Annotated in this window: 48 protein-coding genes and 3 pseudogenes (1 of these 51 running past the window's edge); 22 read left to right on the plus strand and 29 right to left on the minus strand. The window is 74.0% G+C overall.

Annotated elements, in window-relative coordinates:
* Window positions 1-25 precede the first annotated feature (25 nt).
* Complete coding sequence (locus tag LG395_RS18745) at window positions 26-715, plus strand: chaplin (RefSeq protein WP_171150572.1); 690 nt, start codon at window positions 26-28, stop codon at window positions 713-715.
* Window positions 716-924: 209 nt separating this feature from the next.
* On the opposite strand, the gene LG395_RS18750 is transcribed toward LG395_RS18745, so the two are convergent.
* Window positions 925-2,277, minus strand: coding sequence for a hypothetical protein (locus LG395_RS18750; RefSeq protein ID WP_225810542.1), 1,353 nt, complete (start codon window positions 2,275-2,277; stop codon window positions 925-927).
* Window positions 2,278-2,389: 112 nt separating this feature from the next.
* Between LG395_RS18750 and LG395_RS18755 the strand changes: the two genes are divergently transcribed.
* A complete protein-coding gene (locus LG395_RS18755) occupies window positions 2,390-3,661 on the plus strand; it encodes a molybdopterin-dependent oxidoreductase (protein ID WP_225810543.1) in 1,272 nt (423 codons plus the stop codon).
* Window positions 3,662-3,974: 313 nt separating this feature from the next.
* Here LG395_RS18755 and LG395_RS18760 read toward each other — a convergent pair whose 3' ends face one another.
* Genes LG395_RS18760 through LG395_RS18770 form a run of 3 tightly spaced genes read right to left on the minus strand, consistent with a single transcriptional unit; the run spans window position 3,975 to window position 6,108 of the window.
* Window positions 3,975-4,784, minus strand: a complete 810-nt coding sequence (locus tag LG395_RS18760; protein ID WP_225810544.1) for a class I SAM-dependent methyltransferase — start codon at window positions 4,782-4,784, stop codon at window positions 3,975-3,977.
* Entirely contained in the window at window positions 4,781-5,407 is a 627-nt protein-coding gene (locus LG395_RS18765) for a TIGR04282 family arsenosugar biosynthesis glycosyltransferase (protein WP_225810545.1), read from the minus strand. The genes LG395_RS18760 and LG395_RS18765 overlap by 4 nt, the downstream gene beginning before the upstream one ends.
* A complete protein-coding gene (locus LG395_RS18770; protein ID WP_225810546.1) occupies window positions 5,404-6,108 on the minus strand; it encodes a glycosyltransferase family 2 protein in 705 nt (234 codons plus the stop codon). Before LG395_RS18770 ends, LG395_RS18765 begins: the two co-directional genes overlap by 4 nt.
* Window positions 6,109-6,232: 124 nt before the next feature.
* On the opposite strand from LG395_RS18770, the gene LG395_RS18775 reads away from it, so the two are divergent.
* On the plus strand, window positions 6,233-7,021 hold the full coding sequence (locus tag LG395_RS18775; protein ID WP_225810547.1) for a response regulator transcription factor: 789 nt from the start codon (window positions 6,233-6,235) through the stop codon (window positions 7,019-7,021).
* Between the two features lies 1 nt (window position 7,022).
* Window positions 7,023-8,132, plus strand: coding sequence for a sensor histidine kinase (locus LG395_RS18780; RefSeq protein WP_171150567.1), 1,110 nt, complete (start codon window positions 7,023-7,025; stop codon window positions 8,130-8,132).
* A gap of 86 nt (window positions 8,133-8,218) precedes the next feature.
* Here the strand turns inward: LG395_RS18780 and LG395_RS18785 are convergent, their stop codons facing one another.
* From LG395_RS18785 to LG395_RS18805, 5 genes are all read right to left on the minus strand, one after another.
* Window positions 8,219-9,208 (minus strand): NAD-dependent epimerase/dehydratase family protein, encoded by a 990-nt coding sequence (locus tag LG395_RS18785; RefSeq protein ID WP_225810548.1) that lies wholly within the window; start codon window positions 9,206-9,208, stop codon window positions 8,219-8,221.
* A gap of 153 nt (window positions 9,209-9,361) precedes the next feature.
* Window positions 9,362-10,741, minus strand: coding sequence for a GH1 family beta-glucosidase (locus tag LG395_RS18790; protein WP_225810549.1), 1,380 nt, complete (start codon window positions 10,739-10,741; stop codon window positions 9,362-9,364).
* A gap of 32 nt (window positions 10,742-10,773) precedes the next feature.
* Complete coding sequence (locus tag LG395_RS18795; RefSeq protein ID WP_171150564.1) at window positions 10,774-11,601, minus strand: carbohydrate ABC transporter permease; 828 nt, start codon at window positions 11,599-11,601, stop codon at window positions 10,774-10,776.
* A 5-nt stretch (window positions 11,602-11,606) separates the two neighbouring features.
* Window positions 11,607-12,560 (minus strand): carbohydrate ABC transporter permease, encoded by a 954-nt coding sequence (locus LG395_RS18800; RefSeq protein WP_171150563.1) that lies wholly within the window; start codon window positions 12,558-12,560, stop codon window positions 11,607-11,609.
* A gap of 11 nt (window positions 12,561-12,571) precedes the next feature.
* Complete coding sequence (locus LG395_RS18805; protein ID WP_171150562.1) at window positions 12,572-13,846, minus strand: ABC transporter substrate-binding protein; 1,275 nt, start codon at window positions 13,844-13,846, stop codon at window positions 12,572-12,574.
* 280 nt (window positions 13,847-14,126) lie between these two features.
* On the opposite strand from LG395_RS18805, the gene yicI reads away from it, so the two are divergent.
* A complete protein-coding gene (yicI, locus tag LG395_RS18810) occupies window positions 14,127-16,397 on the plus strand; it encodes an alpha-xylosidase (protein WP_225810550.1) in 2,271 nt (756 codons plus the stop codon).
* A 59-nt stretch (window positions 16,398-16,456) separates the two neighbouring features.
* On the opposite strand, the gene LG395_RS18815 is transcribed toward yicI, so the two are convergent.
* On the minus strand, window positions 16,457-16,852 hold the full coding sequence (locus LG395_RS18815) for a hypothetical protein (RefSeq protein ID WP_225810551.1): 396 nt from the start codon (window positions 16,850-16,852) through the stop codon (window positions 16,457-16,459).
* A 1,107-nt stretch (window positions 16,853-17,959) separates the two neighbouring features.
* On the opposite strand from LG395_RS18815, the gene LG395_RS18820 reads away from it, so the two are divergent.
* From LG395_RS18820 to LG395_RS18830, 3 genes are read left to right on the plus strand one after another with little or no spacing between them, the layout of a single operon-like run.
* The gene (locus LG395_RS18820) at window positions 17,960-19,234 is read left to right on the plus strand and encodes a hypothetical protein (protein ID WP_225810552.1); all 1,275 of its coding nucleotides are present in this window, start codon (window positions 17,960-17,962) and stop codon (window positions 19,232-19,234) included.
* Between the two features lie 23 nt (window positions 19,235-19,257).
* Window positions 19,258-20,691, plus strand: a complete 1,434-nt coding sequence (locus LG395_RS18825) for a Dyp-type peroxidase (RefSeq protein WP_225810553.1) — start codon at window positions 19,258-19,260, stop codon at window positions 20,689-20,691.
* The gene (locus LG395_RS18830; protein WP_225810554.1) at window positions 20,688-21,068 is read left to right on the plus strand and encodes a hypothetical protein; all 381 of its coding nucleotides are present in this window, start codon (window positions 20,688-20,690) and stop codon (window positions 21,066-21,068) included. The genes LG395_RS18825 and LG395_RS18830 overlap by 4 nt, the downstream gene beginning before the upstream one ends.
* On the opposite strand, the pseudogene LG395_RS18835 reads toward LG395_RS18830, so the two are convergent.
* A pseudogene (locus LG395_RS18835) lies at window positions 21,058-22,701 on the minus strand (nuclease/transposase family protein). The gene LG395_RS18830 and the pseudogene LG395_RS18835 overlap by 11 nt on opposite strands.
* On the minus strand, window positions 22,694-23,269 hold the full coding sequence (locus tag LG395_RS18840; RefSeq protein ID WP_225810555.1) for an IS607 family transposase: 576 nt from the start codon (window positions 23,267-23,269) through the stop codon (window positions 22,694-22,696). Before LG395_RS18840 ends, LG395_RS18835 begins: the two are co-directional and overlap by 8 nt.
* A gap of 83 nt (window positions 23,270-23,352) precedes the next feature.
* Between LG395_RS18840 and LG395_RS41205 the strand changes: the two genes are divergently transcribed.
* The 5 genes from LG395_RS41205 (at window position 23,353) to LG395_RS18860 (ending at window position 29,456) form a co-directional block, all read left to right on the plus strand.
* Window positions 23,353-23,475: a hypothetical protein gene (locus LG395_RS41205; protein WP_263982720.1), complete on the plus strand. Its 123-nt coding sequence runs from the start codon at window positions 23,353-23,355 to the stop codon at window positions 23,473-23,475.
* A 110-nt stretch (window positions 23,476-23,585) separates the two neighbouring features.
* Window positions 23,586-23,975, plus strand: a complete 390-nt coding sequence (locus LG395_RS18845) for a hypothetical protein (protein WP_225810556.1) — start codon at window positions 23,586-23,588, stop codon at window positions 23,973-23,975.
* 55 nt (window positions 23,976-24,030) lie between these two features.
* Entirely contained in the window at window positions 24,031-25,845 is a 1,815-nt protein-coding gene (locus LG395_RS18850) for a peroxidase family protein (RefSeq protein ID WP_225810557.1), read from the plus strand.
* Window positions 25,842-28,826 carry a patatin-like phospholipase domain-containing protein gene (locus tag LG395_RS18855; RefSeq protein ID WP_225810558.1) on the plus strand — a complete coding sequence of 995 codons (2,985 nt, stop codon included), beginning with the start codon at window positions 25,842-25,844 and terminating at the stop codon, window positions 28,824-28,826. The genes LG395_RS18850 and LG395_RS18855 overlap by 4 nt, the downstream gene beginning before the upstream one ends.
* Window positions 28,827-29,054: 228 nt before the next feature.
* Window positions 29,055-29,456 (plus strand): STAS domain-containing protein, encoded by a 402-nt coding sequence (locus LG395_RS18860; protein WP_171150552.1) that lies wholly within the window; start codon window positions 29,055-29,057, stop codon window positions 29,454-29,456.
* A gap of 18 nt (window positions 29,457-29,474) precedes the next feature.
* On the opposite strand, the gene LG395_RS18865 is transcribed toward LG395_RS18860, so the two are convergent.
* Entirely contained in the window at window positions 29,475-30,899 is a 1,425-nt protein-coding gene (locus LG395_RS18865; RefSeq protein WP_225810559.1) for a sensor histidine kinase, read from the minus strand.
* A gap of 82 nt (window positions 30,900-30,981) precedes the next feature.
* Between LG395_RS18865 and LG395_RS18870 the strand changes: the two genes are divergently transcribed.
* Entirely contained in the window at window positions 30,982-31,695 is a 714-nt protein-coding gene (locus tag LG395_RS18870) for a response regulator (protein WP_225810560.1), read from the plus strand.
* On the opposite strand, the gene LG395_RS18875 is transcribed toward LG395_RS18870, so the two are convergent.
* Window positions 31,673-32,068 carry a response regulator gene (locus tag LG395_RS18875; RefSeq protein WP_308071275.1) on the minus strand — a complete coding sequence of 132 codons (396 nt, stop codon included), beginning with the start codon at window positions 32,066-32,068 and terminating at the stop codon, window positions 31,673-31,675. The two genes, LG395_RS18870 and LG395_RS18875, sit on opposite strands and share 23 nt — an antisense overlap.
* A 304-nt stretch (window positions 32,069-32,372) precedes the next feature.
* On the opposite strand from LG395_RS18875, the gene LG395_RS18880 reads away from it, so the two are divergent.
* Entirely contained in the window at window positions 32,373-33,449 is a 1,077-nt protein-coding gene (locus LG395_RS18880; protein ID WP_225810562.1) for a PP2C family protein-serine/threonine phosphatase, read from the plus strand.
* Between the two features lie 130 nt (window positions 33,450-33,579).
* Entirely contained in the window at window positions 33,580-35,262 is a 1,683-nt protein-coding gene (locus LG395_RS18885; RefSeq protein WP_225810563.1) for an ATP-binding SpoIIE family protein phosphatase, read from the plus strand.
* A gap of 31 nt (window positions 35,263-35,293) precedes the next feature.
* On the opposite strand, the gene LG395_RS18890 is transcribed toward LG395_RS18885, so the two are convergent.
* The 6 genes from LG395_RS18890 to LG395_RS18915 form a co-directional block, all read right to left on the minus strand.
* Entirely contained in the window at window positions 35,294-36,583 is a 1,290-nt protein-coding gene (locus LG395_RS18890; RefSeq protein ID WP_225810564.1) for an alkaline phosphatase, read from the minus strand.
* 251 nt (window positions 36,584-36,834) lie between these two features.
* Window positions 36,835-37,680 (minus strand): alpha/beta hydrolase, encoded by an 846-nt coding sequence (locus LG395_RS18895; protein ID WP_225810565.1) that lies wholly within the window; start codon window positions 37,678-37,680, stop codon window positions 36,835-36,837.
* Between the two features lie 280 nt (window positions 37,681-37,960).
* Entirely contained in the window at window positions 37,961-38,305 is a 345-nt protein-coding gene (locus LG395_RS18900) for a hypothetical protein (protein WP_171150547.1), read from the minus strand.
* Complete coding sequence (locus LG395_RS18905; protein ID WP_225810566.1) at window positions 38,302-38,964, minus strand: RNA polymerase sigma factor; 663 nt, start codon at window positions 38,962-38,964, stop codon at window positions 38,302-38,304. The genes LG395_RS18900 and LG395_RS18905 overlap by 4 nt, the downstream gene beginning before the upstream one ends.
* Window positions 38,965-39,027: 63 nt before the next feature.
* Window positions 39,028-39,507: a hypothetical protein gene (locus LG395_RS18910; protein WP_225810567.1), complete on the minus strand. Its 480-nt coding sequence runs from the start codon at window positions 39,505-39,507 to the stop codon at window positions 39,028-39,030.
* Window positions 39,508-39,679: 172 nt separating this feature from the next.
* Entirely contained in the window at window positions 39,680-40,375 is a 696-nt protein-coding gene (locus LG395_RS18915; RefSeq protein WP_171150544.1) for a type 1 glutamine amidotransferase domain-containing protein, read from the minus strand.
* A gap of 140 nt (window positions 40,376-40,515) precedes the next feature.
* On the opposite strand from LG395_RS18915, the pseudogene LG395_RS18920 reads away from it, so the two are divergent.
* Both LG395_RS18920 and LG395_RS18925 read left to right on the plus strand, forming a co-directional pair.
* Window positions 40,516-41,181: pseudogene (locus tag LG395_RS18920) on the plus strand (LysR family transcriptional regulator); the annotation flags it as partial.
* An 840-nt stretch (window positions 41,182-42,021) separates the two neighbouring features.
* Window positions 42,022-42,396, plus strand: a pseudogene (locus LG395_RS18925) (LysR substrate-binding domain-containing protein); the annotation flags it as partial.
* 464 nt (window positions 42,397-42,860) lie between these two features.
* On the opposite strand, the gene LG395_RS18930 reads toward LG395_RS18925, so the two are convergent.
* From LG395_RS18930 to LG395_RS18940, 3 genes are all read right to left on the minus strand, one after another.
* The gene (locus tag LG395_RS18930; RefSeq protein WP_171150543.1) at window positions 42,861-43,835 is read right to left on the minus strand and encodes a D-cysteine desulfhydrase family protein; all 975 of its coding nucleotides are present in this window, start codon (window positions 43,833-43,835) and stop codon (window positions 42,861-42,863) included.
* Between the two features lie 121 nt (window positions 43,836-43,956).
* On the minus strand, window positions 43,957-45,312 hold the full coding sequence (locus LG395_RS18935) for a vWA domain-containing protein (RefSeq protein WP_225810568.1): 1,356 nt from the start codon (window positions 45,310-45,312) through the stop codon (window positions 43,957-43,959).
* Complete coding sequence (locus LG395_RS18940; protein WP_225810569.1) at window positions 45,309-46,166, minus strand: AAA family ATPase; 858 nt, start codon at window positions 46,164-46,166, stop codon at window positions 45,309-45,311. Before LG395_RS18940 ends, LG395_RS18935 begins: the two co-directional genes overlap by 4 nt.
* Window positions 46,167-46,301: 135 nt before the next feature.
* Here LG395_RS18940 and LG395_RS18945 point away from each other — a divergent pair, with 135 nt between their 5' ends.
* The 4 genes from LG395_RS18945 (at window position 46,302) to LG395_RS18960 (ending at window position 49,830) form a co-directional block, all read left to right on the plus strand.
* Entirely contained in the window at window positions 46,302-46,874 is a 573-nt protein-coding gene (locus LG395_RS18945; RefSeq protein ID WP_225810570.1) for a TetR/AcrR family transcriptional regulator, read from the plus strand.
* Window positions 46,875-47,543: 669 nt separating this feature from the next.
* Window positions 47,544-48,224, plus strand: coding sequence for an ABC transporter permease (locus LG395_RS18950; RefSeq protein ID WP_225810571.1), 681 nt, complete (start codon window positions 47,544-47,546; stop codon window positions 48,222-48,224).
* Window positions 48,221-48,892: an ABC transporter permease gene (locus LG395_RS18955; protein ID WP_225810572.1), complete on the plus strand. Its 672-nt coding sequence runs from the start codon at window positions 48,221-48,223 to the stop codon at window positions 48,890-48,892. The genes LG395_RS18950 and LG395_RS18955 overlap by 4 nt, the downstream gene beginning before the upstream one ends.
* Complete coding sequence (locus LG395_RS18960; protein ID WP_225810573.1) at window positions 48,889-49,830, plus strand: ABC transporter substrate-binding protein; 942 nt, start codon at window positions 48,889-48,891, stop codon at window positions 49,828-49,830. The genes LG395_RS18955 and LG395_RS18960 overlap by 4 nt, the downstream gene beginning before the upstream one ends.
* Before the next feature lie 6 nt (window positions 49,831-49,836).
* Here the strand turns inward: LG395_RS18960 and LG395_RS18965 are convergent, their stop codons facing one another.
* The 6 genes from LG395_RS18965 to LG395_RS18990 form a co-directional block, all read right to left on the minus strand.
* Window positions 49,837-50,991 (minus strand): betaine/proline/choline family ABC transporter ATP-binding protein, encoded by a 1,155-nt coding sequence (locus tag LG395_RS18965; protein WP_171150536.1) that lies wholly within the window; start codon window positions 50,989-50,991, stop codon window positions 49,837-49,839.
* Between the two features lie 74 nt (window positions 50,992-51,065).
* Window positions 51,066-51,707: a LutC/YkgG family protein gene (locus LG395_RS18970; RefSeq protein ID WP_171150535.1), complete on the minus strand. Its 642-nt coding sequence runs from the start codon at window positions 51,705-51,707 to the stop codon at window positions 51,066-51,068.
* Window positions 51,704-53,182 carry a lactate utilization protein B gene (locus tag LG395_RS18975; protein WP_225810574.1) on the minus strand — a complete coding sequence of 493 codons (1,479 nt, stop codon included), beginning with the start codon at window positions 53,180-53,182 and terminating at the stop codon, window positions 51,704-51,706. The genes LG395_RS18970 and LG395_RS18975 overlap by 4 nt, the downstream gene beginning before the upstream one ends.
* The gene (locus LG395_RS18980; RefSeq protein ID WP_225810575.1) at window positions 53,179-53,934 is read right to left on the minus strand and encodes a (Fe-S)-binding protein; all 756 of its coding nucleotides are present in this window, start codon (window positions 53,932-53,934) and stop codon (window positions 53,179-53,181) included. The genes LG395_RS18975 and LG395_RS18980 overlap by 4 nt, the downstream gene beginning before the upstream one ends.
* Before the next feature lie 72 nt (window positions 53,935-54,006).
* Window positions 54,007-55,458 carry a rhamnulokinase gene (locus LG395_RS18985; RefSeq protein WP_225810576.1) on the minus strand — a complete coding sequence of 484 codons (1,452 nt, stop codon included), beginning with the start codon at window positions 55,456-55,458 and terminating at the stop codon, window positions 54,007-54,009.
* Between the two features lie 8 nt (window positions 55,459-55,466).
* Window positions 55,467-57,457: the 3' portion of a bifunctional aldolase/short-chain dehydrogenase gene (locus LG395_RS18990; protein ID WP_225810577.1), read on the minus strand. The gene runs 49 nt beyond the window's last position; only the last 1,991 of its 2,040 coding nucleotides appear in the window; the start codon falls outside the window, past its right edge; the stop codon is at window positions 55,467-55,469.

The raw sequence follows: 57,457 nt of genomic DNA on the forward strand, positions 1-57,457 counted from the left end.
GATGAAACGGGCTACCCGAAACAGTGTGATCGCCATCGCCGCCGCGTCCGGCGCGATGGCAGTGGCGGGACCGGTGCACGCCGACTCCGCCGCGGACGGTTCCGCGGGCGGCTCGCCCGGGCTGGTCTCGGGCAACGGCATCCAGTTGCCGGTGCACCTCCCGGTGAACGTCTGCGGGAACACCGTGAACGTGGCGGGGCTGCTCAACCCTGCCATGGGCAACACGTGCGCCAACAAGGGCGGCGGCCAGGCCGGGGAGAAGGAGCAGGCCGCGACGCCCAGCGGGGCGACGGCCCACGGCAGTACACAGGACTCGCCGGGCCTGGTCTCCGGCAACGACATCCAGTTGCCGGTCGACGTGCCCGTCAACGTCAGCGGCAACAGCGTGAACGTGGTCGGTGTCGGCAACCCCGTCTTCGGCAACACGTCCGTGAACGCCTCCGGCCACCCCGAGGAGCCGGTCCGGACCACCCCGCCCGAGCCGCCCACGCGGGTCACTCCGCCGCCGGTGCGTTCCGAGCCCCCGCGGCCCCAGGAACCGCCCGCCACCCACCCGGCGCCGCCCGTCGTGCGGCACGAGCCGCCCGGCACCCTGGCGCACACCGGAACGGAGACCACCACCTGGGCGGCGGCCGCCGCGAGCCTGGCCTCACTGATGGGCGGCACGCTGCTGTACCGCCGCTTCCGCACGAGGAGGCCCGGCTCCGAGGCCTGAGCCCCGACGCCGCGCCGCACCCTGGCCGGGCGCCCGGCCAGGCCGCCCGGCCGCAACGGAAGGGGGCGGGTCCGTACCCGCTCCGGCCGTCGGCGCCGGGCGCCGCGCGGTCGGGTGCCCGGCGGGCGGCGGCTGTGCGGCCCGTGTGCTCGGGCGCCCCGGCGACCGTGGCCTCGCCCCCGCGACGGCCGACGCCCTCGCGGGCCGGTTCACCAGCCGGTGAGCAGCAGGTGGTTCAGCAGGAGCGCGAGCGCCGCCTGGGCGGTGAGCCAGCCGCGTGGGCGGGTGAGGAGCGCGCAGGCCGGGAGCAGCCACATGGCGAAGGGCAGCCAGATGCGTTCCGTCTCCGCCTTGCTCATGCCGGACAGGTCGGCGACCAGCAGGGCCAGCAGCGCCGCCGCCACGAGGAGGGCCAGCCGGGACTCCGCCCGGGGGACCGTGCGGCGGCGGGCGAGGGAGACGCCCGTGCGCCGTAGCCCCGCCGCCGTGGCCGGCCCGGTGATCAGCACCGTGCAGGCCAGGTTGGCCCACACCCAGTAGCCGTAGGGCCGGATGCCGCCGACGCCCTGGTAGTAGCGCGTCACCAGCAGCCGGTACCCCTCCCACCAGTCGAACCCGGCCAGCGTGAACACCGTCGGGACGACCGCGAGCCCGGCCAGGAAGAGGACGATCGGGAGCGGTCGCGGCCGGCGCCGTCCCATCACCAGCACCGCCGCCGCCCCGACCAGCGCGAAGAGCGTCAGGCCGTACGAGAGGTAGCAGGTCAGGCCGTACAGCAGCCCGCTGCCTGCCGCCCAGGCCGCGGACCGCCCGGTGACCGCCAGGGCCAGCAGGGCCACCGACCAGGCGGCGACCGCGGCGAAGTAGCCGTCGGCCGAGGCCCCCACCCACACGGCGGCCGGGGCCAGGACCAGGAACGGCGCCGCCCGCCGGGCCAGGCGCTCGTCGGCCAGCGCCCGCACCGCCACCAGTACCGCCACGCAGGCGGTCGCGCCGACGGTGACGCACCAGGCACCGGCCCAGCCGCCGCCGCGCAGCCCGGCCCGGTCCAGCAGGACGAAGGTGACGGTGGCGGCCGGAGGGTGCCCGGCGACGTGCGCGGGCCAGGGGCCGGGGGAGCCGCTGACGATGTGGTGGGTGAAGTCGCGCAGCGCGGCCGGGAGGTCGTGGAAGCGGCCGATCACCGTCAGGTACTCGTTGTGGGTGGTGAGCCGCCCGGCCACACCCCGCCGCCAGCCGTCGACCAGCGCCAGCGACCAGGTCCAGGCCAGTGCCGTGGCCCAGGCCGCGAGGAGCAGCACCCGCCACGGCAGCCGTGCGGCGACGGCGGGCCCGTACGCCACCACGGCGACCGCCACCAGGACGGCGGCCGGAGTGCCCGGCCCCAGGTGCGGGTCCCACTCGGCGAACAGCGGAGGCCAGTGCACGAACAGGGTGCGCCGGGTGTCCTGGATGTGCCGGCCGACCAGCACGGCGACGAGGACGAGCAGGGCGGCGGCCGACGCGGCACACAGGTCGGCGCGCAGGCCGGCGTACCGGTCACGGAGGGGAGGCGAGGTCACACCGGAACGCTAGGGCGGCGACCGGGGGAACGAGAGGAGCGGCGGCGCGACGTCAGCGTTTCGTCATGGGTCGCGACCCCGCTCCGGGGCGGTTCCGGCCTACCGTCGGACCATGCGAGACGACGACCCGCGACTTCCCTCCTCGCCCGGTTTCTGGCGCAGCCCGCTGCGCGGCCCGTGGTTCACCTCGGTGCTCGGTGTCGTGCTGCTGGTGGGCGTCACGGTGCTGTTCGTGACGGGTCTGGTGTCCTACGCCGCCTACAACCCGGACCTCGCACGGGTGAACGACCAGACGCCGGACAAGGGGATCCTGGGCTTCTACCTCTTCGCCTGGCCGACGGACCCTTACTGGCTGTACCGGCTCACCCAGGGCCTGCACGTCACCCTCGGCATCACCCTGATCCCGGTGCTGCTGGCCAAGCTCTGGTCGGTCGTGCCGAGGCTGTTCGCCCTGCCCCCGGCCTGCTCGCTCGCGCACGCCCTGGAGCGGATCTCCCTGCTCCTGCTCGTCGGCGGCGGGCTGTTCGAGTTCACCACCGGCGTCCTGAACGTCCAGCTCGACTACGTCTTCCCCGGCTCCTTCTACCCGCTGCACTTCTACGGCGCCTGGGTCTTCTTCGCCGCGTTCGTGGCGCACGCGGCGCTCAAACTGCCGACCGCCGTACGCAGCCTCCGCCGGCGGCGCGAGGAGCACGGGGCGCACGGGGAGCGGGTGTCCCGCGCGCCGGAGCCGGGGGAGCTGGTGTCCCCCCGCCCACTGCCGCCGACCGTTTCGCGGCGCGGGGCGCTGTGGTTCGTCGGGGGTGCCTCGCTGCTGCTCCTCGTCACCACCGCCGGCCAGAGCATCGGGGGTGTGCTGCGGCGCACCGCCCTCCTCGCGCCGCACGGCGGAGCCGACCCCGGCGGCGGGCCGAACGGCTTCCAGATCAACAAGACGGCCGCGTACGCCGGGATCGACGCGGCGGAGACCGGCGAGGAGGCATGGCGGCTCGTCGTCACGGGCCGCACCGGAACGGTCCGCCTCAGCCGCGCCCAGCTGCTGCGCATGCCGCTGCACAGCTCGGCCCTGCCCATCGCCTGCGTCGAGGGCTGGTCGACGCAGGACCAGTGGTGGCGCGGGGTCCGGCTGCGCGACCTGGCCGCGCTCGTCGGGTACGACGATCCGCCGGACCTGTTCGTGGAGTCGCTCCAGCGGCGCGGGGCCTTCCGCCGGGCCGCCCTGCGCGCCAACCAGGTGGCCGACCCGCGCTCCCTGCTCGCCCTGTACGTCAACGGCGAGGAGCTGTCCCCCGACCACGGCCATCCGGCGCGGATCATCGTGCCCGCGGCGCCCGGGGTGCTCAACACCAAGTGGGTGGCCCGGCTGACCTTCGGAGCGCTGTGATGCGCCCGCGCCCGGCCCTCGGCAGCCCCTTGCAGATCCTGCTGCTGGCCTGCTCGTTCGCGCTGGCCGGCTATGCCGGCGTACGGCTGTTCGCGGGCGACTGGCAGGCCGTGGCGCTGTGGCTGGTGGGCGCGGCACTGCTGCACGACCTCGTGCTGCTGCCGCTGTACGCGGTGGCGGACCGGGCGGTCGTCCGCGCCCTCGGCGCCGCCGGGCGCCGGCAGCGGACCATGTACGTCCGGGTCCCGGCCGCCCTGTCCGGTCTGCTGCTGCTCGTGTGGTTCCCGCTGATCACCGGCATGGTGGACCGGCCCTACCGGTCCGCCACCGGTCTGTCGGCGGACGGTTTCCTCGCCCGCTGGCTGCTGATCAGCGCGGTGCTGTTCGCCGGTTCGGCGCTGCTGCTCGCGCTGCGGGGACTGCGGCTGCGCAGGGCGGCGAAACGGCGCCGGCCGGTCGTCCACTGACCGACGGGCCGCCACCCCGCCCGGCCCGCGTACCGCAGCAGGGCCGGGGTGCCGAGCCGCGCCCACGGAAAGGCGCCGTCGCCACCGGCGCCCACGCCGTGGCCGTCCGTCTCCGGGCCGATCGCGCCCGTCTCCATGCCGGTGCCGTCGACGACCCGGACCTCGGACCGTTCGTCGACGTCCACCGCGGCGGTCTCGGCGATCAGCAGTCCGCCGGGCCGCAGCAGCCGGGCCACCCGGTCCAGCAGGGCGCGCGGGTCGCCCCCGATGCCGACGTTGCCGTCCATGAGCAGCACGGTGCCCCAGCGTCCCTCGCCGGGCAGCGGCTCGAACACCGAGCGCCGCAGCGCCTGGCCGCCGAGCCGCACGGTGTGGTCGACGGCGGCCTCGCTGACGTCGATGCCGAGGACGGTACGGCCCCGGGCGGCGAGTTCCGCCACCAGCCGCCCCGGTCCGCAGCCGACGTCGAGGACGGCTCCCTCACAGCGGTCCAGCACCGCCCGGTCGACCGGGTCCGCCCGCGCGCACCAGCGCTCGACCTCCAGCGGCAGCAGCCAGCCGTCGCTGCGGCGCAGGAACAGCGGGCCGCGCCCGGTGCGCAGCGCGGCGGCGTAGGGACCGGCCCCGCCCCAGGGGGTGACCGGCGGGGTGCTCATCGCCCGGTCCCGCCGGTGTGCGCGGTGCACCGGGCCAGCCGGGCGGCGAACCGGCCGTGCGGCGCCCGGGCGGCGACCGCCACCGCGTCGGCGGCCGTGTCCACGTCCCGCAGCCGGGGCAGTGCGCGCACCCGCAGCCCCGCGGCCACCAGCCGCCGCCGCTGGACGGCACCCGTCCACGGCGTCGACATGGGCACGCCCCGCAGCAGAGCCGGGTCCGGCTCGGCCAGTCCCAGCGCCCAGAAGCCGCCGTCCTCCGCCGGACCGAGGCACGCGTCGTACCCCGCGAAGTCCACGGTGAGCAGCTCCGGGGTCACCTGCGGGGTGTCCATGCCGATGAGCAGGGCGGGACCGGTGCACCGCGCGAAGGCGTCGGCCAGCCGCAGGTCCAGCCCGCCCGCGCACTGCGGCACGACGTCGAAGCCGGGCGGCAGCCAGGGGCCGGGGCTGCCGTCCAGCACCAGGACGCGCCGGGTCGCGGGGGCCGCCGTGACGGCGAGCAGGGTGTCGGCGAGCGCGGCCTCGGCGAGCGCCGCCGCCTCCGCCGGGCTGAACGGCGGGGTGAGCCGCGTCTTGACGCGTCCCGGCAGCGGTTCCTTGGCGATCACGAGCAGCGTGGTCACGGTGCGGTCCTCCCGCCGGCCTGCGGCTCGGCCAGGACGCGGCTCATGTCCCGCACCGCCTGCCAGGTGCCGCGCCAGGTGCCCGTGACCTTCGAGGCGCCGGCGCGGGGCAGGTACGGCACGTCGTGCTCGGCGATCCGCCAGCCCGCGTCGGCCGCGCGCACCACCATCTGGAGCGGATAGCCGCTGCGCCGGTCGCTCAGGCCGAGCCCGAGCAGAGGCTCCCGGCGGGCGGCGCGCAGCGGTCCGAGGTCGTGGAGCCGCAGCCCGGTGCGGCGGCGCAGCAGCCGCGCGAGCGCGAAGTTGCCGGCCCGGGCGTGCGCGGGCCAGGCGCGCCGGGTCCGCGCCCGCCGCCGGCCCAGGACCAGGTCGGCCCGGCCGTCGAGGACGTCCCGGACGAAGGGCACGAGGTGCCCGGGGTCGAGGGAGGCGTCGCAGTCGCAGAAGCAGACGACGTCGGCGGTGGCGGCGGTCAGCCCGGCGTGGCAGGCGGCGCCGAAACCGCGCCGCGGCTCGTGCACGACGGTCGCGCCGAGGGCGCGGGCGATGTCCGCCGAGCCGTCGGTGGAGCCGTTGTCGACGACGAGGGCGCGCCAGCCCGCCGGGATCCTGGCGAGCACCCAGGGCAGGGCCTCGGCCTCGTCCAGGCAGGGCAGCACCACGTCCACGCTCGCCGCCGAGGAGGGGGATGAGGGGGTCACGCCGTTCACCCTACGAATGCGAACCGGGCATACCGGGCCGGCGCTGCTTACGAAACGCGGACGTCCGGGCCGGGACCGGGCCGGGGGCACGACGCCCGCCTCGGCCCGGTGACAGGCTGGAGGCATGCAGCAGCCGCACCTGCCCGCCGGGCGCCCGGCCACGGACGGGACCGCACCCGTACCCGGCCCCGCCGCACCGGACCCCGGGTCCGTCCCCGGTACCGCCCGGATCCTGGTCGTGGACGACGACGCGACCGTCGCCGAGATCGTCGCCGGGTACCTCGGCCGCGCCGGATACGTGGTCGACCGCGCCGCCGACGGCCCGGCCGCCCTCACCCGCGCCGCCGCCCACTGGCCGGACCTGGTGGTCCTGGACCTGATGCTGCCCGGGATGGACGGACTGGAGGTCTGCCGGCGGCTGCGCGCACGGGCCCCCGTCCCCGTCGTCATGCTCACCGCCCGCGGTGACGAGGACGACCGCGTCACCGGCCTGGAGGTCGGCGCCGACGACTACGTGACCAAGCCGTTCAGCCCCCGCGAACTGGTCCTGCGGGTACGGTCGGTGCTGCGCCGCGCGCTGCCCGCCACGGCCACCGGTCCGCTGGCCGCGGCCGGTGTCACCGTCGACCCGGCCGCCCGCCGCGCCACCCGGAACGGCACCGAACTCGCGCTCACCCTGCGGGAGTTCGACCTCCTCGCCTTCTTCCTGCGGCACCCCGGGAGGGCCTACAGCCGGGAGGACCTGATGCGCGAGGTGTGGGGCTGGGACTTCGGCGACCTGTCCACGGTGACGGTCCACATCCGCAGGCTGCGCGGCAAGGTCGAGGACGACCCCGCCCGGCCGCGCCTGATCCAGACCGTGTGGGGCGTCGGCTACCGCTTCGAGCCGAGCGGCGCGGAAGGGGAGGGCTGACGTGCGCGACACCGTCCTCATCGCCCTGCTCGCCTTCGGCGGGGCCGCCGTCACGGGCCTGGCCGGGGCCGCCGCGCTCCGCATGCTGCGGCGCCGCTCGCTCACCGTGTCCCTCGCCGTGATCGCGGCGGTCGGCGTGGGCGGCGTGCTGGCGGGCACCCTCGCCGTCGCCCGGGCGATGTTCTTGTCCCCCCACGACCTGAGCGTGGTGACGACGGTCGTCGCCATGGCGGCCGTGGTCTCCCTGGCGACCGCGCTGGTGCTGGGCCGCTGGGTCGTCGCCCGCAGCCATGAACTCGCCATGGCGGCACGCTCGTTCGGCGAGGCCGGCGACTTCGCCGCCCCCGAGGGCCCGGCCACCGCCGAACTGGCCGCACTGAGCCGCGAACTGGCGGCCACCAGCGCGAGACTCGCCGAGTCCCGGGAACGGGAACGCCTGCTGGAGACCTCGCGCCGGGAACTCGTCGCCTGGATCTCCCACGACCTGCGCACCCCGCTCGCCGGACTGCGCGCTATGTCGGAGGCCCTGGAGGACGGCGTCGCCGACGACCCCGGCCGCTATCTGAAGCAGATCCGCACCGAGGTCGAGCGCCTCAACGACATGGTCGGCGACCTCTTCGAACTCTCCCGCATCCACGCCGGCACGCTCCCGCTGAGCCCGTCCCGGATCTCCCTCCACGACCTCGTCGGCGACGCTCTCGCGGGAGCCGACCCGCTCGCCCGCGCCCACGGCGTACGGCTGGTCGGCGACCGGGTGGAGCCGGTCCCGGTCGAGGTCGACGCCAAGGAGATGAGCCGCGTCCTGGGCAACCTGCTGGTCAACGCCATCCGCCGGACGCCCGCCGACGGAACCGTCGCCGTCGCCGCCGGGCGCTCGCCCGACGGTGTGGTGCTCTCCGTGACGGACGGCTGCGGAGGCATCCCGGAGGAGGATCTGCCCCGCGTGTTCGACACCGGATGGCGCGGCACCCACGCCCGCACCCCGCCGGCCGGCGCGGGTCTGGGCCTCGCCATCGTGCGCGGCATCGTGGAGGCCCACCGGGGCCGGGCCACCGTACGCAACATCCCCGGCGGCTGCCGCTTCGAGGTCACGCTCCCGGCGGCCCGGTAGGGCCTCTCGTCCGGATCAGGCCGGCCTGATGCGAAGGAAAGACCTCGGGGGCTCCCCTCCGGCGGAGTGAGCCGCACCGGCCCCGGTCACCGCGAGGCCGCGAACTCGCGCATGCCCTCCTGGAAGCCGACCTCCGGCTTCCAGCCCAGTTCGGCCCGCAGCCGGGAGGAGTCGGCGGTGATGTGCCGTACGTCGCCCAGCCGGTACTCCCCGGTGACGACAGGCGCGGGACCGCCGTGGGCGCCGGCCAGCGCGCGGGCCATCTCCCCGACGGTGTGCGGCTCGCCGCTGCCGGTGTTGTACGCGGTCAGCGCGCCCGGCGCGGACCCCGCCTCCAGCGCGACGACGTTGGCCGCGGCCACGTCCCGCACGTGCACGAAGTCCCGGCGCTGCCGGCCGTCCTCGAAGACGCGGGGCGCCTCGCCCCGGGCGAGCGCGGACCGGAAGAAGGAGGCGACGCCGGCGTAGGGGGTGTCGCGGGGCATCCGGGGGCCGTAGACGTTGTGGTAGCGCAGCGACACCGCCCAGCCGCCGGTCGACCGGGCCCAGGCGGCGGCCAGGTGCTCCTGCGCCAGCTTGGTCGTGGCGTACACGTTGCGCGGGTCGGCCGGCGCGTCCTCGCCGACCAGCCCGGGCGTCAGCTCCGCGCCGCACACCGGGCACCGCGGCTCGAACCGGCCCGCGTCCAGATCGGCGACGGCCCGTGGGCCCGGCCGCACGACCCCGTCGCGCGGACACACGTACCGTCCCTCGCCGTACACGACCATCGACCCGGCCAGCACCAGGCGCCGTACCCCGGCGTCGGCCATGGCCGCGAGGAGTACGGCGGTGCCGAGGTCGTTGCGGGAGACGTACTCCGCCGCGTCCGCGAAGCCCGTTCCGAGCCCGACCATCGCGGCCTGGTGACAGACGGCGTCCACACCGGTGACGGCCCGCGCGACCGCTGCCGGATCACGCACGTCGGCGGCCGGGTCCGTGCGCACGTCGAACACGGCCGCCTCGTGTCCGCGCGCCGCGAGCGCCGCGCACACATGAGACCCGATGAACCCGGCGCCGCCGGTGACCAGTACCCGCATGCCCCCACGCTAGGCCCGCGGCGGCACCGGACCGGGAGGCCGCGCCCGCACGTCACGACTCCGTAAGACGGGCGTCGCGGCGGATGGCCCCACCGGCCGTCGGACCGGCGCGTCCGGCGGCCGGCGGGACACGGCGCGTCCGCCGGGAACCCGTCAGCCCCGCTGCGCGGCGATCATCGCCTTGTACCAGTGGTAGCTGTCCTTCGGCGTGCGTCGCTGGGTGTCGTAGTCGACCCGGACGATCCCGAAGCGCTTGTCGTAGCCGAGGGCCCACTCGAAGTTGTCCAGCAGCGACCAGACGTAGTAGCCGCGGACGTCGACGCCGGCGTCCATCGCGGCGCGCAGCGCGGTGAGGTGGTCCCGCAGGTAGGCCACCCGGTCGGTGTCGTGAACCGCGCCGTCGGCGGAGAGCGTGTCGTCCTCCGCCGAGCCGTTCTCCGTGATGTGGACCGGCGGCAGCGCGTCCCCGTACCGCTCCTTGAGCCGCACCAGCAGGTCGGTGAAGGAGCCGGGGTCCACCGGCCAGCCCATCGCCGTGTGCCGCACGTCCGGCAGCCCGGCCTCCGTGTAGCGGTTGTCCGTGGCCACCCGCCGGGCCGGGTCGGCCTCGCGGTACGGGGCGTCGGCGACCACGACGGGCCGGTAGTAGTTGACGCCGAGGAAGTCCAGCGGGCGCGAGATCAGTTCCAGGTCGCCGTCCCGCCGGAAGTCCGCCCCGGTGATCAGTCCGCCCCAGGTCTCCTCCTCGGTGGCCGGGTAGCGGCCCGCGAGGATCGGCTCGGTCCACACCAGGTTGTGCTGGGTGTCGGCGCGGACCACGGCCGCGAGGTCGGCGGGGGAGTCGCCGGCCGGCAGGTTGCGGTCGAGGTTGAGGGTGATGCCGACCTCGCGCACCCCGGCCGCCCGCAGCGCCCCGACCGCCAGGCCGTGGCCGACCAGCAGGTGGTGGGCGGCGGCCAGCGCGCCCCGGCCCTCCCGGGCGCCGGGCGCGTGCCGGCCCACGGAGTAGCCGAGGAAGGCGCTGCACCAGGGCTCGTTGAGGGTGATCCAGCGCGGCACCCGGTCGCCGAGGTGTCCGGCCACGACGGCCGTGTACTCGGCGAACCGCTCCGCCGTCTCCCGCACCCGCCAGCCGCCCCGGTCCTCGAGGGCCTGCGGCAGGTCCCAGTGGTAGAGGGTGGCGGCCGGTTCGATGCCGGCGGCGAGCAGCTCGTCGACGAGCCGGGAGTAGAAGTCCAGCCCCTTCGGGTTGACCGGGCCGGAGCCGTCGGGCACGATCCGCGGCCAGGCGATGGAGAAGCGGTACGAGTCCACGCCCAGGTCGCGCAGCAGCGCCACGTCCTCCCGGTAGCGGTGGTAGTGGTCGCAGGCCACGTCTCCGGTGTCGCCGTTCGCCGTCCGGCCCGGCGTGTGGCTGTAGGTGTCCCAGATCGACGGCCCGCGGCCGTCCTCCCGGGCCGCGCCCTCGATCTGGTACGAGGCGGTGGCGGCGCCGAAGACGAAGCCGGGCGGGAACTCGGGGAAGTCAGTCATGGAGGCCGTTTCCAGGGGGACGCGGGGGCGGGTCACTTGACGGAACCGCCGGTGATGCCGGCGGCGATGTACTTCTGGGCGAGCACGAGCAGGATCGCCGCCGGCACCGCGGACAGCACGGAGGCGGCCATGACCGAGCCCCAGTCGCCGACGTGGGCCCCGATGTACTGGTAGATGCCCAGCGTGACCGGCTTGACGTCGTCGGTCGTGTTCAGCGTGAGCGCGAACATGAAGTCGCTCCACGAGAAGAGGAAGGCGAACAGCCCCGACGTGATCAGCGAGTTGCGGCTCATCGGCAGGACGACCCGCAGGAACGTCCGCACCGGCCCGGCACCGTCCATCTGCGCGGCCTCGATCACCTCACCCGGGATCGACACCATGAAGGACCGCATCAGCACGATCGAGAACGGGATGCCGAGCGAGGCGTCCGCGAGCATCAGACCGAAGTACGAGTTGACCAGGCCGAGGTCGACGTACGAGTTGTACAGCGCGTTGGCGATGACGATGCCCGGCACCATCTGGGTGATCAGCGTGCCGAAGACGATCGTCCGGGAGCCGCGCAGGCCGAACCGGGCCAGCCCGTAGGCGGCCGGCGCGGAGACCGCGAGGCAGATGACGACCGCGCCGAGCGAGACGACCAGCGAGGTCAGCAGGTGACCGCCCTGGTCGTCCAGGGCCTTGGAGAAGCCGGACAGGTCCAGGCTGCCGGGCACCGGGTCGACCTGGAGCAGACCCGAGGCGGGCTGGAGGGCGGTGTTGAGCATCCAGTACAGCGGGAACAGCATGACGCACAGGATGAGCACACCGGCGAGGGTGGAACCCCAGCGGCGCCCGGATGTCGTGGGCGTGCGAGCGGCCATGGACGTCACTTCCCCTCGGTGCGGTTGGCCCGCAGGTAGAACACCGCGAAGACCGCGGAGACAAGGATGAGTACGTTGCCGACGACCGCGCCCGCGCCGAAGTCCAGCCGTACGAAGGAGTTCTGGTAGGTCAGCGTGCCCAGGGTCTGGGTGGCGTCGGCCGGGCCGCCGTCGGTGAGCGCGAGGATCAGGTCGAGGATCTTCACCGTCGACATGAAGCCGAGCACGAGGACGACGGTGATCACCGGCTTGAGCTGCGGCAGGGTGATGGAGCGGAAGGTCCGCCAGGCCGAGGCGCCGTCCAGGGAGGCCGCCTCGTACAGCTCCTTGGGGATCTCCTGGAGACCGCCGTAGAGGATGACCATGTTGAACGGGATGCCGATCCAGATGTTGACCAGGATCACCGACAGCAGGGCCATGCCGGGACTGGTCAGCCACGGGGTGTGACCGCCGAGGCCGAGCGTGTCCAGGAACGAGTTCAGGACGCCCGTGTCCTGGTCGAGGATGCGGCGCCACACGATGCCGGACACCACCATGGGCACCAGCCAGGGCAGCAGGATCAGCGACCGCAGGACACCGTTCAGCGGGAAGCGGCGGCTGAAGAACACCGCGAGCGCGAGCCCGATGCAGAACTGGCCGAGCAGCGACCCGGCGGTGAAGACCAGGGTGTGCCACAGCGCCTTGCCGAACAGCGGGTCCTGGAACACGTTCGACCAGTTGTCGGCGCCGTTGAAGGGCGCGTCCCCGGTGAAGAACGTCTTCGGGGTGAAGTGCTGGAAGCTCATCACGACGTTGCGGACGAGCGGGTAGCCGAAGAACAGCAGCATGAAGACGACCGCGGGGGCGACGAACCCCCACTGGGCCAGTCTGCGTCGGCGGCGCAGCCGGGCCGGGTCCGGCGCGGCGGCCGTCCGGGACGCCTTCCCTGGCGCCTGGGCGGTGACGATGGACGTGGTCATGATGGCTTACCTCAGTTCCCGCTCGTGGCCCGTTGCTGGGCGCGCTTCAGGGCCGCCTCGCTGGACTGGCCGGTCAGGGCGGACTGGAAGGCGCTCTGCAGGGCGAGCGACACGCTCGGCCAGCCGGCGCCGAGCTTGGCGGTCCGGGACCGGGCGGCGGCGACCTGGTCGGCGAGCGCGTCCAGCTCGGGCACCCGCGTGCGCCACACGGCGGCGGCCTTGGCGTTGGCCGGGACCATCCAGCTGTTGAGCGCGTAGGTCAGCTGCTCCTTCCGGCTCGACAGACAGGCGACGATCTCGCCCGCCCGCTTCTCCCGCGCCTGGTCACCGGTGTTGGGCACGGTGAGCACGGCACCGCCGAGCGGGCCGACGGAGGGCGCGCCGGGCCGGGGGACCGGGATCTTCGCGATGCCCCAGTGCAGCGACTTCTTGGTGTTGAGCGTCTCGACCTGCCACGGGCCGTTGATCATCATCGCCGCGTTGCCGGCCATGAACTGGTCGTTGACGTCCGCCTGCGTCCAGCTGACCGTCGACTTCGACAGCGAGCCGTCCGCCAGCAGGGTCTTCCAGTAGTCGAGCGCGCCGGCGACCTGCGGGCTGTCCAGCCTGGTCTCGTCGCCGCCGTTGGACCACATGAACGGCGTGAACTGGAAGACGCCGTCCTCCGCGCCGCCCGCGCTGAGCGCCAGCCCGTAGCGCTTGCCGCCGGTGAGCTTCTTCGCGGCCTCGCGCAGCTCGTCCCAGGTGGTGGGGACCTTCACGCCGGCCTGGCCGAGGACGTCCTTGTTGTAGAACAGCGCCAGGGTGTTCACCGACCGGGCCGCGCCGTAGTACGTGCCCTTGTACGAGCCGAAGTTCACGATGCCCTGGGGGATGTCCCGGGTGCTCAGGCCGAGCGTCCTGAGGTCGACCAGGCCGCCCGCCTCGGCGAACGTCGGCATCTCCGAGGCGTCGAACTGGACGATGTCGGGCAGCGACTTCGAGGACGCCATGCGCAGCGCCTTCGTCATGACCTGCGCGGCCGGGACGCTCTGCTGCTCGATGGTGACGCCGAGCTGCTTGCCGCAGCGGCCCATCGCCTCGGCGTCCCAGCGGTGGTAGGTCTCGTCGGTCGACGAGTTCATGACGGTGAAGACGTCGCCGTCACGCTGCTGACCGCATCCGGTCAGGGCCGCCCCGGCGACCAGGACCGACACGGCGGTGAGTGGTGCCACGGCCCTGCGGGAGCGTCCCCGGCGCCGGGCGACCGGGGACCTCTCAGGAACGCGATTGAAGCGCTTCGACATGCTGCGGCCCTTGCTGTCGTGTGCCCGGCTTCGTCGCCGGGTCTTTTGTTTGGCCTGATGACTAATACGTCAATCCCCGGTGTCACGCTAGACCCCCACGCGTGTTCGTCCGGCTACGCAGCGGAGCCGAGTTCGATTGCCCGACGAAGAAACCACAGGTCACGGTGGATGTCGCGGCGTCAGCCAGGTGTGACGGCGATTTCTTCTGTGTACGATCAACCCGCCGGGCGACAGCCTCCGCCGTCCCCGCCGAACAGCCCCGCTCCCCCCGAGGAAGACCATGAAGTTCACCAACGGGTTCTGGCGCATCCGCGACGGCGTCGAGGTCGCGTACGCCACCGAGGCGCGTGACGTACGCGTCGAATCGAAGCGCTTCACCGCGTTTGCCTCCGTGCAGAAGGTGACGCGCAGAGGAGACACGCTCAACGCGCCGCTCCTCACCGTCGACTGCTTCTCACCCGCCGAGGGCGTCATCGGCGTGCGGGTCACCCATCACGCGGGCAAACGCCGTCCGGGACCGGACTTCGCCCTCGCGGCCGAACCCGGCGGGGCGGGAGAGGTCCGCCGGGACGGCGCCGTCACCGAGCTGACCAGCGGCCCGCTGACCCTGCGCCTGGACCGGGCCGCCCCGTGGTCGCTGACCTTCCACGACGCGGACGGGCGGGAGCTGACCCGGGCGGGCCGCAAGGGCACCGCGTTCGCCACCACCGACGACGGCGCCCACCACGTCCTCACCCAGCTCGCGCTCGGCGTCGGCGAGCACGTCTACGGCCTCGGCGAGCGCTTCACGCCGTTCGTCAAGAACGGCCAGGTGGTCGACATCTGGCAGGCCGACGGCGGCACCAGCAGCGAGCAGGCCTACAAGAACATCCCCTTCTACCTCTCCTCACGCGGCTACGGCGTCTTCGTCAACCACCCCGGCGCGGTCTCCTTCGAGGTCGGCTCCGAGGCCGTCGGGCAGGTGCAGTTCAGCGTCGAGGACCAGACGCTGGAGTACTACGTCGTCGCCGGCCCCACCCCGAAGGACGTCCTCACCCGCTACACCGGCCTCACCGGCCGCCCGGCGCTGCCGCCCGCCTGGTCCTTCGGCCTGTGGCTGACCACGTCCTTCACCACGGACTACGACGAGCAGACGGTGACGTCCTTCGTGGACGGCATGGCGGAGCGCGGCATCCCGCTGTCCGTCTTCCACTTCGACTGCTTCTGGATGCGCGAGTACCAGTGGTGCGACTTCCAGTGGGACCCCGAGGTCTTCCCCGACCCCGAGGGGATGCTCGCCCGGCTGAAGGCCAGGGGCCTGAAGGTCAGCGCCTGGATCAACCCGTACATCGCGCAGAAGTCCCCGCTGTTCGAGGAGGCCGCCGCGCTCGGGCACCTGGTGCGCCGGCCGGACGGCGACGTGTGGCAGTGGGACCTGTGGCAGGCCGGCATGGGCCTGGTCGACTTCACCAGCCCCGACGCCCGCGCCTGGTTCCAGTCCAAGCTCAAGCCGCTGCTGGACCAGGGCGTGGACTGCTTCAAGACGGACTTCGGCGAGCGCGTCCCGACCGACGTCGTCTGGCACGACGGCTCCGACCCGGAGCGGATGCACAACTACTACACCCACCTGTACAACCAGACCGTGTTCGAACTCCTCGAGAAGGAGCGCGGACAGGGCGAGGCCGTGCTCTTCGCGCGCTCCGCGACGGCGGGCGGCCAGCAGTACCCCGTGCACTGGGGCGGCGACTGCTGGTCGTCCTTCGAGGCCATGTCCGAGTCGCTCCGGGGCGGCCTGTCGCTGTCGCTGAGCGGCTTCGGCTTCTGGAGCCACGACATCGGCGGCTTCGAGGGCACGCCCGACCCGGCGGTCTTCAAGCGCTGGCTGGCCTTCGGCCTGCTGTCCTCCCACAGCCGGCTGCACGGCTCGTCGTCCTACCGGGTGCCGTGGGCGTTCGGCGAGGAGGCCGTCGACGTCGCCCGGCGGTTCACCCTGCTCAAGCACCGTCTCATGCCCTACCTGTACGGCGCCGCCGCCGAGGCCCACCGCACCGGTGTGCCCGTGATGCGGCCCATGGTCCTGGAGTTCCCGCGGGACCCGGCCTGCCGCCCGCTCGACCGCCAGTACATGCTGGGCGCCGACCTCCTCGTCGCCCCGGTGTTCGGCGAGGACGGCGAGGTGGAGGTCTACCTCCCCGAGGGCACCTGGACCCACCTCCTCAGCGGCGAGCGGGTCACCGGCCCGGTGTGGCGCACCGAACGGCACGGCTACGACAGCCTCCCGCTCTACGTCCGCGAGGGCGCCGTACTGCCGCTGGCCGCCGACGACCAGCGCCCCGACGGCGACTGGCTCGACGACCTGGTCCTGCTGGTACACCCGTCGGACGGGCGGACGTACACCCGCCAGGTGAGCGTCCCGGACCTGACGGGGGCGCCGGCCGCGGTGTTCCAGGTCCGGCGGGACGGCGACCTGCTGCGTGTCACCGTGGACGGCACCGACCGTCCCTTCACCGTGCGCGTCGCCGGCGGGGCCACCGCCGGAGGCACGGGGGAGGTGACGGTCCCGCTGCGCTGAGCGGCCCGCCGGGCGGATCCACGGCGGCGGTGACCCGGGCAACGGCCACCGCCGCCGGTTCACTCCGGGCGCCCGGGAGGCTCTGCCCGGCCCGGACGGTCTCGCCGTCCCCCCGCCGCGGTCGCGGCACACCACACGACCCGGTCCGGCCCCAGCGTGTGCGTGCGCGCGGTCTGGACGGCGGCGTCCTCCTGGGGAGTGCGGGGGAGCAGCGCCCCGGTGCCCCTGGCGCACGCCTGGCGCGCGCAGCCGGCGAACCCGGCGAGGAGGCCGGCCAGGCGTTCGCGGCCACGGTCCCCCGGATACCGCTGGAGGAGGCCCGGCGTGTACAGGGCGAGCAGCGACCCCTCGGGATGGGTGATGCCGGCCTTCTCCAGCGGCTCACCGGCGCGGGCCCGGGCGGCGCCGAGCGGCGGTTCCGGCGGCGCCGTCGTGCCGTCGGGACACACGCTCACGGGCCCGGGGGGTCCGTGCCGGAGACGGAGCAGCGCCGCGACATGGGGTCGTGGACCAGGTACAGGCACGTGGCGCCCGTCTCGCCGCCGCCGGCACCGCCCGGCACGTCCCGCGCCGGCCCGTGCCGGCGGTCTCCGGCCCCGGCCCCGCCCCGTCGTCGGCGTCGAGCCGGCGCACCGGGTCCTCGAGCCGGGCGAGAGTTCGTCCGGCTCCAGGTCCGGGTCCGGCACGGTGTGCACCGCCGCGCGCAGCCGTCCCGTGGCCGCGGCGACCTGTACGCCGTGGCCGGGCACCCGGGCCGCGACGAGGGCGCCCCGCGTCCCGCAGAGCGGTACCGCGTCGACCCGGTCGCCGCCGGAGCCCGGGTGCCCGTACTCGTGCGCCGGGTCCGCGACGTGCCGGGGCGGGCCGGCGGGTGCCCGCCCTCGACGGCCGTGAGCAGGGCGCGGGGGCCGGCCCGGGTGGCTCCGTCGGCAAGGACGCCGGTGCCGAGGCCCTTGTCATGGGGATCCACACCCTGCCGGGGGCGGTGGTCGTGTACCGGTCCGGCCTGGTGAGTGCCGGGCCGGAAGCCCGCGCGGGGCTGCCGCGCCAGGCGCCGCCGCGTCAACGGCCCAGGTGACCGGCGCGGGTTGACCGGCCGTTACGAGAGGACCGTCACCGTCCGCCCTGCCGGTTCCGGGGCTGTTCGCGGAGCGTGCCCGTCTTTTGTTGACCATTCAGTCTTTCGCCGAACCGCAGGGCCGGCCGTCGGGATGCCGGGGACGGACCGGCGGAAATAGGATGGCCTTGGCGACGGTGCACGGAAACGCCGCCCACGGCAGTGGGCCTGAAGGTGCACGATGAGCGGCCCCGCCGACATCCACGCCGGCCGGCTCCTCCGTTCCGCGGGGGCCCGAGCCGGCCGGACAGGGGCGTATGCGCCGGCCCCGGCCGCTCGCGCACCTCGCTCGTGGCCCACCGGATCCGGCAGGTATTCCGCGGAGCCGGGCAGGGGGTCCGCCCCGGCGACGTCTGCCGGGGACGGCGCCAACTCCTCGGTTCCGGCGTGACGTTGCGGGACGCGCGGGCCCGAGAGTCCCGAACGGAGGCGGAGGTGAGGGAAGATGCCGTATCAGACGGCGGTCACCGTTCAGGCCGCCTTGCCGCCGGACCGGGTCGCCGAAGTGCGGGAACTGCTGCGCGAGGCCGGGCGGAAGACCGCGGCCGGTGAGCTGTTCCCCTTCGCCGAGATACCGGGCGTGCACTTCGCGCGTGTCGTCCTCGTGCCCGGGGGACCGGGCGGCGCCACGGCGGACATGCCGCCCAGCGTCGTGTACATGAGCGAGGTGGACGGCCCCGCCGAGGCGCACCTCGCCGATCTCGCCCGCACGGCCGGCGACGGCCTGGACCGGGTGTTCGGGCACTGCGCCGGATACCCGGCAGACGGCTCCCCCAACGCCGCGCGGACCGACTGGCTGCGTGCCCACGCGGTGCCCTGCGCCGCGTTCTACGTCAACACCGTCGGCAGGGGGCGGCAGCAGATCGAACAGGAGGCCCTGCTGCGCGAGGTGATCGAGGAGTTCCTCGACCGGAACGGACCGGCTCTGGCCGGCAGGAGCCCCGCGCAGATCAGGGCCGCCGTCCAGGAGTACGTCGAAGGCCGCGAGGACCTCGCCTGGGCCCGTACCGGGCCCCCGCCGCCCCCGCTCGGGTGGCGGATCCGCCGGGCCGCCCACCTGATCGGGGTTCCGCTGGCCGCCCTGGCGCTGCTGCCGCCGCTCGCGGTCGCCCTGCCGGTCTGGGCCGTCCTGCTCAGGCGGCACGAACGCAGTGACGTCCCCGACCGCGCCCGCCCGAGCCACGACCGCATACGCGAACTCGCGGGCTGCGAGGACTTCGTGGCGCAGAACCCGTTCACCGCCGTCGGCTCCGTCAAGGCCGGCCCGTTCCGGCGGCTCACGCTCACCGCCGTCCTGTTCGCCGTGGACTACGGCGTCCGCCACCTGTTCGACCGGGGGAACCTCGCCGGGGTCAAGACCATCCACTTCGCCCGCTGGCTGTTCGTCGACGGGAAACGGCGGGTGATCTTCGCCAGCGACTACGACGGCAGCCTGGAAAGCTACATGGACGACTTCATCGACAAGGTGGCCTGGAGACTCAACGCCGTCTTCAGCAACGGCCGCGGCTATCCGCGGACGCGGTGGCTCGTGCTGGACGGCGCCGGGGACGAGCAGGCCTTCAAGAACTACCTGCGCTGCCACCAGGTGCCGACGCAGGTCTGGTACTCCGCGTACGACACCTCCACCGCGCACGACCTCGACATCAACGCCCGCATCCGGGCGGGCCTCTTCGGGCGCCTCGGTCCCGCCGAGACGGAGGCCTGGCTGGCCCTGTTCTGAAGGGCTCGAAGGAGGGTGACACCATGACGCCGCCGCTGGAACTCGACGACATCCAGGGCCTGGTCACCCGCGGCTACCGCACCCTGGCCTCGGCCTGCTTCCTGGTGCTCGCCACCGCCGGGCCGGCGGCCGGCGCCCGTGCGGCACTGGGGCGGCTGGCACCCCGCGTGACGAACGGCCGGTCCGATCCGGCGGACACCGCCGTCCAGGTGGCCCTCACCCCGGACGGCCTGCGGCGCCTCGGAGTGGAGACCGCGGAGCAGGACGGGTTCCCGTACGAGTTCGTCGCGGGCATGACCGACCCCGACCGCAGCCGCTTCCTCGGGGACGTCGGCGAGAACGCCCCCCGGCACTGGAGGTGGGGCGGACCGGCCGGCCCGCCGGTGCACGTCCTGCTGATGCTCTACGCGCGCGACGGGCAGCGGCTGCGGCAACTGGAGGCCGAGACGCGCCGCGAGGTCCTGACCCCCGGCGCGTTCACCGAGACCGTACGGCTGGGCACCGCCGAGCTGACCGACCACGAGCCGTTCGGCTTCCGTGACGGCATCTCCCAGCCCCTCGTCGAAGGCCTGCCCAAGGCCACGGCGGCAGCCGGCGCCGGTGACACGGACCCCGGACAGCAGGTCGTCAGCGCCGGGGAGTTCCTCCTCGGCTACCCCAACGAGTACGGGCTGCTGACGGACCGCCCGCTGCTGCCGCCCCGCCGCGACCCCCTCGGCGTGCTGCCCCGCGCACCCGAGGGCGGCGCGGACTTCGGGCGCAACGGCAGCTACCTGGTCTTCCGGCAGCTGGACCAGGACGTCGAGGCCTTCCGGGACTACCTGGAGGCGGAGACACGCCGTCCGGACGGCAGCGGCGACCCCGCCGCGCAGGAGGCGCTCGCCGCGCGCATGGTGGGACGCTGGCCCGGCGGCGCCCCCCTGGTCCGTGCGCCCGAGCACGACGATCCCGCACTGGCCACGGACAACGGCTTCGGCTACCACGCCACGGATCCGGCCGGTCTGCGCTGCCCGCTCGGCGCCCACATCCGCCGAGCCAACCCGCGCGACTCCCTCGACCCGCGCCCCGGGTCCGCCGATTCGGTCGCCGTCGGACGCCGCCACCGGCTGCTCCGCCGGGGCCGGCCCTACGGCCCCGACGGCACGGGGGACGGCCCGGACGCACACGGACTGCACTTCCTCGCACTGAACGCCAACATCTCCCGCCAGTTCGAGTTCATCCAGCACACCTGGCTAAACAACCCGAACTTCAACGGACTCCACGACGGCCCCGACCCGATCGTCGCGCCGCGCCAGGAACGCCGCGCGACCTTCACCGAGCAGGGCAGGCCCTTGCGCACCCGTCACGTCGGCCTTCCGCAGTTCGTCACCGTGCGGGGCGGCGCCTACTTCTTCCTGCCGGGCCTGAAGGCACTGCGCTACCTCTGCACGGCCGTACCCGAGGACGGGCGGCAGTGAACGCCCGGCAGCGCCTCAACGACGCGGTCCTCGGCTGCGTCCTGCTGGAGCGGCGCATCGACCCCTACGTGCGCCCGCTGTTCGACCGGACGCTGCTGCGTCCCCTCCAGGCAGCCGTGCAGTGGTGCGTCAACGTGCGCCGCCGGGACGAACACCTGGGCCTCGCCGAGGAGCGGGCCGTGCCGGGTGAGGCGGCGGTCGCCGAGGCCATCGCCCAGCAGATGACCCGCTTCGTCCGGCGCCAGTACCGTCCGGGTCAGGCCCAACGGGCCGGCAACACCAAGACCTACGGGGTCGTCCACGCGGACTTCACCGTCCGCGACGACCTGCCCGCACGGCTGCGGCACGGCGTGTTCCGCACCGTTCCTAATCAGTGAGCAGGAGTGAGTCTTGGACCCATACCGGCTCAACTGGCGCATTCCGAACGGTTCTGGATGCGCTGGTTGCCCGCGTTCCTGCCGCGTCCGGCTGCACGCATCGGGTGCGTGGTCCGGGTACGCGGGGGCGGGTTTCCTCACGCCCCTGGTCACGTGGTCCGGCCTGGGCGGTCCGATGCCCACGACGATCACTCTGGTCGTCGTGGGGCGGTGCCGTCCGTCGCCGGATCGCATGTCCGAGGGCGCGCCTACCGATGGCCACCGAGGCGGCAGCGTGTCGGGAGGTCTTCCCGTTTTTGCCGGTCAGCGGCTTCTGCCAGTGCTGTGCGCCTCACATGGAGGTGTAGGCGGGATCGACGGCGATCACGCTGATACCGGCCTCGGCGCACATCGACAGGAGCCGGGCGCGGAGTTTGCCGGTGGGGATGCCGGAGACGAGCTGCCGGAACTTCTTCTTCCGGCCGTGCTTCTCCCTGGTTGTGGAGTCGGTGAAGTCGAGGTCTTCGATCGCGATGGCCTGTACGCCGGTGGCCTGGGCCCAGTGCAGGAGGCGGGTGAGGGCGTGGCGGAGCTGGGCGTCGCGGTGGGGGGCGGTGCCGGTGAGGTCGTAGTCGAAGCGGCGGGGGCTGCCGACGGGGTTGCCGTGTTCGTCCAGCAGCCAGGCGGCCAGGTGGTCGGCGTTGGTGTCCACGCCGATCACGCCCCCGCTCCGCAGCGCGTCGAGCCCGATGACGGGGAGGCCCTTGCGGGTCCAGGAGGCGTCCAGGTGCCAGCGGCCGGAGGCGGTGTCGTGGTGGATGCGGTAGGCCACGGCCCGGTTGCAGGTGACGCGGTCGCGCCACTGGTCGCCCCGGTGCGGGAAGGTGACGCGGGCGGCGAGGACGTAGCGGCCTTGCTTCGCGTTGGCCATGCCGGCGAGCGGGGCGGGCAGGTTGATGCTGACCTCGCCGTCCGGGGTGACGCGGATCGTCTCGTTGCCGTGCCGCTTGCCGGACTCGCCGTCCGCGGTCAGGAACCATCGGGCCGCCTCCCACTCCGACCGCCACTGTTCCGGGGTCTTCTCGGCGGCGGTGAGGTTGTGCCGCTGCTTGAGCAGGCGCCGGCCGCCGCGCACCACGGAGACCTGCCCGGCCTCCCGCTCGGCGCGCACGCGCTCGTACCGCTCTTCGAGGACCGCCAGGCGGCGGGACTTGTGGAACCATTCGTGCTTGCTGCGGTAGCCGCCGGGCGTGCCCCGGCTGCCCTTCTCCCCGACCGGCAGTGACAGCCGGTGCCGGATGGTGCGGATACCGGCGTCCAGGGACTTCAGGTGAGCGTGCTGGGCGCGGCGGCACAGGCCCCACTGGTCGTGGGTGTGGGAGGTGATCGATCCGGCCCACCGGGACGAGGACAGGGCGGTCAGGTCCCGCTTCCGCGCGGCCCAGGTGCCGGTGGAGTGGTCCAGGCCGTCGCGGCACCGGCGGGTCAGGTCGGCGGAGGCGAGGCGTCCCATGTGCTCGCCGACGGCGCGCAAGACCTTCTCGTCCTCGCCGGTCAGGCTCTTGAGGCGGTCGCGGATGCTGACCCCGGTGGGACCGTCGGTGACGAACGGGCGGGCGATCTGGCGCAGCGGCTTCCGCGTCTGCTCAGCCATGCTCGGCGGCCTCCAGCGCCTTGCGGGCGCGGTTCTTCGCCGAGCGGCGGCCGTACAGGCGGGCGCAGAACGACGTCAGCACGTCCACGATGTCCCGCACCAGATCGTCTTCGACTTCGCCGTCGTCCAGCACGACCAGGCGGCGGCCGGTCGCGGACAGGGCGGCCTCGACGAGGTCCACGTTCATACGGCCGAGACGGTCTTTGTGCTCGACGACGACCGTGGTCACGGCAGGGTCGGCCAGGAGCCGCTTCGCCTTGCTGCGGGCACCGTTCATGCCGGAGGCGATCTCCGACTCCACCCGCACAACGGGACGGCCGGTGGCCGCAGCCCAACGGGACAGCCGGGCCACCTGACGCTCAAGGTCGTCCTTCTGCTCGTGGGAGGAGACACGGGCATACAGGCCCAGGCCGCCGACCGCTTCCGGTGCGGCGCTGCCCTCCACGTTCACCAGGATCGTGCGCGGCCCGACCCGCTGAGCCGGTACCGGCAACGTCCCCTCACGGAACCAGCGATACGCGGTCTGCGGATGCACGCCCTGCGCCTTCGCCCACTCCGTCAGATTCACACTCCGACAACGACACTCACCCATGCATGGTTACGCGCACTTTTACGACATAGGAGGCGAGCAAGTGAGTACCCCTGCACGCCGTGCCCGAACACCGGCCGCTGGGCAACCAGAACCGTGCCCGCCGCACGATCTACCTGCGGCTCGCGCGGCTCAGACAGTCCATGAACGGCACGCCGCACCAGGAGCCCGGAGCGGAGGAATGACGGGACGGCGGCCGCCCGCGGCCCCGACGCGCACATCGGGACCGCTTCCCATATCGTAGGAGACAAGGGCGCGAACATCCTCCGGATGCACGCCTGGAAGGGACGCTGAGATGGACGTGCGGACAGCCGCGCGCCGTTCTCTGGCCGTCATCCGACTGGTGAACGGCGCCACGGCGCTGCTGACCCCGCGAGTGATGGCCCGCCGTCTGGGCGCGGACCCCGGACAGCCCGCCCTGGTCTACGTCCTCCGCATGTTCGGGGTGCGCACCGTGGTCATCGGTGCCCGGCTGCTCTGCCCCGCGGACCCGGACGCACTCGACCGCGAGCTGCGGACCGGCACGTTCCTCCACGCGAGCGACGCCCTCGCGGCCGCCTGCGCCGGGCGCGAGGGCCTGCTGTCGCGCCGCATGGCCGCCGCGGCCACGGCGATCTCGACGGTCAACGTCGCCCTGACACTCGTCGCCCGGGGGTGGCCGCGCCGGCTGCCGGACGTCCGCTGACGCCGCAGCCGCCGCGCCGGGCCTCCCGGGACGGGACGCCGGAAGGAATCCCCTCATGAGCACAGCACCACAAGGCCGGGCCCCGTGGTTCGTGCGGCTGCACGACCGGCTGGCGGTCACCGTCGACCAGAGGATCGGCTGGCAGCGGCTGCCCAAACCCCTCGGTCTGCTGACCCTCGTCGGCCTGCGGGACAACCTGCGCCGCAAGAACCTCTTCGACACCCGCTCCTACCCGTCGTACGACCTGCCGGACGTCGGCCCCCCGAACGCGCGGTACTCCACGGAGCGCACGGCCGACGGTACCTACAACGACCTGGCCGACCCCCGCATGGGGATGGCCCGTTCGCGCTTCGGCCGCAACGTGCCACCGGACCGGGCCTTTCCCGACCCCGAGCCGCAGCTGCTCTCCCCGAGCCCCCGCGAGGTGAGCCGGGCCTTGCTGACGCGGAACGCGTTCGTCCCCGCCGAGTCCGTCAACGCCCTGGTCGCCGCCTGGCTCCAGTTCATGGTCAGGGACTGGGTCAGTCACGGGCAGGGCACCATGGACCGCCCCTGGCACATCGACCTGACCGACGACGACCCGTGGCCCGCACCACCGATGCTCATCCCGCGGACGATCCCCGACCCCACGCGCCCCGACGGGAGCGACGGTCTGCCACCGACCTTCCTCAACGAGAACTCGCCCTGGTGGGACGCGTCCCAGCTGTACGGGAACACCCTGGACGAGCAGCGGTCGCTGCGCACCGGCCAGGGCGGCAGGCTGCGGGTCCCCGACGGACCGCTGTTCCCCGACGACCCGGACAAGGACCCGGCGGCGATCCCCGGCTTCTGGGTCGGACTGGCCATGATGCACCTGGTCTTCCTGCTCGAGCACAACGCGATCTGCGCGGCGTTGCACGACGCCTACCCGACCTGGTCCGACGAGGAGCTCTTCCAGCGGGCACGGCTCGTCAACGCGGCGCTCATCGCCAAGATCCACACCGTGGAGTGGACCCCCGCCGTCATCAGCCACCCGACGACCGTCACCGCCCTGCACGCCAACTGGTACGGCCTGCTGGGCCGGCGCCTGCACAGGCTGCTCGGCCGGGTCAGCGGCAGTGAGGTGCTCAGCGGCATCGTGGGCGGGCGCACGGACCACTTCGGCGTCCCGTACTCGCTCACCGAGGAGTTCGTCGCCGTCTACCGCATGCACCCCCTCATCCCGGACGACTGGAGCTTCCGGTCGGCAGCCGACGACTCGCTCCTGCAGGAGGCCGGCTTCCGCGAACTGACGGGGTGGCACGCGTACGAGATCCTCGGCAAGCACACCCTGAGCGACCTGCTCTACTCCTTCGGCACCTCGCACCCGGGGCTGGTGACCCTGCACAACTACCCCAGGGCCCTCCAGGAGTTCCAGCGGCCCGACGGCAAGCTCATGGACCTCGGGGCCGTCGACATCCTGCGTTCGCGCGAGGTGGGGGTGCCCCGCTACAACGAGTTCCGGCGCCAGCTCCACCTCCGCCCCGCCGAGGACTTCGACGCCCTCACGGACAACCCCGTCTGGGCCGAGGAAATGCGCCGCGTCTACGGCGGGGACATCGAGCGCGTCGACCTCTCGGTGGGCCTGTTCGCCGAGTCCCGCCCCGAGGGCTTCGCGTTCAGCGACACCGCCTTCCGCGTCTTCGTGCTGATGGCCTCCCGCCGCCTCAACAGCGACCGGTTCCTCACCAGGGACTACACCCCGCAGGTGTACACCCCGACCGGCCTGGACTGGATCGAGGACAACACCATGACCAGCGTGCTGCTCCGGCACTTCCCTCAGTTGCGGGCGTCCCTGCGGTCGGTGGACAACGCCTTCGCCCCGTGGACCGCGGCCGGGAGCCCGCGATGAGACACGAGGCGGACGAGGACGCATCGCGCGTCCCGCAGGCCCCATCGCGGGACGAGGGCCCCGGCACGCTGTCGCCCGTGCGCGCCTGCGCGCTGGCCGTCGTGGCCGTCGCCGTCGCCGGCGCGGGGCTGTGGATCCGCCACCTCGCGCCCACGGTCGACGACGTGGGACTGCAACTGGCCGGGGGCGCGCGTGCGGCACACACCGTCGTCGGCGACCGGACGGCCGACTTCCGTACGGCACTGACGGCCGACTTCGTCCTCATCGGGGCGTACACCGCCGGCACGGTGCTCGTGTTCTGGCTCAGCAGCCGCACCATAGCGGTGCGCATGAGACACCGCTGCCTGGTCGTGTACGGGATCGGCGCGGCCGTCGCGGCGTGCGTGTGCGCCGTGACCGAGAAACTGCTGCTCCTCCACGGGCTCGGCGGCGCGGACTGGGCGTTCGCGTGGGCGGCGGGCTTCGCGACGGTCAAGTGGCTGCTGCTCGTCCTCACCGTGCCGGTCGCCGCGGTCCTCGTCGTGCTCGTCCTCAAACGGGCCGCGCTCCACGGCCGTGCCCGGAGCCGGTTCGACAGGGAGCGCGCACGCCGCCGGCCATGTGTCTGCGGGAACGGGCACCTGGGCGACACGACCCACTCCGGGCCCGACGTCGTCCCGCCCTGGCCCGTGATGGTGTGGGGCCGGACGCGCTGGCCGGGGGCGGCCCGCGGTGACTCCTCCCGTACCGGGGAGACGCGTTCCCGGGAGACGCGATGGGAGAACGGCAGCCGGGTGCCGCCCGGCCGGGAACAGGGCGGCCTCGGCTTCTGCGTCTCGGGCGGCGGGATCCGCTCGGCCTGCGTGACCCTCGGCGCGCTGCAGGCGCTGCGCCCCCAGCTGCGCCGGGCCCGGTACCTGGTCTCGGTCTCCGGCGGCGGCTACACCGCGGGCGCCCTGCAACTGGCGCTGGCCGGGACGGACCGACGCGGGGGCAGCGACCGGTACCGGACCCGTACCCGCGACGTCTTCATGCCCGGCACACCGGAAGAGGACCACACCCGCCGGCACTCCAAGTACGTCGCGGAGGGCACCGGCCAGTGGCTGGCCGCCATCGGGACCGTCCTGCGGGGCCTGCTGGCCTCCCTGGGACTGCTCACCGCGGCCCTGCTGGTCCTGGGGCTGGCCCTGAGCTGGGGCTACCACCTCGTCCCGCTGGCGGACCCGGACCGGCTCCCGGGCTTCAGGGCGCCCGCGCTGTGGGCCGTCCTGGCCCTCCTGTGCGGCGCGGCCGTGTTCTGGTTCCTCTGGCTGGTGTCCCTGTTCCTCGCCGTCCCGTTCCTGTCGGGCGTGCTCAAGAAGGCCTTCCTCACGTTCGTGGTGGCGGGCCTGCTGCTGGCCGTCGTGGTGGTGATCCTCCCCGCGCTGGAGTGGGCGACGGCGCGTCTGTGGACCCTCCACGGCCCGGGGACCGCGGTGAGCGGCGGAGTCGTGGGGCTGCTCACCTACCTGACCGTGCTGGCCGGCACCGGCTGGCGGCGCGTGGAGTCCACCGAACGCACCGTCCGCTCCGCCAAGCGCGCACGGCTGGTGCGCGCCGTGCCCATTGTCGGCAGGTACCTGATGGTGTGGGTGGTTCTCACCGTGGTGGCGGTGGCCTCCCTGCTCGTCCTGGGCGGGGCGATCCACGCCGGGCGGACCTGGCCCGTGGCGGTCCAGATCGGCCTCCCCGTCGTCCTGTGCACGGTCGCGCTGAGCCTCGACCAGACGTGGACGAGTCTCCACCCCTTCTACCGGGCCCGGCTGGCCACGGCCTTCGCCGTCCGCCGCGAGACCGACGAGGACGGCGAACAGCTGGCGGTCCCCTACGACTTCGACGAGCCGACCCCGCTCGCCTGCTACGGCCGGCGGCACTCCGGCTTCCCCCAGGTCGTCTTCGCGGCGGCGGCCAACCTCTCCGGCGACGACCGCACACCGCCGGGGCGGCACGCGGTGTCGTTCACGCTGTCGTACGACTACGTCGGCGGTCCGGACGTCGGGTACGCCCGGACGGACGTCCTGTGGGAGCGCGTCGGACCCGTCATCCGCAAGGACCTGACCGTCGAGTCGGCCGTCGCCGTCTCCGGTGCGGCCTTCGCCTCGGCCATGGGACGTCAGGCACGCGCGTTCCAGACGCTGTTCGCGCTCTCCAACGCCCGGCTCGGCACCTGGCTGCCCAACCCCGGTGTGCTGGGCGCCCTGTGGGACGAGCACGCCGACTGGGGGCTGCCCCCGATGCCCGGCATCCGTCGCCTGCCGTACCTGCTGCGGGAAGTGTGCGGCCGCTACCCGCTGGACGACCGGATGCTGCTGGTCACGGACGGCGGGCACTACGAGAACCTCGGCCTGGTCGAACTGCTCCGGCACGGCGTCGACACCGCCGTGTGCGTGGACGCCAGCGGGGGCTCCGGCGCCTTCGCCCCCGCTCTCGGCGAGGCCATGGCGCTGGCCAAGGAGGAACTCGGGGTCGAGATCAGGATCGCGCGCGAGGACTGGCAGAAGCTCGTCCCCGGCAGCGCGCCTCCCCTCACCCCGCAGCCGCCCCAGCCGCCGCAGCCGGGCCAGCCGGCACAGGCACCCCCGCCGAACCCACTGGCCGCCCTCGACCTGCGGCTCTCGGCCGACGCGGTGGTCGTGGGCGAGATCGTCTATCCGCGGCCGCGGGTGGACGAACACGGCCGGAGACTGGGGACGAAGGGACAGCTGATCGTCGCCCGGGCCACGCTGACCCCCGACATGCCCTACGCACTCCTCGCGTACGCCCAGGCCAACCACGCGTTTCCCCACGACGGCACCAGCGACCAGTGGTTCGACAGCCGGCGCTTCGACGCCTACCAGGCACTCGGCCACTGGATCGGTGAGCGGGTCGCGAAACTGCTGCCGGCCGAGAGCTGCCCGCCCCGGCCCGGATACGGGGGTGACGGAAGTCCGCGCGCGCGCCGCCCGGCGGGAACCGGTGCGTGAGGAGAGGGTGGGCGTAAGAGGTGCCCTGAGCGGGGCGGTTCCGTGGTCTGCCGCGACGGCCTGGCGGCTGGCGGGCAGTGCGCGGTGGGGGCTGGCTGCAATGACCGCGCCGCGGTCGCGTTCCTAGCGTTGACGCGTCGGCCGATCCGGCCGGACCCGGGCCCGCCCCGCCGGGCCGACAACCGGTCGAACCCCCTTCGAGAACGCCTCTGAGAACGGGAAACGCACGTGAGAGCTGTCTGCACCGTCTTCGTGGGAACCCAGCCCATGGTGGTGAGCGTCGCCGGAGAACTGGACATCGCCACCGCCGTCCACACCGACGCCATCCTCACCGCCGCGACCAGCGGCACGCATCCCGAGGTCGTCATAGACCTGAGACAGGTGACCTTCCTGGACTGTGCGGGAGTGCGCCCCCTGGCAGCCGCCGCGCGCCGGGTCCACGAGGCGGGGGGCTCGCTGACCCTGCTGGCCGGTCACCCCATGGTCGTCAGGGTTCTGCGCTTCAACAACCTGATTCCCGACGGAACGCTGCCGGCCGGGGACGCCGAGCCGGCCCGGCACCTGCCCGCGTACCCGATCGCGGTGCACCACTGCGACGACCGCTGTCGTGCGCCGGCCAGGGAACGCTGACGCAACCACTCGCGTTCGTCAGGTCAGGGGAAGGCGCGCCGTGAGGGTCGTCCCGTGACCGCTCGGGCTGTGGAGGGTGAGCGTCCCGCCCAGGGCCCCGACGCGGTCGGTCAGGCCCACCAGTCCCGAGCCCTGCCCCGGAACGGCCCCTCCCACTCCGTCGTCGTGCACGGACAGCCGCAGGACGTCGTCGCCGGCGTGCGCACGGACGCGAACGCAGGACGCGCGGGCGTGCTTGGCGGTGTTGGCCAGTGCCTCCGAGACGACGTAGTAGGCCGCCACCTCGACCGGCTCGGGCAGCCGGCGGGGGACGTGGACGTCGAGTTCCACCGGTACGAGGGAGCGGCGAGCCAGGGCCCGGAGCGCGGGCGGCAGCCCGCCCTCGGACAGGATGGCCGGGTGGATGCCGCGGGCGAGCTCGCGCAGGTCGTCGAGCGCTGCCAGCAGCGTCTCGCCGACCCGGACCACCCGGGCCTTCAGCTCCGGTTGATCCACCGGGACGGCGTTCTGGGCGGCCCGCAGTTCCAGCACCAGGGAGACCAGCCGCTGCTGGGTGCCGTCGTGCAGGTCACGTTCGATGCGGCGCCGGGCCTGGTCGGCGGCGGCGAGGATCCTGGACCGGGAGGTGGACAGTTCGGCATGGCTCTCCTCCAGCGATTCGGCCATCCTGTTGAAGCTGCGCTCCAGCACGCCGATCTCACCGGCCCCCGTCTCCGGTGTGCGGGCGGCCAGGTCGCCGCCCGCGAGCCGGCCGGCCATGGCGGCAGCCCGTCGCACGGGACGCACGACCCCCCGGGTGACGTAGGCCGCGAACCCGACGACGAGCACGACCGATCCCGTCAGACTTCCGATGGTCGCGACGACCGCCTGGTCGGCGACCGCGGCGGCGCGCGCCTCCCGGGTCGCGGCGAGCGTCCGTTCGGTGACCACGATGCGGTGGCACTCGGTCCGTATCGCCTCGACGCGCCGGTCGAGTTCCGCGCCCACGGCCGTGGGCCCCTTCGTCCGCAGGAGGTGGTTCACGACGTCGGCCAGGGGCATGGAGTACTCCTTGCCGACGTACGCGAAGCCCGCGTGGCGGACCTGCTCCGTCCTGATCCGCTGGGCGGAGTCGGCGAGGCGTGTCAGCGTCTCGATCTCCTTGGGCAAGGCGGCCTGGGCCGCCTGCCAGCGCTTGACGAACCGTGTGTGGCCGGTCCGTTCGTAGCCGCGCAGGTCCGTCTGGAGACTGACGACGCTGTGCCGCACCTGGTTGGCCGCCAGCAGCAGGTCCTGGGATCGCTGGGCGAGCCGCTGTGAGGCGCGCAGATCGACGCTCGAGCGGAACAGGATGGCGAAGGCCAGGCTGATGAGGAGCACGAGGAGGCCACTGGCGACGACCACGCGGCGCGCGAGATCACCGGCCACGACGGTTCCCCGGGCACGGGAGGCGAGCGGACGCACGTTTCCTCCCTGTTGTGAAACAGGTTTTCGCGAGGGCCCCGGGCAGATGCCCGCCGGACGGGACCCAAGGACAATGGCGGATATGAGGCCAGGAGGCTCGGCGTCCCGCCCCGGGAACGATCCGAGCCGCGACGGAGGGGCCGGGACGGAGCTGAGGGTCGCCCTGGCCGAGGACGATGTGCTGTTCCGCGCGGGACTGGCCGGCCTGCTCCAGGACGCGGGCTGCGTGGTGGTGGGGCAGACCGCCGATGCCGTCCAGCTGCTCGAAGTCGTCAGGGCGGCGAGGCCGGACCTCGTCGTGACCGACATCCGGATGCCGCCCGGGCAGGCCACCGAAGGGCTGGACGCGGCCCGCACCATCCGGCAGGAGTTCCCCGACGTGGGCATCCTGGTCCTGTCGGCGTACGCCGAGGTCGACCGGGCGCTGGAACTCCTGGAGAGCGGTCACGGTGTCGGTTACCTGCTCAAGAGCCGGGTGGGCGATGTGCGGGACTTCCTGGAGGCGATGCACCGGGTCGCCAGGGGCGGGTCAGTGGTGGATCCCGCACTGGTGCGGGAACTGGTGTCCGCCCGTCGCAGGGAGGATCCGCTGGCGATCCTCAGCGCGCGGGAGCGCGAAGTACTGGAACTGATGGCCGAGGGCCGTTCCAATGCCGGCATCGCCCGTCGTCTGTGGGTCACCGAGGGAACGGTGGAGAAACATGTGCGCAGTATCCTCACGAAGCTGAACCTGCCGGAGACCGACGACGATCACCGCCGTGTCCGGGCCGTCATCACCTTTCTGGAGGCTCGATGACCGAGCCGCCCCGGTGATGGCCGTCCTCCTGGGTGAGCAGAGTCCGAATGGCGTCGCCTGACAGAGCGGCTTTCGCGAGGAATCCGACCGCCGGGCTCTGCCGGACCAACTCACCATAGTCCTCCTCCGCATGCTGGGAGACAAGGACGACCGGGGGAGGGGAGGGGCCCGTCTCGCAGTGCAGCCGGCGGGTCAACTCCACGCCGCTTTCGGCACCCAGGTCGATGTCCACCAGCACCACGTCCGGCCGCAGCAGCGCGATCTGCCGCACGGCCCGCGCGATGTCGGACGCCACGCCCACGACGGTGACGCCCTCTTCCCCGAGCAGGCGGCGAGCGGCTTCGAGGAAGTGGGGGCTGTCATCGACGATCACGCAACGCAGCATGTCCCCAGCATCCTCCGCGGCAACCCGGCCGGCATTCCCGCTAGCCGGAGGACTCGACGTCCGAATTCCGTAATGAAAGGAACGGGCGCGTGACATTGACGCGGGCGTACCCGGTCCCGCACATTGGAAATCCGCCTTACGGAAATGCATTTTCGGAATGCGGCAAGAATGTGACTAGATTGCGGTAAGAGGGCCCTTCATGAAATTCCCTGCTCGCGGTCTCCCGCCGCCCGGTCCCGACGGCCGTGAAGTCCCCCGTGGTCGCCGCCAGGCCGAAAGCATCCGGGCGCAGGTGGTACTACCGCTCCTGCTGATCGCGGCGATCACCCTCGCGGCATCCTTCGCCCCCCTGGCCATTCACCTCTCCCCGCTCCTCGTGGCCGCCCCCACGTGCACCGCGGCGCTGGCACGAACGCCGGTGACGGTCGCCATGGCCCTGATCGCCAGTGCGGCCCTGGTCCTCGTCGACTGGCACGACGGTCTGCTGCGTTCGGCCCTGTTGCCCATCCACATCGGCGCCCTGCTCACGGTCTCCGGCTGCGCCGTCGTCGCGCGCGCCCTGCACGACCGCGATCTGAGAGAGCTCACGCAGGTACGGGCGGTGTCGGAAGCGGCCCAGCGGGTCGTGCTGCGGCCCCTGCCCCGCACACTGGGCTCCTTGCGCATCGCGTCGATGTACCGGGCGGCCACCGCGCACGCGCTGGTCGGCGGCGACCTGTACGCCGCCGCACGAACCGGCCGCACCACCCGCATCCTCATAGGGGACGTCCGCGGCAAGGGACTGCCCGCCGTCGAGGACGCCTCCGCGCTCCTCGGTGCCTTCCGTGAGGCCGCCCACGCACACGGGACGCTGCCGGAACTGGCGGCCGCCCTGGAGCGCAGCGTCCGCAGACACCTGGCCGAGACGGCGGAGCGGGACCCCGACAGTGCCGAGCGTTTCATCACGGCCCTGCTGGCCGAGCTTCCCGACGGGGAGGAGACCGTCCGGATCGTCAGCTGCGGACATCCACCGCCCCTGCTGAGGCGACGCGGCCGGGTGAGCCTCCTGCGGGTGAGCCGGCCGGCCCCGCCCCTCGGACTGGCCGGAAGCACGACGGACGCCTTTCCCCTGCACGCCTTCGCGTTCGTTCCCGGCGACACGTTGCTGCTCTACACCGACGGACTCGTCGAAGCGCGTGACAGCAGCGGCACCTTCTATCCGGTCCTCGAACGCGCCGCCACCTGGGCCTGGAGGTGCCCGCAGCACCTCCTGCAGCACATCAGCCGGGATCTCGGCGGTCATGCGGGTCCCCGCCTGGACGACGACCTCGCCCTGGTGGCCGTCCACTGCCCCGCCGGCTCGTCCCGCCACCTCAAGGCACCCGCCTGACCCGCGATGCCGGTGCGACGTGCCGACGGCGGACGCGACGGCACCCGGACACGGACGGACCCGCCGGCGCGGGACGCCACGGACTTCCGTGCCCTGTCAACACGCCCATCATGAAAGGACAGTGACCGGGATGGCCACTGTACGACACCTGTCCCGGCGGCCCGGCTCGCTGCTGGTCGCCTACCTCGGTGCGACCTGTGCGGTTCAGCTGGCCGCGTCCGGCGGCGGGTTGGTCCGCTGGTCCGCGTACTCCGTACTGGCGCCCCTCGTGGCGGCCGGTCTGCTCCCGCCGCGGCGCACCCTCGCCATCGGGGTGGCCACGCTGGCCGCCAGTGTGGCCGTCTACGGCTTCGCGATCCGCGGAGTGTCCGACGGAGGCCGCACGGTCGTGATCGCCGCGGCCGGGCTCTCACTCGCTCTGAGTCTCGTCATGTGCCGGACGCGCCTGAGCCCGCACCACGGCGCACGGCCCCCCGCACAGCGGCTCGTGCCGGGCGTCGACAGCACACGGACCGGCCCGGACGGCAAGCGGGCGGTCGACGACGCCCCCGGCGGCACACGCGCGTTCTCGACGACCGGCCTGCACGTCGGACCGTTGCCGCAGCCCGCGGCGCTGGAGCTCGCCGGCTGCCGGGCGGCCGTCCACGGCACCGCGGGAGCCGAAGCCCACTGGCTCGACGCGATCGCGCTGCCCGGCGCCCGGGTCGCGCTCGTCGCCGGGTCCGTCGCCGAGGACGGCAGTCCCGCGCCCACCCTCGCCCGTGAACTCCGCGCCGCCGTGCGCACGCTGGCCGAGATGGACCTGCGACCCGAGGAGCTCCTGTCCCGCCTGGCGCACGTCCTGGACCGACTGCGGTTCGACGGCGAGCCGGGCCCGCACGGCGAGGACGCGTCCGGTGTGGCCGTGGCCTGCCTGTACGCGGTCTACGATCCCGTCTCCGCCCGCTGCACCCTCGCCGGCGCCGGCCATCCCGTGCTGACCGTCCTCCGGCCGGACGGCGCGCTGAGCACGGTGGACATCCCGTCCCATCCTCCCCTCGGGCAGGCGCCCTCGCCCATGGAGGCCACGGAGATCGATCTGCCGGACCGCAGTCTCCTCCTGCTGCACGCGCACACGCCCCGGACACCCGGCCCGGCGGCCGGACCCGGTCCGGCCGTGCTGTGCCAGGCGGGCCCCGGCTCGCCGTCGCGCCTGACGGCTCTCAGCCGGTCCGCGCTCAACGCCCTGCTGTCGGAAGGGCCTTACACCCACGCCGGTGTGCTCGCGGCCCGCACACGCACGTTCGACGGCGACAACGTCGCCTCCTGGGACCTCGGGCACGGCCTCGCCGCCGTCTCCCAGGCCCGCAAGCAGACCGGGGCGAAGCTGGCCGAGTGGGGCCTCGAGGACGCCGCACCCACCACGGAGCTCATCGTCAGCGAGTTGGTCACCAACGCCATCCGCCATGCCCGGCCCCCGGCCCGGCTGCGTCTGATCCTCCAGGGCGCGCGACTGACCTGTGAGGTCTTTGACGGCAGCAGCACCTCCCCGTACCTGCGGCAGGCCAACACCCTCGACGAGAGCGGACGGGGACTGTTCATCGTCTCCCAGCTCGCCCAGCGCTGGGGCACACGTCATGACTCCCGGGGCAAGACCATCTGGGCGGCGCAACACCTGCACGCTTCGCAGGCGGCCCCCACCGACGACCCCGGCACACCGGCGGGACCGGCCTGTGAAGGCCGGTCCCCATCGGAGCGAGGGAGCGCCTCAGGCCGGGCGACACCGCTCCCCGGCGTGCCGTTGCCGGACGCGCCGGGCGGATGCCCCCGCTGACGCGGGCCGGCACGGCGGACTTCCGCACCGGTCAGCGGCGGGGGGCCAGGACCTGGGACAGGACGTCGTGCACGTAGGTGTTGGCGTGCTTGCCGGTGAACCGGCTCGCGAGCGGGCCGGCGGCCGTCACGGGAACGTCGACACTGCTGTGGCCGGAAGTCGTCCAGTCGATCGTGAACGTCCGGTCACTGCCGTGGATCGTGAACGGGCCGTCCTCGGCGGAGACACCGGTGCCGGACTCGTCCCCCGTGTCGTTCTCCTCGACCGCCAGGCCGCCGGTCTCGTGGTCGCCGGTGACGACGAGGAGGGTGTCCGGGTGGGTCGCCTGGTAGGCGCGGGCGACGGCGACGGCCTTCTCCAGCTGCTGCATCGACTGAAGGACCCGCGTGCCGTTGTTGCTGTGCGCGAACTCGTCGACGCCCTCTTCCTCGACCATGAGGAAGAAGCCCTTCTTGTTCTTGTCCAGCGTCTTCAGCGCCTTGCTCGTCATCGTGGCGAGGTCGACGGCCGGGGCGTACACGTCGCCCTGGCCCTCCGGGCGCTGCTGGAACATCTCCTCGTTGCCGAAGAGACCGAGCACCTTGCCGCCGGTGGCCTTGTCCAGGTCCTTCGCGTTGGTGACGTACCGGTAGCCGGAGCGCCGGGCCTTGGCGATCAGGTTGCCCTTGGTGCCGCGGCTGCCCTCGCTGGTGTCCTCGGCGGGCTTGTCGGGGAAGGCGCCCGCGGTGCCGGCCGGCAGCCACCAGTCCTCGCCGCCGCCCAGGATCACGTCCGGCTTGCTGACGTCGAGGTACTGGCGGGCGATCTCGTCCTGCTTGCCGCGGTCGGCGGTGTTGGCGAAGAAGGCCGCGGGCGAGGCGTCGGTGACCTGCGCGGTGGTGACCAGGCCGGTGGCCTTGCCCGCCGCCTTGGCCTGGGCCCCGAGCGTGGGGAGCGGGTTGCCGTGGGTGTCGACGCTGATCGCGCCGTTGTACGTCTTCTCGCCCGTGGCCCATGCGGTGGCGGCTGCCGCGGAGTCCGTGACCACCGCCTTGGGGTCGTCCGGCGTGGTGGTCAGCTGACCCGACACGGGAAGACGATCCATCGTCAGCCGGCCCTGCAGCCCGGCGAGATGCAGTCGTGCCGCCTCACGCGCGGCGGCACCCATGCCGTCGCCGTTGATGAAGATGACGTTCTTCGCGGTGGGGGCCTTCGCCTTCGCCGTGCTCTGCGGAGCACCGGACGCGCCCGGCGTGGGGTTGAGCACCATGGTCGCCACCACGGCCGCGGACGCCGCCGCGACAGGCGTCCCCCATCGCAGACCACGCACGTTTCTGTTCACAAAACTCTCCCATGGGCATCACAAAGTCCTTCCTTTGCAATGTAGGGGGGCGACGACCGGTCACAGCCGAACCACGAGTGACGTCTACGCCAACAGTCCGCGTCCGCAGAGGGTGACCTGCCGCCGCCGGCGTCCCGGCTGCACGGTCCGGCCGTCAGGGCAGGGAAGGTCAGGGCAGGGACGGGCAGCAGGCGTCCGCGCACCGCGCTACGGAGTTCCCGGCCCCGGATCGGTTCGCGTGAGGTGACGGGTCAGCCGACGGAGCGGGCCGCCGTGCCGATGACCTTGGCCACCGCGTCCGGATGCGAGATGAGGGTGAGGTGTGACCCGCCCCGGAAGAGGGTCGTTCTCGCGTGGGCGCGACGGGCCATGCGCTGTTCCGACTGCGGGGTGATGATCCGGTCGCCCGTACTGATGAAGTACCAGGACGGGATCGTCTTCCAGGCGGCGTGCTTCGACGGCGTGTCGAACGCGGCCGTCGAGGCGGCCCGCTGCGTTGCCCACAGGTTCTCGGCCTGGTTGGTGGGCAGGTCGCCGGCGAAGTCCCTGACGAACACGTTCTTCTTCAGGTACAGGTTCTTCGCCCCGGACGGCGCCTGAGGGTATGCCGCGGTGTCGAACAGCGTGCTCGGCGGCGCGTTCAGCGCCGAAGTGGAACCGCTCAGGGATCCGTTGGTCTCACCGACGGCGGGCGCGGCGGCGTCCACGAAGACCAGTGCCTTGACGTTCTTGACCTCCGCGGCGGCGTTGGTGATCACACTGCCCCCGTAGGAGTGTCCGACGAGGACCACCGGACCCCGCACCGTCTTCAGGAAGTCGGCGATCGTCTGTGAGTCGGTGGTCAGGTTCTGCAGGGGATTGGCGACGGCGCGTACCTGGTAGCCCTGCCCGCGCAGGATCTTGACCTCGCCGTTCCAGCTGGAGGCGTCGGCCCAGGCGCCGTGTACCAGCACGATGGTGGGTTTGGCGGCGGCCGGGGAGGCCGTCGCCGGCAGGCCCGCGGCGGAGGCGTGCGCCGGGATCAGCGCGGAGACGGCGAACGAGATGCCGGCCGCGGCGGCCGCGTAACGGAACGAGTGCGTTCGGTGCATACCCATGCCCCCAGTTCGTCAGCAGGGAGGTGACCGCCACACCGGCTTCGGGAGGAGCGATGACCGGCTGTGCGGTGTCATCCGGGATCCCCGGGCACCGGCGGCCACGGGCCTGGCACTGCACGGCCCACACGCCCAATGTGCCACGTGCCGCACCGCCTCGCACTCGGAGCGCCGTCCCATGACGGCCGGAGACCGCCGGCAGACCGGCCCGGACGGTGGCCGGGTCCAACGCCCCCGTCCGCCAACCGCGTTGAGCGCCGCGGCCACGTCACCCCGGGTGAACTCACGGTTGCCGGGCGCTCGGGGACGGCTGGGGCGTGGACGGGCTCACCGGACTCGGGACGGGGGCCGTCGGCGTGCCGGCCGGCGGATGCGGGGAGCGGGCCGGCCCGACCGGGCGGGCCGGTTCGTGGCGCACCGTGAGGAACACCAGCGCGACCACGGCGGCCAGGACCAGTACCCCCGCCACGGCCCGGCGCACCGGCACCCGCCGGAACCGCACCGGCCCGCTCGGCGGGCGCAGGGGGCGCAGGTCGGCCGGGCCGACGCGCTGTGCCCGCGCGGCCAGTGCGGCTCGCAGCCGCTCCTCCACCGGTGTCGCCGTGGTCCCCGTACCGGACTCGTTCATCGCAGTCCCTCCAGACGCCGGCCCAGGGCGTCCAGCGCCCTGCTGGCCGTGGACTTGACGGCACCGCGCGACAGACCGAGCGTCGTCGCGATCTCGGCCTCGGTCAGATGCGACCAGTAGCGCAGCACCAGCACCTCCCGCTGCCGCCGGGTCAGCGTGCCGAGCGCCGCCAGCACCTCCCGGTGGTCCTCGTGCAGCAGCACGTCCTCCTCGGGGGCGGGCGCGTGTCCCTCGGGGGCGGGGGTGTGCACACGTGCGGTCCTGCGCCGGCGCAGCACCGAACGGGCCCCGTTGACGACGCTGGTCCGCAGATACGCCTCCGGGTCGTCCAGCCGTGCGAGCCGGTGCCCGTGCCGCCGGAACAGCGCGGTGAACGCGTCCTGTACGACGTCCTCGGCCGTGGGCAGGTCGTCCACCAGCAGCACCGCCAGGCGCACCAGGGACAGCCGGCGGTGGTGGTAGAGCTCCTCGATGCCCGGTGGCCGCCCGGCGTCCACGGCGGTACGGGTGCCCGTAGGGGACCCGGTGCCGGGCGCGGCCGGTGCCGCACCCGTGCGGATGCGGGCGAGGAACCGGGCCCGCAGCACCGCTGTCAGGCGTCGCCAGGACGCCGGCCGCTCCAGGGGCAGGGCCGTCACCGGTGGTGTCGCTGTCGTCATGGATCTCCCGGGACCGGGTGCGGGGGAGCCGCCGCGCGACGGCTCCCCCGCACCGGCCCTGCCTCAGTGCTGCTGCGGAACCGGAACCGGAGCCGGCGTGGCGTGGCGGTGGTGCGGTACGGGCGCCGGACGCGGGTGTTCCGGAGCGGGGGCGGGGTGCCGGGGCACGGGAGCGGCGGTGGACGGCACCGGGCTCGGCGCGGCCGGTCCGGGTACGGAGGGCACCGGGGAAGGCGTGGCCGTGGCGGGGGCCGGGGACGGCGTGGCGGGGGCCGGTGCCGGGCTCGTCGTGCGTACGGGGGAGGGGACGGGTGACGGGGTTCCCTTGCGTGCCGGCGACGGCACCGGGGACGGCGTGGCGGCACTGTGGGAGCGGGCCGGGGGGTGGGCGGCGCGGCTGTCGGCCGCGGCCGGGCCGTCGCCCTGGGCCGCCTGGGCGGTCAGGGTGCCGGCGACGGCCAGGGCGGCGCCCACGGCGGAGACCCCCAGGGCGGCGCGTAGCCGGCGGGTGCGGTTCGGGCGCGGGTCACGGTGTGCGGACATGTGTTCCTTCGGTCGCTCGGGGTCGGACAACTGGACGAGGTGGAGGCCTCCACCCCGACAGACGTCCGGCCCCGGGCGAGGTTGCGGGTGACCTCCGGCGAATTTCCCGCGACCCGTTTCCGCGACCCGTTTCCGCGACCTGCTTGCGCGACCTGTTTGCGCGACCGGTTACTCAGCCCAGGTGCTTCAGCAGCTCCTCGGCGACCGGGGCCGAGGAGGCCGGGTTCTGGCCGGTGATCAGGTTGCGGTCCACCACGACGTGCGGCGCCCACGGCTCGCCCGCCCGCACCTCGACCCCCGCCTCGGTCAGCCGGTCCTGGAGCAGCCACCTGGCCTTTCCGGCGAGGCCGCCCTGGGTCTCCTCCTCGTTGGTGAAGGCCGCCGCGCGGTAGCCGGCGAAGGCGTTGCCGCCGTCGGAGCGGACCGCGGCGAGCAGGGCGGCAGGACCGTGGCAGACCACGGCCAGCGGCTTGCCCGAGTCCAGGGCCGTCACCAGCAGCCGGCCCGACTCGGCGTCCACGGCCAGGTCCTCCATGGGGCCGTGCCCGCCCGGGTAGAAGACGGCGGCGAAGTCGGCGAGGTCCACCTCCGCGAGCTTCACCGGCGTCCGCAGCTCGGTCATCTCCTCCAGCGCACGGGCGATCTCGTCGGCCCTCTCCTGACCGCCGTTGACCTCGGCGGCCAGGCTCGCCCGGTCGACCGGCGGCACCACACCGCCCGGCGTGGCGACGACGACCTCGTGACCGGCGGCCTTGACGGCCCGGTAGGGGACCACCGCCTCCTCGGCCCAGAAGCCGGTCGGGTGCGCGGTGCCGTCGGCGAGCGTCCAGTGATCGGCGCCGGTCATCACGAACAGGATCTTCGACATGGGGTTCTCTCTCCAGAAGGCTTGCGTCCACGGGCGGCTCGAGGCCGCGGGTGCGGCGGGCCGGGCCCGCGGACACGAACGTAGGCGAGACGACCCATAGGCATCCAATGAAGCACCGAATGGCTGGCATTGGTTTTCCTATGGCGACGGGGGAATACGCGGCGGCCATACTCGGACCCGTGGAGACCGCTTCCCTCGACCTGAACCTGCTGCGCACCTTCCTCGCGGTGTACCGCTCCGGCTCCTTCACCGGCGCCGCCCGGCTGCTCGGACTGTCACAGCCCACGGTGACGACGCAGATGCGCGCACTGGAACGGCAGACCGGCCGGGAGCTGTTCGAACGGCTGCCGCGCGGGGTCACGCCGACGCCGGTGGCCGACGAGCTGGCGGCCCGGATCGCCGCGCCCCTGGACGAGCTGGCCGCCGTCGCCGGGCCCACCCCGCCGGCCGGCACCCGGGCCGAGCCCGTGCATCTGGCCGGCCCGGCGGAACTGCTGTGCACCAGGGTCCTGCCCGCCCTCGCGCCGCTGATCGCCGAGGGCGTACGGCTGCGGGTGGCGACCGGGCTGACCGATCCGCTGCTGGACGAACTGCGGGCCGGCCGTCACGACCTGGTGATCGCCACCACCCGCCCACGCGGCCGTACGGTGCACGCCGTCCCGCTCACCGACGAGGAGTTCGTACTGGTCGCGGCCCCGGTCTGGGCGGAGCGGCTGACGGGACGCGGCCCCGCGCGGGGGATCGACCCCGGGGGAGCCGCCGGGCCGGGGACCGAGGGGCGAGGGCCCGCCGTGCGGGGCGCCGAGCGCCCAGGGTCCGCCGTGCGGGAGAGGGGCGCCGGCGGGCGCGTCGTACCGGAGACGGGGAGCGGGGCCCACGGACGGGACCCCGCCGTGCGGGACGCCGAGGGTCAGGGGCCCGCCGTGGGCCCCGAGCAGCCGGAGTCGGCCGTGCGGAGCGCCGAGTACGCGGAGTCCGCCGTGCGGAGCGCCGAGCAGCCGGAGTCGGCCGTGCGGAGCGCCGAGTACGCGAAGTCCGCCGCGCGGGGCGGTGAGGTCCACCGGTCCGCCGCGCGGGGCGCCGAGCGCCCAGGGTCCGCCGTGCGGGAGAGGGACGCCGGCGGGCGCGTCGTACCGGAGACGGGGAGCGGGGCCCACGGACGGGACCCCGCCGTGCGGGACGCCGAGGGTCAGGGGCCCGCCGTGGGCCCCGAGCAGCCGGAGTCGGCCGTGCGGAGCGCCGAGTACGCGGAGTCCGCCGTGCGGAGCGCCGAGCAGCCGGAGTCGGCCGTGCGGAGCGCCGAGTACGCGAAGTCCGCCGCGCGGGGCGGTGAGGTCCACCGGTCCGCCGCGCGGGGCGCCGAGCGCCCAGGGTCCGCCGTGCGGGAGAGGGACGCCGGCGGGCGCGTCGTACCGGAGACGGGGAGCGGGGCCCACGGACGGGACCCCGCCGTGCGGGACGCCGAGGGTCAGGGGCCCGCCGTGGGCCCCGAGCAGCCGGAGTCGGCCGTGCGGAGCGCCGAGTACGCGGAGTCCGCCGTGCGGGGCGGTGAGGTCCACCGGTCCGCCGCGCGGGGCGCCGAGTACGCGGAGTCCGCCGTGTGGGGCGGTGAGACCCACCGGGCCGCCGTGCGGGGCGCCGAAGGGGCCGCGGTCGCCGCGCCGGGCTCCTTCGACCCCGCCGTCCTGCACGACGTTCCGCTCGTCACCTATGCCGAGGACCTGCCGATCGCCCGCCGGTACTGGCGGCACGTCTTCGGCCGGCGTCTGACGCGTACCGCCGCCGTGACCGTCCCCGATCTGCGCGGGGTGCTCGCGGCCGTGGCCGCCGGCGCCGGGTTCGGCGTGCTGCCCCGCTACCTGTGCCAGGACCTGCTGGAGTCCGGTGCGCTCGTCGCGCTGCTGGAACCGGAGGACCCGCCGATCAACACCGGCTTCCTCGTCCAGCGCCCCGGTGCCTCCGACAACCCCGACGTGGCCCGCGTCCGCGCCCTCCTGCTGCGGGCGGCGCGCAGTTGGTAGCCGGTGGAGGCGGTGTCCGCGCGGCGGAGGTCCCGGCCCCGGTGCACAGGGGGCGGCGAACGCGGCCCACCGGCAGGTCCTCCGCACCGGTCCCGGCAGCCGTCCGGGACGCGTGGGTGCCGGCGAACCGGGCGAGGCCGGCGGGCACACGTTGCTCCGGCGGCAACTCCCGTTCCGCGGCCTCGTGTCGTGCGCCCGGACCGGACCGTCCGGCCGGGTGCGGGGCCTTGCCGATGGCGTGCGTGGCGGCATCGGACAGCACCGCCTCCGCGTCCGGTCGGAGCCGCGGACGGTGCGGCCCGACCCGGGCCAGGAGCTGTGCCGCGCCATCGTGCACACCGCCCGCCGGGGGGCCACCAGCCGTGGCGGTGCGCCGGCCCGCTCCAGCGGCAGGACGGAACGTCTTCGTCCACTGGTCCCCTCGCCTCGCCGGGCCGCCCGGGGAGCGGCCCGGAGGGTTCGCTCTACGCGTCGAAGGCCCGCACCTCCTCCTCCGCGAAGGCGATCGTGTCCGTGTGGCCGAACAGGCCCGGGAGGCCGCCGGTGTGGACGAAGACCGTCCGCTCGCCCGGGCGGACGGTGCCGTCGCGCACCGCGGCGCGCAGACCGGCCAGGGCGCGGCCGGTGTAGACGGGGTCGAGGACCAGGCCCTCGGTGCGGGCGGCCAGCAGGAGGGCTTCCCGTACCGGGGCGGTGAGGGCCGGGTAGCCGGCGCCCACCTGGTCCCGGCGGATCCGCAGGGTGTCCGGCGTGACCGCCTCCGCAGTGAGCGGTGCGGCGAACTCCGCGACCGCCGCGGCCGGGTCGGCCAGCGCGCCGACGTCGACGCCGAGTACCGACCCGCTGCCCAGGGCCGCGACCAGCCCGGCCATCGTGCCGCCGGAGCCGAGGGCCACGACCGCCGTGCGCAGGTCCGGCAGTTGCTCGCGCAGTTCGCTGCCACAACCCGTGTACCCCCTGGCCCCCAGCACGCCGGAGCCGCCGAACGGGATCAGTGCCGGGCGGGCGCCGGCGGACCGCAGACGCGCGCGGACCTCGGCCGCCGCCGCGTCCAGCCCTGCCTGGTCCACGTCGCCGGCCCAGGCGAGCCGCGCCCCGAACAGGCCGTTCAGGGCGAGGTTCCCGGACCGGGACGCGCCCGGGGTGCCGCGCAGGACGAGGACGACGTCCAGCCCCAGCCGGGCGCCCGCGGCGGCGGTCAGCCGGGCGTGGTTGCTCTGCGGGGCACCGGTGGTGACGAGCGTGTCCGCGCCCTCGGCGAGAGCCGCGCCCACCGTCCACTCCAGCTTGCGGATCTTGTTGCCGCCGCCGCCCAGGCCGGTCAGGTCGTCTCGCTTCACCCACAGGTCCTCCGGTCCGAGCCCCAGCGCGGCGGCGAGCCGGGGCGCCGGTTCCAGAGGGGTCGGAAAGGTGCCCAGCGGCACGGGCGGGTGGGTCATGTTGTCGTCCTCGGGTCGGTGTCGGTGCAGGGGCCAGTGGATCACGGCGGGACGCCCGGCGTCGTCACAGAGGCGGGTCCGTCGCGAGGAGCCGGTCGGCCGACCGTGGTCGCGTCCGGCCTCACACCGGCAGCAGGCCCGCGATCAGCGTGCTGAGCTGGGCGGCGGTGCGGCACTCGTGCATCTCCACCAGCTCGGCGTACGCGGGCGCCGCCGAGTCACCGGTGCCCCAGCGGTCGCGCGGCTCGGGGTTGAGCCAGTAGACGCGCCGGGCCCGCCGGGCCAGCTCGCGTACGGCGGGGAGGTTCGGGTCGCTCATGTTCGTGCGGGCGTCACCGAGGACGAACACCGTCGTACGCGGCCCCACCGCGCCGCCGTACCGCTCGGCGAACTCGCCCAGCGCCACGCCGTAGTCGCTGCTGCCGTGCCAGTCGGTGAGCGTGGCCCCGGCGCGGATGCGGGCGCTGAGCCCGTCGGGGTCGGCGCGGCCGTGGTCGAGCAGGCCGGTGACCTCGTCGAGCCGGTTGACGAACGCGAACACGCGCACCTTGCCGAACTGGTCGTGCAGGGCCTGCACCAGGAGCATCGTGAAGTCGGAGAAACCGGACACCGAGCCGGACACGTCGCACAGCAGCACCAGTTCGGGCCGGACCGGGCGGCGCCGCCGCAGCACCGGCCGCATCGGCACGCCCCCCGTGGACAGCGAGGAGCGCAGGGTGCGGCGCAGGTCGATCGTGCCGCGCGCGGCCCGGCGGCGGCGCGCGGCGAGCCGGGTGGCCAGCTTTCGCGCCAACGGCTGGACCGCGCGGCGGAGTTCGGTCAGCTGGTCCCGGCTCGCGATCAGGAAGTCGACCCGGTCCGCGGTCGGCCGCGCAGCCCGCCGGGCGATCTCGTCCCGCCCCCGCCGCTCGGCCACCCGGCGCCGGGCCTCCGCCCCCACCAGCCGCCGGAACTCCTCGATACGGCGCCGGATCTCGTCGTCCAGCAGCCGGTCCGCGAACCCGGTGCCGCCGCTGCCGTCCCGGCCCCGGACGTCGGCCCGCACCCGCGCCAGCAGGGTCTGGGGCCGCAGCCGGTCCAGGGTCTGGTACGCCGACCAGCCGTCCGAGCCGGGTGAGCCCCCGTACCCGCCCAGGCCGTCGACCGCCTCCGCCGCCAGCCGGGCCATCATCGCCCGGTCATCAGCGGCCAGCGCCTCGGCCAGCCGGTCGCGCAGGGACTCCCGGTCCCGGGGAGCGTCCTCGGGACCGCCGACTCCGCGCGGGAAGTAGAGGTCGAAGACCGAGTCGAACAGGGCCCGTTGGCCCGGCCCGTGCAGCAGCGTCGCGGCAAGCCCCTCGCGCAGGCGCTCCCGGTCCGCGAGGCCCAGCGCCGTAACCGCCCGGGCCGCGTCCACGGTCTCCCCGGTGCCGATCCGCACCCCGTGCGCGCGCAGGGCCGCGGCCAGGCCGGTGATCCGGTCGGCGACGGCGGTCACAGCGCGTCCAGGTCGAGCTTGGCCGCCGCCTTCTGGATGTCGTCCTGGTGCTTGAGGATCACCCCGAGGGTGTCCCGTACGACGGTCTCGTCCAGCGTCCCCGCGCCCAGCGCGAGCAGGGTGCGGGCCCAGTCGACGGTCTCCGCGACGGACGGCGCCTTGCGCAGGTCCATCGCGCGCAGCGCCCCGACCACCCGGACCACCGACTCGGCCAGCGCCGCGCCGAGGTCCGGCACCTTCAGCCGTACGATCCGCCGCTCCAGTTCCTCCTCGGGGAAGCCGATGTGCAGGAACAGGCAGCGCCGGCGCAGCGCCTCGGACAGCTCGCGGCCGGCGTTGGAGGTGAGGACGACGAAGGGGCGGCGGGTCGCGGTGACCGTGCCCAGCTCCGGGACCGTGACCTGGAAGTCGCTGAGGACCTCCAGCAGCAGCCCTTCCATCTCCACGTCGGCCTTGTCGGTCTCGTCGACGAGCAGCACGGTCGGCTCGTCGCCGCGGATGGCGGTGAGCAGGGGGCGGGGGAGCAGGAACTCCTCGGTGAAGATGTCGGTGCGGGTCTCGTCCCAGCTCTCGCCGCGGCCCGCGCTGATGCGCAGCAGCTGCTTGGCGTGGTTCCACTCGTACAGCGCCCGGGACTCGTCCACGCCCTCGTAGCACTGGAGCCGGACCAGCCGGGCCCCGGCCACCTGGGCGACGGCCTTGGCCAGCTCGGTCTTGCCGACCCCGGCGGGGCCCTCCACCAGCAGCGGCTTGCCCAGCCGGGCGGCGAGGAACACGGTCGTGGCGACGGCGGGGGAGGCGAGGTAGCCGGTCTCGGCGAGGCGGGCGGAGACGTCGTCGACGGACGTGAACAACGGGGCCTCCGGCGAGGTCGGGGACGGGGTCCGTGAGGGCGGTTGCCGATCTCCTATCTAAGCGCTTGTTCAGCGTGTGCGCCAGGCTATACACCGATCGGTGTCCTTCGCGCGGCGTCGCGGTAACCTCGCGGTATGACCAGCAAAGAGAAGGCGTCCCCCCGCGACCGGCTGCTCGACGCCGCCGCACGGCTCACCTACCGCGACGGCGTCTCCATCGGCATCGAGGCGCTGTGCCGGGAGGCGGGCGTCTCCAAGCGGTCGATGTACCAGCTCTTCGACAGCAAGGACGAGATGCTGGCCGCCAGCCTGGAGCGGCGGATGCCGGCGTACCAGGCCCGGCTGAGCCATCCCGACCCGGCGGCCGCGACCCCGCGCGAGAGCATCCTGTACGTCTTCGAACAGGTGGAGAAGGGCTCCGTGGAACCCGAGTACCACGGCTGCCCGTACCTGGCCGTGCTGGTCGAGGTGAAGAACCCCGGGCACCCGGCGAGCGTGGTCGCCCGCGAGGCCAAGGACTTCCTGCTGAGCGCCTTCCGGGAGGCCGCGGAGCGGGGCGGCGCGCGGGACCCGGGGCTGCTCGCCCGCCAGCTCCTGCTCGTCTTCGACGGCGCCAGCGCCCGCGCCGGCGCCGGGGTGGAACACCTGGACGACGGACTCGCCACGGCGACGGCGACGGCCCTGCTGGACGCGGCGGGAGTCCACTGACGCGGATGCGCCCGCGGCTCTCGCGGTAGGCCGCATGCCGCTTGGCCGGGGCCGGCAGGGCGGGTGTCGTGCGGCTGCGGGCCGGTGGGGCGCACGGCGGCCGGTCCGGGGCGTTGCGGGTGTGCCCTGGTGCCGGCCGGCTACGGGTGTGCCGCCCGGCCTGGGGGGACGGGGCTCGTGCCGGGTGGCCGGGGGTCGGGATGCGTCCGTGGCGCTGGCCGTGGGTCCCGTGCCGCTTGGCCGGGGCCGGTAGGGCGGGTGTCGTGCGGCTGCGGGCCTGCGGGGCGCACGGCGGCCAGTCCGGGGGGTTGCGGGTGTGCCCTGGTGTCGGCCGGCTACGGGTGTGCCGCCCGGCCCGGGGGGACGGGGCTCGTGCCGGGTGGCCGGGGGTCGGGATGCGTCCGTGGCCCCGGCCGCGGGTCCCGTGCCGCTCGGCCGGGGCGGCAGGGGCTCCGGCCGCCCCGCTGTGAGTCGGCGGGGCGCATGCCGGCCGCGCACACGCCCCGCGGGGCGCTCGCCCGGAGACGGCCCCCGGCCCGGGCCGCCGTGGCACAGCCCCTCGGTGCGGAACGTCAGGGCACGCCGCACTGCCCGCGGCCCACGACAGCCGCCCCCCGTCCGGGCCACCACAACGCGCCGTCGTGCTCGCCCGTCCGGTCCAATGGAGCCGTGATCGCGCCTCCGGACGACTGCCTCGCGCGCAACGAGTGGATCTGCGGCGCCTACCTGCGCACCCGCCGCCAGATCCTGCTCGACGCGGTCGTCCAGCACCTCCAGCTGACCTTCCTGGCGGTCCTCGTCGGCCTGGTCATCGCGCTGCCGCTGGCGGTGCTGGCCCGCCGCTGGGGCTGGGCGGCCGGGCCGGTCCTCGCCGTGACGACGATCCTCTACACCATCCCGTCGCTGGCCATGTTCTCCCTGCTCCTGCCCCTCTACGGCCTCTCGGCCACCCTGGTCGTCGCCGGACTCGTGCTGTACTCGCTCACCCTGCTCGTCCGCAACATCCTCGCCGGCCTGCGCGCGGTCCCGGAGGAGACCCGGCAGGCCGCGCGGGGCCTCGGCTACGGCCCCGTCCGCCTGCTGCTCGCCGTGGAGCTGCCCCTGGCCCTGCCCGCCGCGATGGCCGGCCTGCGCATCGCGACCGTCTCGGCGGTCTCGCTGCTCACGGTCGGCGCGATCGTCGGCTTCGGCGGTCTCGGCAACCTCATCTACGCCGGCATGAACACCTACTTCAAGGCGCAGGTGCTCACCGCGTCCGTCCTGTGCGTGCTGATCGCCGTCGCGGCCGACCTGCTCCTGCTGGGCGTGCAGCGGCTGATCACCCCCTGGACGCGGGCGGCCCGCACGTGAGCACCCTCACCGCCGCCTGGGACTGGCTGGCCGACGCCGCGCACTGGTCGGGCGACGACGGCATCCGGCACCGGCTGCTCCAGCACCTCCTGCTCACCGCCGGCTGCCTGGCCCTCAGCTGTCTGATCGCGCTGCCCGTCGCGCTCGTCCTCGGCCACCTCGGCAAGGGCGGCGCGCTCGCCGTGAACATCTCCAACGTCGGCCGGGCCGTGCCCACCTTCGCCGTGCTGGTCCTGCTCCTGCTGACCCCGGTCGGAAGGTGGGGGGACGGCCCCACGGTCGTCGCCCTCGTGCTGTTCGCCGTACCGCCGCTGCTCACCAACGCCTACGTCGGCATGCGCGAGGTCGACCGGGGCGTCGTCCAGGCCGCCCGGGGCATGGGCATGACCGGCCGGCAGCTGCTGTTCCGCGTGGAGCTGCCCCTGTCGCTCCCCCTGCTGCTGAACGGCGTGCGGATCGCCGCCGTCCAGCTCGTCGCCACCGCCACGATCGCCGCGCTCGCGGGCGGTGGCGGCCTCGGCCGGATCATCACGGCGGGCTTCAACCTCGCCAGCACGCCCCAGGTGGTGGCGGGCGCGCTGCTCGTCGCGGTGTTCGCCCTCCTCGTCGAGGGCGTCTTCGAGATCGCCGAGCGAGTGGCACCGGCCTGGGCGCGGGGCGGCCGATGAGAGCCCGTACCGCACTCGCCACCGCCGCCCTCCTCGCCCTGGGGGCCTGCGCCACCGGCCCGTCCCTGGAGGACCGCGGGCAGGTCACCGCGCCCCCCGGGGACAGCCGTCACCTGACCATCGGCTCGGCCGGCTTCACCGAGAGCGACCTGCTTGCCCAGATGTACGCCCAGCTGCTCGACCAGGCCGGCTACAAGACGTCCCTGCTCACGGTCGCCAACCGGGAGCTGTACGAGCCCGCCCTGGAGTCCGGCCAGATCGACGTCGTACCCGAGTACGCGGCGACCCTGGCCGACTGGCTGAACGCCAAGGCCCACGGCGCGAACGCGCCCCCGGCCGGCTCACCCGACCTCGGGACCACGATGAAGGCGCTGCGCGCCCTCGCGGCACCCCGCGGCCTCACCGTCCTCCCGCCCGGCCGGGCCGTCGACCAGAACGCCTTCGCGGTGACCGCCGCCTACGCCCGCCGGCACCACCTCAGGACCCTCAGCGACCTCGGCGCCTCCGGGCTGAAGGTACGGCTCGCCGCGGGCGACGAATGCGTGCGACGGCCGTACTGCGCGCCCGGGCTGAGGAAGGTGTACAACATCGACGTCACCGGCATCGACCCCAAGGGTGTGGGCACCACCCCGGCCAAGCGGGCCGTGCAGGAGGGCCGCGACCAGATGGTGCTGACCACCACCACCGACGCCACCCTCGACGCCTTCGGCCTGGTCCTGCTCGCCGACGACAAACGGCTGCAGAACGCCGACTACGTCGTCCCCGTCGTCAACCGCTCCCGCGCGGGCGGCGCCGGCGTGGCGAAGGCGCTCGGCAGGCTGAACGACGTGCTCACCACCGCCGACCTGGCCGCCATGAACCGGCAGGTCGACAGCTGGCGGCGGCTGCCCGCCGACGTGGCCCGCGCCTACCTGAAGGACAAGGGCCTGCTGAGGTGACCCGGGTCAGGCGTCCGCCACCGAGTCGAACGGCACCTGCCCCCGCGTGACCCCGCGCGCGTCGGCGTCCACCGAACGGCGCAGCGCCTCGTGCAGCTTCGCCGGGGTCAGCACACCGAGGAACCGGGCCCCGTCCAGCACGGCGACCCACCCGGCGTCGTGCTGGAGCATCACCCCGAACGCCTGCTTCAGCGGTGCGCCGACCGGCACCCAGGCGGTCATGCGGTGGGCGAGATCCCCGACCGTGCCGCCCGCCCGCAGCTCGTCGACGCCGACCCAGCCGTGCAGGTCACCGCCCGTGTCCAGGACCACCGCCCACCGGGCGTCCGCGGACCGCAGCCGCTCCAGGGCCCGCCCGGCGGGCTCGTCCGGTCGGGCGACGGGCGGCTGCTCCAGGTCGTCCGGCTCGATCGCGGTGACCGACAGCCGCTTCAGCCCGCGGTCGGCGCCCACGAAGGAGGCGACGTACGGCGTCGCGGGCGCCCCGAGCACCGCGCCCGGCGTGTCGAACTGCTCGATGCGGCCCTGCCCGTACACGGCGATCCGGTCGCCGAGCCGGACGGCCTCCTCGATGTCGTGCGTGACCAGCAGCACCGTCTTGCGCACCGCCGCCTGCATCCGCAGGAACTCGTCCTGCAGCTGCTCCCGCACCACCGGGTCGACCGCGCCGAACGGCTCGTCCATCAGCAGCACCGGCGGGTCCGCGGCCAGCGCCCGCGCCACACCGACCCGCTGCCGCTGACCGCCGGACAGCTGCTCCGGGTAGCGCGGCCCGTAGGTCTTCGGATCGAGCCCCACCAGGTCCAGCAGCTCGGCTGCCCGGGCCCGTGCCCTGGACCGCTTCCAGCCGAGCAGCGCGGGCACGGTCGCGGTGTTGTCGAGGACGGTGCGGTGCGGGAAGAGGCCCACCTGCTGGATGACGTACCCGATCCGGCGGCGCAGCCGGACCGGGTCGACGGCCGCGACGTCCTCGCCGCCGACGAGGATCCGGCCCGAGGTCGGTTCGACGAGCCGGTTCACCATCATCATGGTCGTCGTCTTGCCGCACCCGGAGGGCCCGACGAGCGTGACCAGTTCCCCCTCGGCCACCTCGAAGGAGAGGCCGTCCACGGCCGTCGTACCGTCCGGATACCGCTTGGTGACCTGCTCGAACCGGATCATCCCCTCAACGTACGGCAGGACGGGGCCCGCCTCATTCCGCCGTGCTCCGGCCGGCGGACGCCCGGCGGGTGCGGTCAGCCGAGCAGGATCACCTCCAGGGTGCGGGGGCCGTGGACGCCCTCCACCCGGTCCAGCTCGATGTCGCTGGTGGCCGACGGGCCGGAGATCCACGTCAGCGGGCGGGTGGGGTCGAGGCGTTCGAGGGCCTGGGGTACGGAGGAGACGACCTGGTCCGGGACGCGGACGACACAGATGTGGTGGTCCGGGACGAGCGAGATGCGGCGGCGGCCCTGGTCGGGGGAGCCGTCGAGCACGATGGTGCCGGTCTCGGCGATGGCCACGGCGCATCCCGTCACCACGCTGTCCACCCGGTCCAGCCGACCGGCGGTGTCCGCCGCGCGGTCGTGAACGCGCACGGGACCCGCGCCGGCCAGCCACTCCGGCGGCAGCCCCGGTGGAACCAGCACCTCCTGTGAGCCGCGCTCGGCCAGCAGCCGCAGGACGAGCAGCGGCAGCTCCTCCGCGTCGCAGCGGTGCACGACGGCCCGGTAGTCCACCAGGTTCTCCGCCAGCAGCTCCACCGTCTCCCCGGTGGTCCGCCGCCCGTGCTCGCGCAGGTAGTCCCGGGACACGGCCTCCTCGTACGGCACCTCGTCCGCGGGCACGTCCGCGAGCGCGCGCCGCACCCGGCCGAGGATCCGCTCCCTGCTGCTCACTTCGCACCGTCCTTCCCGCCGCGCGTGCGCTGCCACCAGTCCCGGAACGGTTCCGGCGGCACGGCCGGCAGGTCCCGGGTACCGCTCCACGCACGGCCGGGGCCGGGCAGGGCACAAGGGTGCAGCCGGCGGGTGCGGGAGGCCAGCCGCTGGCCCGTGCGCAGGGCGCCGGGGTGCGTGAACGCCCAGCGTGCCGCCCGCATCGCCGCCCGTTCGGCCGCGTGCCCCTTCGCCGGCTGGAGCACCACCGTGTTGCCCTGCCGCACCGCCGGACCGCCCTCGACCACCCGCTCCCGCAGGTGCACCAGCACCTCGGGGATGTCGATGGCGACCGGGCACACCTCGTAGCAGGCACCGCACAGGCTCGACGCGTACGGCAGGGAGGCGTCGATCTCGCTCGCCGTGCCCCTGAGCTGGGGACTGAGGATGGCGCCGATGGGGCCCGGGTAGACCGAGCCGTACGCGTGCCCGCCCGCCCGCTCGTACACCGGGCACACGTTCAGGCAGGCCGAGCAGCGGATGCAGCGCAGCGCCTGGCGGCCGACCCGGTCGGCGAGGGTGTCGGTGCGGCCGTTGTCGAGGAGGACCAGGTGGAAGGCGCGCGGCCCGTCGCCGTCCGTCGTGCCCGTCCACATGCTGGTGTACGGGTTCATGCGCTCGGCGGTGGAGGAGCGGGGGAGGGTCTGCAGGAAGACCTCCAGGTCGCGCCAGGTGGGCACCACCTTCTCGATGCCGACGACCGAGATCAGCGTCTCCGGCAGGGTCAGGCACATCCGGCCGTTGCCCTCGGACTCCACGACGACCAGTGTGCCGGTCTCGGCCACCATGAAGTTGGCGCCGGAGACGCCGACCTTGGCGCGCAGGAACTTCTCCCGCAGGTGCAGCCGGGCCGCCTCGGCGAGTTCGGCGGGGGTGTCCGTCAGCCCCTCCGGGGCCGGGCGGCCCCACTCGCCCATCTCGGTGCGGAAGATGTCCCGGATCTCACCCCGGTTGCGGTGGATGGCCGGGACCAGGATGTGCGAGGGGCGGTCCTTGCCCAACTGCACGATCAGCTCGGCGAGATCGGTCTCGTAGGCGCGGATGCCCTCGGCCTCCAGGGCTTCGTTGAGGCCGGTCTCCTGCGTGGCCATCGACTTGACCTTCACGACCTCCGACTCGCCGGACTCCCTGACCAGCCGGGCGACGATCCGGTTGGCCTCCTCGGCGTCCGCGGCCCAGTGGACCGTACCGCCGGCCGCGGTGACCGACTCCTCCAACTGGACGAGGTAGCGGTCGAGGTGGCGCAGGGTGTGGTCCTTGATCCGCCGGCCCGCCTCCCGCAGCGCCGCCCAGTCGGACAACTCGCCCACCGCCCTGGCCCGTTTGGCCCGGATGGTGTGGGTGGCGTGCCGCAGGTTGCCCCGCAGGACGGGATCGTGGACGGCGTCGTGCGCGGCCTTCGGGAAGGCCGGCATGCCGAGATATGTTCCGGTCACCGTGCCGGTTCCTCCTCCGTGCTCGCCAGGATCTCCGCGATGTGCACCGGCCGCATGCCCGTCCGCAGCCGGCTCATCATGCCGCCGAGGTGCATGAGGCAGGAGTTGTCGGCCGCGCACAGCACCTCCGCGCCCGTCGACTCGGCGTTGCGCACCTTGTCGGCGCCCATCGCCGCCGACACGTCCGCGTTCTTCACCGCGAACATGCCGCCGAACCCGCAGCACTCGTCCGCGCCGGGCAGCTCGGCCAGTTCCAGTCCCCTGACGGCCTGGAGCAGCCGGCGCGGCCGGTCGCCGAGACCCAGCCCGCGCAGACCGTGGCAGGTCGGGTGGTAGGTCACCGTGTGCGGGTAGTACGCGCCGACGTCCGTCACCCCGAGCACGTCGACCAGGAACTCCGTCAGCTCGTACGTCTTCGGCACCACCGGCGCCAGCGTCCGTGCCAGCGCGTCCCCGCGGCCCTCGGCCCGGGCCCGCTCGCCCATGCGGGGATACAGCTCCCGCACCATCGCCCCGCAGGACCCGGACGGGGTCACGATCGCCTCGTACTCCCCGAAGACATCGGAGAAATGACGGGCCATGGGCTCGGCCTCGTGCCGGTAGCCGGTGTTGTAGTGGGCCTGCCCGCAGCAGGTCTGCGCCATCGGGAAGTCGACATCGACACCCAGTCTGGTCAGCAGCTTCACCACGGCCCGGCCGGTGTCCGGATACAGCGTGTCGTTGACACAGGTCAGGAACAGGGCGACACGCATCGCGGCTCCTCGGTGTCGGTCATCGGACGAGTGCAGGGTAATCGGCGGGCGGCGCCGAGGGGAGACCGCGGCTCACCGCGTGGCGAGCCGGGCCTGGGCCGCGCGCCACGGGCCGGTGCCGCCGCGGGGCGTGTACCGGGTGAGCGGCTGGGACCGTACGAGCAGCCGGCGCAGGGCGGCGAGATCGCCGGCGAGCCCGTCCGCGCGGGCCTGCACCAGGACGTTGCCGAGGGCCGCCGCCTCGGTGGCACCGGCCACCACCGGCAGCCCGCAGGCGTCGGCCGTCAGCTGGCACAGCAGCGCGTTGCGGGTGCCGCCGCCGACCAGGTACACCACGTCCACCGGATGATCGGCCAGCCGCTGCGCGTCCAGCACGGCCCGCCGGTGGGCGAGGGCCAGCGAGTCGAGGATGCAGCGGGTGATCTCGGCCGGAGTCCGCGGCACCGGCTGCCCCGACGCGCGGCACGCCCCGGCGATCCGCTCCGGCATCCGCCCCGGCGCCAGGAACTCCTCGTCCCCGGCGTCCACCACCGAGCGCAGCGGCGGCACGGTGGCCGCCTCCCGCAGCAGTGCCCCCAGATCCGGCTCGCCCCAGGCCCGTACGCACTCCTGGAGCAGCCACAGGCCCATGATGTTGCGCAGATAGCGGACGGTGCCGTCGAGGCCCAGCTCATTGGTGAAGTTCGCGGCCCGGCTCTCCTCGGTGAGCACCGGAGCGGACAGCTCCAGGCCGGCCAGGGACCAGGTGCCGGTGCAGATGTAGGCGAAGCGCTCCCCGTCCGCCGGGACGGCGGCCACCGCCGACGCGGTGTCGTGCGAGGCGACGGCCGTCACCGGCACCGGACCGGTCAGGCCCGTCTCCGCCAGCACCTGTGGCCGCAGTGTCCCGGCCGGATCACCCGGCCGCCGCAGCGGCGCGAACAGGCCGAGGTCGATCCCCAGCCGCCCGGCGACCTCGTACGACCAGTCCCGGGTCCGGGGATCGACGAGCTGGGTGGTGGAGGCGTTGGTCAGCTCGGTGCCCTGTTCACCGGTGAGCCAGTACGTCAGCAGGTCCGGGATCAGCAACAGCCGCCCGGCGTGGGCGAACTGGTCCGAGTCCCGGGCGGCCGCGAGCTGGTAGAGGGTGTTGAACGGCGCGTACTGGACGCCCGTCGCCGCGTACAGCTCCGCCGCCGGCACGGTCGCCCACACCTTCTCCGCGACCCCCTCGGTGCGGGCGTCGCGGTAGTGCACCGGATTGCCGAGCAGCGCCCCGTCGGCGTCCAGCAGGCCGTAGTCGACGGCCCAGCTGTCGACGCCGACGGAGGCGAGCCGTCCACCGCAGTCGGCACCGGCCGCCCGCAGCCCGTCGAGGACACCGCCGTAGAGCGCCAGGATGTCCCAGCGCAGCCCCTCCGGCAGGCGCACCGGACGGTTCGGGAACCGGTGCGCCTCGCTCAGCTCCACCGAGTCCGCGCTTACCCGTCCCACCATCACGCGCCCGCTGGAGGCGCCGAGATCGACCGCGGCGTACGACTTCACGCCCGCGCTCACCGCAGGAACGCGGCCGCCACACCCGCGTCGACCGGGATGTGCAGCCCGGTGGTGTGGGTGAGGTCCCCGCCCGTGAGCGCGAACACCGCGTTCGCGACGTGCTCGGGCAGCACCTCCCGCTTCAGGATGGTCCGCTGCGCGTAGAACTCGCCCAGCTTCTCCTCCGGCACCCCGTACACCGCGGCCCGCTGCGCCCCCCAGCCCCCGGCGAAGATCCCGGACCCGCGCACCACACCGTCCGGGTTGACCCCGTTCACCCTGATCCCGTGCTCGCCCAGCTCGGCGGCCAGCAGCCGCACCTGGTGGGCCTGGTCGGCCTTGGCGGCGGAGTAGGCGATGTTGTTCGGCCCGGCGAACACGGCGTTCTTGGAAGCGATGTAGACGATGTCACCACCCAGCCCCTGCGCGGTCATCACCCGCGCCGCTTCCCGCGACACCAGGAACGACCCGCGGGCCATGATGTCGTGCTGGAGGTCCCAGTCCTTGACCGACGTCTCCAGCAGCGGCCTGGAGATGGAGATCCCGGCGTTGTTGACGACGAGGTCCACCCCGCCGAAGGCGAGGGAGGCCGCCTTGAACGCGGCGGCGATCTGCTCCTCGTCGGTCACGTCCACGGTGACGGCCACGGCCTTGTCCGGCCCGCCCAGCTCCTCGGCCACCCGCGCCGCGCCGTCGCCGTTCAGGTCGGCGACGACGACACACGCGCCCTCCGCCGCGAGCCGGTGCGCGATGGCCCGCCCGATCCCGCTGCCGGCCCCCGTCACGAGCGCGACCCGCGTGGCGAGCGGCCTGGGCTCCGGCATCCGCCGGAGCTTGGCCTCCTCCAGCGCCCAGTACTCGATGCGGAACTTCTCGGCTTCCTCGATCGGCGCGTACGCCGACACGGCCTCGGCCCCACGCATGACGTTGATGGCGTTGACGTAGAACTCGCCCGCCACCCGGGCGGTCTGCTTGTCCTTGCCGAAGCTGAACATCCCGACACCCGGAACCAGCACCACGGCGGGGTCGGCGCCGCGCATGGCGGGGGAGCCGGGCAGGGCGTGCCGCCGGTAGTAGGCGGCGTACTCCTCGCGGTAGGCCGCGTGCAGCTCCCGCAGCCGGGCGACGGCTTCCTCCAGCGGCGCGGCCGGCGGCAGGTCCAGCACCAGCGGCCGGACCTTGGTGCGCAGGAAGTGGTCGGGGCAGGAGGTGCCGAGGGCGGCCAGCCGGGGGTGCTCGGCGCGCGCCAGGAAGTCGAGCACGGCCTCGGAGTCGGTGAGGTGCCCGACCTGCGGGCGGTCCTGTGAGGCCAGAGCCCGGACGTACGGCGCGAGCGCGGCGGCCCGCGCCCTCCGCTCGGCCTCGGGCAGGGCCTCGTACCCCGCGACGACCGGCCCGAAGGGCTCCGCCTTCCCCTTCTCGGCGAGGAACGCCTCGGCGGTCCGGATGATGTGCAGCGAGTTGCGCTCGCACTCCTCGGACGTCGATCCCCACGCGGTGATCCCGTGCCCGCCGAGCACGCACCCGACGGCCCGCGGGTTGGCTTCCTTGACGGCGGCGATGTCGAGCCCGAGCTGGAACCCGGGCCGCCGCCACGGCACCCACACCACGCTGTCCCCGAAGCACTCGGCGGTCAGCTTCTCCCCGTCGGCGGCGCACGCGAGCGCGATCCCCGAGTCGGGGTGCAGGTGGTCCACGTGCGGGGCGTCCACCAGACCGTGCATGGCGGTGTCGATGGAGGGCGCGGCCCCGCCCTTGCCGTGCAGGCAGTAGTCGAACGCGCCGACCATCTCGTCCTCGCGCTCGACACCGGGGTACACGTCCACGAGGGCCCGCAGCCGGTCCAGCCGCAGCACGGCCAGCCCCGGTTCGGTCAGCGTGCCGAGGTCGCCCCCGGAGCCCTTCACCCACATCAGCTCCACGTCACCACCGGTGACGGGATCGGTGGCGGTGCCCTTCGCCGACGCGTTCCCGCCGGCGTAGTTCGTGTTGCGGGGATCGGAGCCGA

Origin of the sequence: Streptomyces spinosus, from assembly GCF_020400655.1 — a bacterium.
In the GTDB taxonomy this organism is placed as follows: Bacteria; Actinomycetota; Actinomycetes; order Streptomycetales; family Streptomycetaceae; genus Streptomyces; species Streptomyces argyrophylli.

Coding starts and splice junctions, on each gene's coding strand:
- LG395_RS18755 (WP_225810543.1), top strand. CDS start 2,390: ATGCGAGACGACGACCCGCGACTTCCCTCCTCGCCCGGTTTCTGGCGC.
- LG395_RS18760 (WP_225810544.1), bottom strand. CDS start 4,784: ATGAGCACCCCGCCGGTCACCCCCTGGGGCGGGGCCGGTCCCTACGCC.
- LG395_RS18775 (WP_225810547.1), top strand. CDS start 6,233: ATGCAGCAGCCGCACCTGCCCGCCGGGCGCCCGGCCACGGACGGGACC.
- LG395_RS18785 (WP_225810548.1), bottom strand. CDS start 9,208: ATGCGGGTACTGGTCACCGGCGGCGCCGGGTTCATCGGGTCTCATGTG.
- LG395_RS18790 (WP_225810549.1), bottom strand. CDS start 10,741: ATGACTGACTTCCCCGAGTTCCCGCCCGGCTTCGTCTTCGGCGCCGCC.
- LG395_RS18795 (WP_171150564.1), bottom strand. CDS start 11,601: ATGGCCGCTCGCACGCCCACGACATCCGGGCGCCGCTGGGGTTCCACC.
- LG395_RS18800 (WP_171150563.1), bottom strand. CDS start 12,560: ATGACCACGTCCATCGTCACCGCCCAGGCGCCAGGGAAGGCGTCCCGG.
- LG395_RS18805 (WP_171150562.1), bottom strand. CDS start 13,846: ATGTCGAAGCGCTTCAATCGCGTTCCTGAGAGGTCCCCGGTCGCCCGG.
- yicI (WP_225810550.1), top strand. CDS start 14,127: ATGAAGTTCACCAACGGGTTCTGGCGCATCCGCGACGGCGTCGAGGTC.
- LG395_RS18820 (WP_225810552.1), top strand. CDS start 17,960: ATGCCGTATCAGACGGCGGTCACCGTTCAGGCCGCCTTGCCGCCGGAC.
- LG395_RS18825 (WP_225810553.1), top strand. CDS start 19,258: ATGACGCCGCCGCTGGAACTCGACGACATCCAGGGCCTGGTCACCCGC.
- LG395_RS18845 (WP_225810556.1), top strand. CDS start 23,586: ATGGACGTGCGGACAGCCGCGCGCCGTTCTCTGGCCGTCATCCGACTG.
- LG395_RS18850 (WP_225810557.1), top strand. CDS start 24,031: ATGAGCACAGCACCACAAGGCCGGGCCCCGTGGTTCGTGCGGCTGCAC.
- LG395_RS18855 (WP_225810558.1), top strand. CDS start 25,842: ATGAGACACGAGGCGGACGAGGACGCATCGCGCGTCCCGCAGGCCCCA.
- LG395_RS18870 (WP_225810560.1), top strand. CDS start 30,982: ATGAGGCCAGGAGGCTCGGCGTCCCGCCCCGGGAACGATCCGAGCCGC.
- LG395_RS18885 (WP_225810563.1), top strand. CDS start 33,580: ATGGCCACTGTACGACACCTGTCCCGGCGGCCCGGCTCGCTGCTGGTC.
- LG395_RS18895 (WP_225810565.1), bottom strand. CDS start 37,680: ATGGGTATGCACCGAACGCACTCGTTCCGTTACGCGGCCGCCGCGGCC.
- LG395_RS18900 (WP_171150547.1), bottom strand. CDS start 38,305: ATGAACGAGTCCGGTACGGGGACCACGGCGACACCGGTGGAGGAGCGG.
- LG395_RS18905 (WP_225810566.1), bottom strand. CDS start 38,964: ATGACGACAGCGACACCACCGGTGACGGCCCTGCCCCTGGAGCGGCCG.
- LG395_RS18910 (WP_225810567.1), bottom strand. CDS start 39,507: ATGTCCGCACACCGTGACCCGCGCCCGAACCGCACCCGCCGGCTACGC.
- LG395_RS18915 (WP_171150544.1), bottom strand. CDS start 40,375: ATGTCGAAGATCCTGTTCGTGATGACCGGCGCCGATCACTGGACGCTC.
- LG395_RS18930 (WP_171150543.1), bottom strand. CDS start 43,835: ATGACCCACCCGCCCGTGCCGCTGGGCACCTTTCCGACCCCTCTGGAA.
- LG395_RS18945 (WP_225810570.1), top strand. CDS start 46,302: ATGACCAGCAAAGAGAAGGCGTCCCCCCGCGACCGGCTGCTCGACGCC.
- LG395_RS18960 (WP_225810573.1), top strand. CDS start 48,889: ATGAGAGCCCGTACCGCACTCGCCACCGCCGCCCTCCTCGCCCTGGGG.
- LG395_RS18965 (WP_171150536.1), bottom strand. CDS start 50,991: ATGATCCGGTTCGAGCAGGTCACCAAGCGGTATCCGGACGGTACGACG.
- LG395_RS18980 (WP_225810575.1), bottom strand. CDS start 53,934: ATGCGTGTCGCCCTGTTCCTGACCTGTGTCAACGACACGCTGTATCCG.